The organism is Spirosoma daeguense (genome assembly GCF_054776875.1).
Map to the genome: position 1 here is coordinate 1 of NZ_BAAHBF010000008.1, position 57,671 is coordinate 57,671.

The following is a 57,671-nucleotide window of genomic DNA, read 5'->3' on the forward strand; positions in this document are numbered from 1 at the left end:
AGCTTTACACCGATAATCCCACCATTGTGCTGAAAGCGACTCAGGGCGGTAGTCTGGGTGAATCGTCATTTACCTACGACTGGTTGGCCAATTGTAGAACTTCGCAATCCAATACTCCGCCCAGGGTGAATATGCAGTTGGCCGATCAGACGGCGAATGTAGGGCAGGGGTTTGGCTACGCCATTCCGCAAACGACGTTTACTGATAATGAATCACCCCACAGCTTAGTGCTGAGTGTGAATGGCTTGCCTGCTGGCATGAGTTTCAGTCCGCCAACGCAGATAGGAGGTATACCTACGCAACCGGGAGTGAGTACAGTGACCGTAACCGCCACTGACCCCGGTGGATTGAATATAAGTACCACATTTGTGTTGACGGTGCTTCCGGCGGGACAAACGAGTGGTTTTGCCATCACGAGTGTGCAAACATTAAGTTGCGCGAGTGCCAGCGGAGGACGCCGTTCAGTGACCTTTACCCCGCAATACAGTGGTTTGGATGGTAGTCCGGTGAGTTTCTCAATTGTTAATGAGCTGCTACCTACTACGAATTCGGGCCCTTATACGCTGGAGTTGTATGCCGATAATCCGACTCTGCGGTTACGGGCACAACAGGGCGTTTCTCAATTCAGTTACGACTACAACTGGCTAGCTGCCTGTAATACACCTGCCCGACAGGGAGTGGCTGAAACGGGAACTGGTTTACAGGTGAAGGTGCTGGGCAATCCGCTGACGGGTTCGGCGGTAGAACTCGAAATCAGTGGAATTACTGGCCAGTCAGTGTCGGTAAAACTAGTGAATTTGCAAGGCCACCAGCTAGCCGGAGAACGTATTGAGCGAGCCAGTGACAAAGAGCGCCTTAGCCTGACAGTTGATCGTATGATGGGTGTGCTATTACTTGAAGTCCGCACGGCGGCTGAACAGCAGGTAATTCGCCTACTTCAGCGATAGGGGCGTCAATCATATACCTAAAGAAACAGCCAGATCAGGAACGGTCTGGCTGTTTTGCTTTTTATGAGATGGGCCTGTGATAAATAAACCCGCCCAAATCCAAAACCGTTATTTTCGTGTATGGCAAGAACCGATTTGTGGACTCGTAAAGAACTAATTGTTGTCTTGAATTTGTACCTGAAACTTCCTTTTGGGAAACTGGATAAACGTACCAGAGAAGTTAAAGATTTAGCACAAATTATTGGGAGGACTGACAACGCCGTTGCCATGCGACTGAATAACTTCGCCCATGTTGACCCATATCACCAACGACGTGGAATTGTGGGATTGGCGAACGGTCGGAAACAGGTTGAGCCGATCTGGAATGAATTTATCAATAATCAGGAAAATTTGGTTTTTGAGAGCGAGCAGATTCTGGCTGACTATCAGCAAAAAACAGTTGAAGATTTACACCCGGAAATTGTATTCGACCTTACGAACCTAAAAGGCGAAGTGAAAGAACGGCTGGTTAAAACTCGCGTTAACCAGAGCGTGTTTCGGCAAATGATTTTGAAAACGTACGAAAATTGTTGCGCTGTTTCGGGTATAGATGTTCCGGAATTACTCGTAGCAGGTCATATCGTGCCGTGGGCTAATGACGAGCATAATAGACTGAACCCCGAAAACGGAATTTGCCTATCGAACCTCTACGACCGGGCCTACGAAAATGGATTGATTTGTATTGATACCGATTACAAATTGCTCATCTCGAAACGCCTGAAAGCCGAAACAGGCAAAGAGTTTTACCGACGGTTCTTTGGTGAATTTGAATACAAACCTATTCGGATACCCAAGACATATCGACCAAAAAAAGAATTTCTTGACTATAGATTAAACCGATTTGAACGATGAGTTGAAATCGGTTTAATCTACGTGAACCAAACCGGAAGTGAGTTACTTTTCCCTGCTCGACAAAAAGTAGCGGATGTTCTGACTTATTTTTTTGCCAAGGCTTTACGATAGACATCAATGGCTCGTTGCCGGGCAAAGGTATGTTCAACAATCGGTTGGAGATAGTTTTTGCTGTCTACTTCGGGTACCCATTTTCGAATATAGTCTCCTTTCGGATCGAATTTTTTAGCTTGTAATGTCGGATTAAATACGCGAAAATACGGAGCCGCATCCGTTCCAGAACCGGCGGCCCACTGCCAGCCACCATTGTTTGCCGACAGGTCGTAATCGCGAAGCTTTTTTCCGAAATAAGCCTCACCCCATCGCCAGTCGATAAGCAGATGTTTGCATAGAAAACTGGCTGTTATCATCCGAACCCGGTTGTGCATCCAGCCAATGCTGTTAAGCTGTCGCATGCCAGCATCGACAATCGGATAACCCGTTTCGCCACGGCACCACGCATCAAATTCCTGTTCATTATTCCGCCATTCGATTCGGTCATAATCGCGCCGGAACGACTCCTTTTCAACATGCGGGAAATGATCAAGCACCTGAAAATAGAAATCCCGCCAGCATAGCTCGTTCAGGAACGTTTTGTCACTGGATTTCTGCGCCTGACGGGCCAGTTCCCGAATACTGATCGTGCCGAATCGTAGATGAATACTCAGTTCGCTGGTGCTGTGTTTCAGAGCAGGTAGATCGCGCGTTTTTTTGTAGTTGTCGAGTAGTTTGTCGGATACGTTTCGTGCCGGAAAAGACTCATCCACTGCTTTAAATCCCATTTCTTCCAGCGAAGGCACCGGCAACGTATCTGTTTTTAGGAAATTTTCGAAGTAACGCTCTGTCGGATAGGATTTAAGATAGAACGTATCCAGTTTCGCGTGCCAGGTTCGGCTGTAAGGCGTAAACACGGTGTAGGACTTTCCGCTTTTAGTCAGTACCTCGTCGCGTTCGAATAACGTCTGGTCTTTGCTGGTGTGGAAACCAATATTACGTTCGGCTAATAATTCCGCCACGGCCTTGTCGCGCTCTTTGGCATACACTTCGTAATCGTGATTGGTAAACACATCGCCAATGGAGTACTGCTTCGTCAAGTCTTTCCAGACGTCAACCGGTTTTCCATAACGAACGATCAGAGCCGACCCTAACTCACGTAGTTCACTACGTAATCGGTTCACTTCATCTACCAGAAAATCGATACGTCGGTCGCACCGGTCTTCCAGTTGATCAAGAATAAGCTGGTCAAAAATAAAAACGGGCAGAACAGGACGACCACTTTTAAGTGCATGATACAAAGCTGCATTGTCGTGCAGGCGCAAATCACGACGTAGCCAAACGAGCGATAATGTTTCGGGCATAAACTAGATATGAACTGGGAGGCTAACAGTGGGTTGAACCAAAATGTTCGCCACGTAAAGCGCCGGGTGGTCACTCGCATTGGTGAGCCAATTTATACCGCCAGCTTGTTCACTACGTATCCTAAATTCTTAGCTTACACTCACTCCTTTGTTGTCTCTTTCAACAACCAAACATCAGAAATCTTTGAGTTCTGACGCCAGTTGAGGTGCGATTCTTCGGGCTGATCGAACGTAACGCTGATACGCCCGTCCTGCGTGGCGGATAGAGGAACGATCCATTCTTTTACCGTATCAGCAGCTCGGTTATAGACGATAGGTTCCAGCCGTTGCCCGTCGACACGTAGCAGGGCTTCGCCAAAACCGACTACCCGGATAACGTAGCGTGCGCCGGGGTCAAGATTGGTGTAATCGAGAGCAGGGCAACGTTGATACGTTTGCGACGACAACCGGGCGTGACTGAAACCGTCTTCCCACCAAGCAATGTCGGTAGCATCGTCGGAAATTGTTTTCACACGCGGGCCTTTGCTGATACTCGATACGTCGTCGTAGAAACTGCCTTTGCCGGGGTTTTCCCACGTACCGATTTCGATCAGTCGAGCTAGTTGCTCCTCGTTTGTTTTAAGCGATTTAATGCGGATGAATTCACTAGCCAGCCACCAGCGATTATTGAGTGGGTAATTCACAAAATCGAGCAATGCGCCCCGTTCATAGCCTTTCGCTTTGTATTTGGGAACGCTGGTTTGCAAGCCAATCGACGCGAATAAATCAGCACATAGGGTTTCTATTTTCTGGTGAATTTCGGGTGAAACCGGTTTCGTATCTGCCTGATTCACTAGATCAAGCGCCTGTTTCATGGCCGTTTCAGCGCCAATGGTTTTTGCCTGAGATAACAGAGTGTTGGCCTTTTGTTCGAGCGATTGTTCGTAAAGCAATCGTCGGCGGGTATACGTATCGTAATAGGCACGTAGCAGGAAAATCTGCCAGCGCCAGTTGGTACGTAGTGCCGGATTGTCGGTTTCCAGTTTTTTCCAGAATGAAAACGTAGCTTCCACACCGCCATTTTCGGCCAGTGGCCCTATCCAGTTCCGTTCGAGCGCTTCAATGCCATCGGCCGTTGAAGAAGCCACCGCCGGGTTGAAGAAAAAACGACCGTATTCTTCCAGAATTTCATGAACGCTCTTGTCTGGTTCATAACCGCGCATGCTCCAGATTACCTTGTTCACATCGTCGTGGCAACCATCGGAATACGACACAAAACCGTCGGTAAACGGCGCCATCGCGTCCTGCACTTTGGCATACGAATACGGTCTTGGATTTGGCGCTTCCCGACCCAATGTCAGTGCATACGCCTGATCTAAATTGACGGCCGGAAATTCGCAACGAACATTGTGTGTAATGTCGGGATATTGCCGGATCTGGTACTGTTTCGGAAGCCGAAAACGGGTTTCGGCCAATGACGGGCTACTGGGGCCATGCACCACACCAGCCAGCCAATCAGGCTTTTGCTGGGTGAGGTAATTGTAAAAATAATCGACTTGCTCCACGCTAAATCCTTGCAGCGATAACCAGATTTTTCCTTTCGGATGGTATTTTATTAAGAGCGTATGCAAATCTTTCAGAAACGGCATCACTTCCCGTGGATGGTTGTCGCCGGGGTCACCACCGGGTACGAAAATATGGTCGAGACGAGGGCAGGCTTTGTAAAACGATTCGTGTAGTTCGAGTTCCGCTTTGCGTTTGGCTTCGTTTTTCAGATCGAACGTAGCGGGTGTCCAGACCCAGTAATCAAGGTCGTATTTCTGGCAGATCTCGCTCATTCTTACCCGCATTTCGGCCGGTGAAATCTTGAAATGCGGACTGGGTTTTTCCTCTTCGTGAAACGGAATCCCTTCAACAGCATTGGTGCCAAAAATGGCCAGTTCGCGAATATGCTGATCGAATTGGGCGACCGTCCAGGCATCGTAAGAATTAGCGGTGGTTCTGTAACCCAACTGGTGCCCGCGAATGGGGTAGGCCGGAGACGTAGCAACATTTACTGGCGTAGCTAATTCGAGTTGTTTCGTTGTCATATTCAAATGACGTAGCACCCACGACGTGCCGAACAGAATTCCGCGTGCATCGGCTCCGATAATCCAGAGTGTTGTGCCCTTCGGCGTTACGTCGCTAACGATTCGGAAGCCTTCGGATTTTGTTTCAGGGCCATTGGGAGCAGCACTGACTGGTACGTTTACACCCTGAAAATTTTTATCCGTCGAAAGTACAAAAGCAATGCAGACCGGATTCGTCTTGGGCCAGCCCGTTGCGGTTTTTAACGTAACGCCGGTTCGCTTGGCAATTTCTTCGCTGAACATTTGCGGAGCCGTTTCATGCATCGGTTTTGGTATCGATGGCGACACTAGCATGACCGCTTTTTGAAGCGAAATCGGCTGAGCCATTAACGGGCGGATGGCAACAGCTAGAAACAATAAAAACGACCAGAACCCGATTCGGCGACCGGCTAATTTCATAAGGAGAAGGGTAGGAATAATCTAAAAAATCTAAGACTGGAGCGCGCGTTGCACTTTACGAATGGCTTCGGCAAATGATTCCATATCGCTTCGGGTGCCTAACATGGCATGCTGAAAAATCCAAACAGCTTCGTCGGAACAGGCGCGTTCGGCAACAGGGCAGTGAGTTTGTGAATAATCGGCCGAATCAGGAATGGCGTAGCACATCCAGTTCTTCTGCTGAAAAACGGGTTGTTTATAAAGCGGATGCGGGTAACCGCCCGAACAAGGCAACCCTTCGGCAGCTAACATCGCTACGAAATCGGCTTTCGACGTATTATTAAACTCGGTTTTATCGTACCTGAAAATATACAGGTGGTGGCTGTGACATATCGCTACGTTACCCCGGCTTAACGGTGTAATGCCTTTTATCTCAGTGAGCAAGCTGTCGAGGTGAAGGCCGTTTTCGTTACGAACGATGGTTTGTGCATCTAGCCGTTTGAGTTGCTGACTGAGCAGAACGGCCTGTAACTGGGTAATGCGGTAATTGCAACCCGGATTAAAGTGATCGTACCATTGCCCGTGCGGCAACCGCCCAACGTTACGTAGCGAATTCATCGTTTCGTAAAGCGCATCGTCGTTAGTAATCACCATGCCACCTTCGCCCGAAGTCAGGTTTTTCGACGACTGGAAACTAAAACTTCCCACATCGCCAATCGACCCAAGCTTTCGGCCTTTGTATTCGGCTCCGTGTCCATGCGCGCTATCTTCAATAACACGCAGATTGTGCCGCCGGGCAATGTCCATAATGGCGTCCATATTACAGGGCAATCCCGCAAAATGAACCGGAATAATCGCTTTAGTACGTTCGGTAATGGCCGCTTCAATGGCGTTCGGGTCGAGATTATACGTATCGGGTTCAATATCGACGAACACCGGCACGCAGTTCACCTCCAGCACAATCGAAGCCGTAGCGATAAACGTGTAAGGCGGCACAATCACCTCATCGCCGGGACGTACACCGCAGGCAATCAAGGCCATACGTAACGATACCGAACCGTTGGCGCAACTCAGTGCGTATTTACTGCCGCAATAGTCGGCAAACTCCCGCTCGAGTTCGGCTACCAACCCCGCGCAATCCGGATTTCCCCATTGGCCGCTACGTACTACGTCGGCTACAGCATTTACATCCTGTTCGTCGAAAATAGGCCAGGGAAACGAAGTTTTAATGGTTTTTTCGCCACCGTCAATGGCCAGTTGCGTGTTTGGAGCTAGTGTGTTCATTACGTCTCAACAGAAAGCGTATCGTTGTTCATAATACGGTGGTTGGCTATTTTCGGGCTATTGATACGTTCATTTTTGCTGCGTATGAATCTGCTACGTAGTAAAAAAAGGCTTCTGACGAGTTGATTACGGTATATTTGGTGGATTCTGGTCTTAGAGAACCGACGGTTGTTATCGCCGTCATTACGTTATGCAACCCAATCAGGATTACATTCTTCAGGTAAGCGAACTAACTAAAACGTTTTCGGGGGTAAAGGCACTCGACAAGGTTCAACTGGCCGTTCGACCTGGGGAAGTGCATGCGCTGATGGGGGAGAACGGGGCCGGGAAATCGACACTCATGAAAATTCTGATCGGGCTCGAAACGCCAGATTCAGGTGAAATCCGTTTTGAGGGCGATGATTTGCATACGGGCCACGTGCGGGACGTAATGAAAAAAGGTATTTCTATGATTCATCAGGAAATACTGGTGGTGCCCGAGTTAACTGTTGCACAGAATATTTTTCTGGGTCGGGAACGTAACGGCAGGTTATTTAGCTGGCTGAACGACCGTTCGTTGAGTCAACAGGCTGCTACGTTGCTGGCGCAGATGGGCGTTTCTATTTCGCCCGATGCGCCTATGAAAACCCTGAGCGTAGCGCAGATGCAGATGGTTGAAATTGCCAAAGCCATCTCGAACGATGCCAAGGTTATTATCATGGACGAACCGACGTCGGCACTCTCTGATCGTGAGGTTACTACGTTGTTCAAGATTATCAGAGACCTAACGGCTAAAGGCGTAGCGATTATTTACATCTCGCACAAGATGGATGAGATATTTACCATTTCCGACACCATTACGGTGCTGCGCGATGGTACGTATATCGGTACTCGTCCTGCTGCCGAACTCGACATCGATACGTTGATAACCATGATGGTCGGTCGGAAAATCGACAGCCTTTTCCCTGCTTCTTCGACGCAACGGGGTAAAGAAGTTCTGTCGGTAAACCAATTGAGTCGGCAGGGCGAATTCAATGACATCAGTTTCTCAGCTTATGCGGGCGAAGTGCTGGGACTGGCTGGTTTGATGGGGGCTGGTCGAACCGAAATTGCCCGTACTATTTATGGCCTCGACAAACCCGATGCTGGCGAAATTTACCTGAATGGGGAACGTATCGTTATAAAATCACCGCAGGAAGCCATTCAGCGGGGAATTGGCTACGTGAGCGAAGACCGCAAAAAGCTGGGATTTATTCCGAAACTGTCGGTATGGCAGAATATTACATTGTCGAGTCTTCGTCAACATGCGAAGGGTGGGCTGGTGCAAGCCCGTAGCGAATCGGAAGTAGCCCGAAAAACCATTGCCGATCTGAAAATAAAAGCGGCCAGTCCCGAGCAGTCGGTTGTTTACCTGAGTGGTGGAAACCAGCAAAAAGTAGTGATTGGCAAAGTGCTGCTTTCTTCACCATCGCTCATCATTCTGGATGAACCCACACGTGGTATCGACATTGGCGCGAAAGCTGAAATTTATAAATTGATCAATCAACTGAAAGAGAAAGGAATTGCGGTTATCCTGATCTCGTCGGAACTCCCCGAACTGCTCGGCATGAGCGACCGGATTCTGGTGCTGGCGAAAGGAAAACTGACGGCAACATTATCCGCCGATGAAGCCACGCAGGAAACGATTATGCGGTACGCCATGCAACCCTGACTCTAATTCTAACCGGCCCCGACAGGCTCTGGCTGTCGGATACGTTGCATTTACTGGATTAGTCGCTGGCGCGATTTCGACAGCCAGAGCCTGTCGAGGCCTTAACAACACACATGGAAAATACATATACAGCACGACTACGAGGACTCGAGAAATACGGTCTTTTAATTGCTTTCTTCGCCATCTGCCTGACGCTCACTTTTTTGACGCCAACGTTCTTGACCGTTCAAAATCTGATGATTATCGTGACGCAGGTGTCGATTAACGCGCTACTTGCTTTTGGCGTTACGTTCGTGATCATCACTGGCGGCATTGATCTTTCGGTGGGGTCTATTGTAGCCGTTACGGGCATTGCAGCTGCGTCGTTCGCGCATCCTGATACGTATCCGGTGGTTATGCCTATCGGTATGGGTATGCTGGCTGGTCTTGTGTTTGGCGCGTTCAACGGATTTATCATTACCCGAAGCAAGGTGCCGCCGTTTATCGTTACGTTAGGAACCATGACCGTTGGGCGTGGACTGGCGCTGATTCTGAGTAAAGGTCGTCCCGTATCGAACCTGTCTGACTCATTTAATTTTATCGGTGGTGGTAAAATTCTGGGTGTCCCCACGCTGATTCTCATTCTGATTGTGGCGTTCGTTATCTGCTCTATCATCTTGCGAAAAACCGTTTTGGGCCGCTATATGTATGCCGTTGGGGGGAACGAACAGGCCGCTCGTGCATCAGGTATTCAGTTAGGCACGGTGAAAATGGTGGTATACACCTTATGCGGAGGACTGGCGGCATTGGCGGGTATTCTGCTAACATCACGTATCACCACCGGTCAGCCAAACGCCGGGGCAGGCTTTGAACTCGACGCCATTGCGGCCGCCATTATCGGGGGAACCAGTACGTCGGGTGGCACAGGTACCATGACTGGTACGTTGCTGGGTGCATTGCTCATCGGGGTTATCAGTAACGGACTCGATTTACTGAACGTAACGTCTTATTATCAGCAAGTTGTAATGGGTATTATTATCATTGGGGCTGTTGTGCTCGACAGTTTGAATCAATCGACAAAGTAACGTATCATGACACGACTATCAATAACATCGCTTAGTTTATCCCTTCTGTTTAGTGCTTTCCTGCTGAGTTGTAATCAATCAGGAAGTAGCGAAAAAAGTGGGGGAGGAGATAGCAAGAAAATCGTTGTGGGAGCTACTATGCTCAGTATGCAGAACGAGTTCATTGTGAACGTACACGACGAAATGGCTAAAAAAGCCGAAGCCGATGGCGTTGAACTGATTACAGTCGATGCGGAACGGTCGGCGTTGAAACAGGTGGAGCAGGTCGAAAGCTTTATTGCGCAGGGTGTCGACGCTATTATTATGAATCCCTGCGAAGTGGAAGCAAGCTCGCCCGCTGTTACAAAAGCGTTGGCGGCCAATATTCCGATCATCAACGTAAACTCCGAAACCAGTGCGAAACCATCGGCTTTTGTCGGTTCCGACGACGTAGAATCGGCACGTATCGCGATGAAATTTATTGCCGATAAACTGGGCGGAAAGGGCAACATAGTGATGATGCACGGCTACATGGGACAGGCAGCTCAAATCAAACGTGAGCAGGGTGCCCGCGAAGTTCTGAAACAATACCCGAATCTGAAATTGCTGGCTCACCAAACGGGCGAATGGGATCGTGCCAAAGCGATGTCGTTGATGGAAAACTGGATTCAGTCGTTTGGCCCACAAATTAACGCCGTATTTGCTCAGAACGACGAAATGGGGTTAGGTGCCGTAAAAGCCCTGACCGATGCGGGTCTGAAAGGTAAAGTGTTGGTTGTGAGTATCGATGCGATCCCAGATGCCTTGCAAGCGGTGAAGAAAGGAACGCTGGATGCTACCGTATTTCAGAACGCGGAACAGCAGGGTGCCAAAGCCATTGAAACAGCCATAAAAATGGCAAAAAAACAGCCTTTCGAAAAAGAAACACTGATTCCGTTTCAGTTGGTGACAAAGCAGAATCTGGGCGAGTTTTTGAAGCAATAAAAGAAAGTGTAGGTAAGAAGTTGGTTTAATTGGCAATAATAGATCAATAATACGCTTAGACCACCCCCAACCCCCTCTTAAAACAGGGTGTCTATTACCCTTAAGTTGGGGGTTTTCGTTCTGAGTACACGTTCTTTGACATGATGTATCCTTCCACTAGCAGGCTAAACTGTCGGTAGCCCCGCCAGATGGTTTGCCAACCCGGTAAACCCGCCTGACGAATCCCTTGATGACCACCTACCCGAGCCAGTAATAACACAAACCAGCGCATACTTTGAGATTGGCAAGCAGTGCCATCACTAGCCGTCAGATAACGCCTACTTAAATCCTGAGCGACTCGCAACTCAGCCTCAGCTAAGATCCCACTAACGGGCATATCCGGATCATGAAGGGCCAAATGACGTAAGCGCAAAAGGGCAATAGACACCAAACTCAAGAGGCCAATAGCACCAAATAAAGCCTGCGTCGAGTGTAAGTGACGATGCTCAATACCACAACCCGTTTTGAGGCATTTGTGGAAGTCTTCACAGGTGGGCCAGCGCCGACTATAGACGTCCAATATCCAACTCGCCGTCGAAACATCAGCTACGGGTAGGCTTGTCAGCACAATCCAATGGGCCATCTCTTGGCCAGCAATGGGTTCTTGTTGAGTGAGATAGACCACCCACAAAGGCTTATCAATACCCCGAAGCTGCACTTTACTGTACGCTAGGCGACAGCGACACCGATGAGCCTTACCCTGCCCATCTAACAACGGCCGCTCTACCTCATGGACTTGGGGGCACTTGGCTTGCCAATCAGCCAAGGTATAGTCGCTATTGGCGATGCGACGCCCACCACGGCTACGGATGATCAGGTGTTGACGGGCTTTGTAAGCTCGATTGATCAATTCAGTACAATCCGCTTCCCGATCCGCCACCTGGATGAGTTGGCGCCTGGTTTGGCGACTAAAGCGTTTACCCCACTCCAGGCCCAAAAGCCATTTGGCACTTTCCTTTTGCTCAACGGGTCTCTTTTTGCGTTCCTCCCCCTTGCCGTACTCTGGAGCTGCACGTTGGATAATGTGTTGCACAGGCAAGCCCAGGGGCACAAAGTTCTCGTCCGTCAGCAGGGCATGATGCAGTAAGATCCCATTATCGGTAGGCAATTGGAGATAGCCTAGCTGTAGCGAATGATGATGATATTTCCCGAAGGTGGTGTCTTGAAAGACAAACCAATAGGTATCTTTCGATTGGCTTTGCTGGCCTGCCCATTTGATGAGTCCCCGGCTATAGGCCCGCGAGATGGCTTGTGACGAGAGTTTGGGGTTGTGCAACAGGCGATAGAAGGCTTTGAGTTGGTAGGGTTGGTTGAAGAGTTGGGGAAAACTCTGGCTAGCATCTGCTTGTAGGAGTTGTTCCTGAACATGCTGGCATCGTTGATTGAGCCGTTGATCGCCCAATCGAAATGCCTGCATTTGAGCAGCAATAACAGGTTCAATGCGCATGGCTGACACAAAATGGATACATCATATCAAAGAACGTACACTCATAACAAAAAACCTCACTTTGTGGGTAATAGACACCTTAAAACAGGAGGGGACACACAGAGACTGACTTGTTCCCTTATTCTAGAATTGAGTCAACGCCCAGCGGTGGTCGTTGAGAAAGCCCTCTCCTGTTTTAGGAGGGGCCGGGCCGACGTTCGGTTGGGGGTGGTAAGCTACTGACAAAGCGTCAAACGGCTTTCAACACAAGCACTCATCATGCAGCATCTGGAATTTGAACCACCTTACGAACTACGGAATATCATAAAATGCTTTTGGTACAACAGGGAAGAATTTGGGGAGCAGCAAACGATTTTTGAGGTAGTACCGGATGGCTACGCTGAAATCATTTTTCATTTCGGCAGCGGCTGTAGCATTGCGACTACTAGTGGCTTGCAGCCCTTGCCGTCACCGTTTATGGTTGGACTACTCAATCAGCCAGCTCTGTTTTATACCAAAAAACGTTTGGAAATTATTGCGATCCGGTGCTTCCCCTGGACTGTATTCGATTTGCTTGGACTGCCCTCAGATAAAGATGGCGTACGTACCGTTGAGCATCCCATCGCTCAGCTTCAATCGAGTCTGGATGAGTGGATTCAGGCTGGTAAGATTGAGGAAGCAATCGATCAGGTAAAACAGTATTTCTTGCAGACTAGAACGGGAGTTGCTACAGACAGTACGTTATTCAAAGCCGGAACGGCCATGCTGGAAGCTGCCGGAACCATACCTGTGAGCCGGGTAGCGGAAGCAGCTCACGCAACGGTACGTACGTTGGAACGGAAGTTCAAGCAGTCGTCGGGCTATTCGGTTAAAGACGTATCGGGGCTGATGCGCTTTGAGCAGGTTCGGAATCACTTATGGCTTCATCCCAACGCGAATCTGGCCGGCTTAGCGCATGAGTTTGGTTATACGGATCAGGCTCACCTGAGCCGGGAATTTAAACGGTATAGCGGCACGACACCAGCGGCCTTCGCCCGAAAAACGAAGAAAAGGAAACTGATCGCCACCGACGATTTTGTCGTGTTTATACAAGCCTAACGTAGCCGAGTTTCGGAATTTTGCGTTGCAATTGACTAGTAAACAACGCAAAATCATGTTACTAAATAATAAAAAAGTAGCCATCCTTGGCGCGGGGCCTGTCGGTCTGACAATGGCTCGATTACTACAACAACAAGGCGTCGACGTAGCGGTATATGAAAGAGACAAAGATCCACTGGCAAGAATTTGGGGTGGTACGTTAGACCTGCATAAACATTCGGGTCAGGAAGCCCTGAAAAAAGTAGGCTTGCTGGAGAATTATTACGCTACGTCATTACCTATGGGCATCACCATTGCCGACGAACAGGGCAACGTATTGTTAACAAAAAAAACGACTCCCGAAAATCAGTTCGACAATCCCGAAATCAACAGAAACGATTTACGAAAACTATTGCTCGACAGTCTAGAAAACGATACCGTTGTCTGGGACAGAAAAGTGATTGGTCTGGAAGAAGATCGTGGAAAATGGCGATTACAATTCGAAAATCAGCCGGATGCAATCGCCGATTTGGTTATTGTAGCCAACGGAGGAATGTCCAGAGTAAGGAGTTACGTAACGGATGCTGAGGTGGAAGATACCGGAACATTTATCATACAGGGAGACGTAGCACAACCTGAACTCAACTGCCCGGAGTTTTATCAATTATGCGACGGAAATAGGCTCATGACGGCCCATGAAGGTAATTTGCTGGTTGCCAATCCGTACAATAACGGCATGTTGAGCTATGGCGTAATTTTTAGAAAACCAGACGAATGGGCTAAGGGAGACGTAGTAGATTTTCAGAATATGGCCAGCGTTCGTGCGTTTCTTTCAGATAGACTCTCCGGTTGGGATGGACGTTACCAGCAATTAATCAATGCTACGTCTTTTTTTGTTGGATTGTCGACGAGAAAATTGCCGTTGGATGCGCCCTGGAAAAGTGAACGGCCTTTGCCCATAACGCTCATTGGCGATGCCGCCCATTTGATGCCGCCTTTTGCCGGTCAGGGGGTGAATACCGGGCTGGTGGATGCATTAACCTTGTCGGAAAATCTGAACGGTGGAAACTTCGAAACGATACAGGCTGCCATCAGCGATTATGAACAAAAAATGATCGCCTATGCTTCAGAAGCCCAGCGTGAATCCAGCGAAAACGAAATAGAGATGCGCCACCCCGACTTTTCGTTCCAGAAATTTATCCATTGATCTGGCCCCGACAGGCTCCGGCTGTCGGAGTCGCGTCAGCGGCTAAACCAACACGCAAAATTTATCCAACAGCCAGAGCCTGTTGGGGCCTCTTACTGCCGGACTTTTGCTTTGCCCTGTTCAGAAATAGCTCCGCTTTCGTTACGTGTCATTTTTTTGACGTACTCAACCCGTCGGAAACGTAGCGCGCTCCAGTCGTTGTCGATTGCTACCATTCGGACAGGTTCAAAACCGAGTTTACCCAGTATTGCCCAGCCCGTATCGCGGTTGAAGCGATGCGTCGCCCGATCACATTTATATTTTTTCGAAGAACCCTTCGGATACGCCAGCCATAAAACGCCATCGCCCTGAATTTTTTCGACCAGAAGCGGACTAACCGTATCGACTTCCTGTTGCGTTTTGACAAAAGCAATCGCAAAACTACCCACCTGAATCTGCTCTGGCAACGTAACGATGGTTGTCACCGAACGCATCTCATCCATAACAGGAAGAAACTCGTCGGGCGGATTTAGAACAATAATCTCGGGCTGGGCTTTGTAATTGAGCTTTGCAAAAACGGGGTTCATAGAATAGGAATGAATATAGTCTTACTGAGTTGGTAAAAGTACGTAGAAACCGTCGGGTTGTTTAAAGGGTACCTCTACTGTGTATTGATGTTCGCGCGATTGTTCGGTTAGCAGATGGTTGCGAGGTAGTACTTTTACATCTGATGCCCAAAAATTTGTATCGATTGTAAATTCCGTTTTGAAATCCTTGTCAGTAGAAAGCGTGAGGTAGTTCCGGAATTTCAGCGGTGACTGGTTCGGTGTGTAGCTATAAACAGTAACGTCAACTGGTTTTTTACCGTACAAAAGTTTCGATGGTTCCTGCTCGGTTTTGGGTTGCCCAACGAGGTTCACTGTACCTGCCGGAACGACCACAAATTGCTGCTTTTCTAATTTTGTCTGCGGAGGAATAAACGCAATTGGATCGGCTTTGGTAACGGTTCCGTTTAATGAACTAGTACTCAGGTAGCGATTGTAGCGAAAAGCGTTTCCGGTCAGGTTAACTTCTGCTACGTCGTACCAATAATCAACTTTATCCTGTCCAATGATAAACGAGGAGCGTTTCCAGTCGACGTATAACGGCTTATTGAGCTTGTTGATGAGCGTAAGATGCATCAGGCCACGTTCGCTGGCAAAATTGTAACGTAGCGTCAGCGTATCATTATCTAATACCAAACCTTCGCTCGCAGGCTGAACATTAGAACCACGCAACGTAACAACCTGAATTTTTGGTGTACAGCCAACCAACAGTACCCAGATTATCGAAAGAAAAGTTACAGATTTCATAGTTACTGTTTTTTTGAGTAAATGTGTACTTATGAAGTGTCTTATGCAATAGTTTACGCAGTTACTAAATGGGTAAATCATCTACGGGTGAGGTTTGATTTTTAGGGCTGTAAACTACTTCGTAATCTTAACCGCTACGTAGTTATTTTTGCCTGTTCAGCAACGCTGCTACGTTATAAACAATGGAACAGGAGCTCTTTGCTTTTATTGGTCAATACCTGAAACTCACGGATGAGGAAAAGAACGTAATAACCCATCTTGCCTTGTTTCACAGTTTTAAAAAAGGAACCGTTCTGTTAAAAGAAGGCGAATCATCGAAGCAGTCTTATTTTGTGATGAAAGGTTGCTTGCGATGCTACCATATTATTGAGGGCGAAGAACGTACTACCGAGTTTTATACCGAAGCTGAATCCTGTACGCCAATCTGCGTTGTCAATAAAAAACCGTCTGATTACTACGTTGCCTGTGTCGAAGATTCTATTTTGCTCGTCACAGACCCTTCGATGGAACAAATTGTTTTTGAAAAATTTCCCCGTTTTGAAACACTGTGCCGCATTCTTTCTGAGCAATTATTGGCAAAGAATCAGAACGCTTTTGCCGACTTCAAAAATGCTTCGCCTGAGCAGCGTTACCTGAACCTGCTGGAAATAAGACCTGATTTAATTCAGCGTATTCCGCTACGTCAACTGGCAAGTTATCTGGGTATGAAACCTGAATCACTCAGCCGCATTCGCCGACGAATTTCTCAAGTGCGGAAGGGGTAGAAACTTCTGTTCTAGGTTGGCTAGTTTTTAGCTTTTATGTCATTGAAATCCAGTCTGATCTTGCGCGGTTGGCCGATATAGCTGGGAAGAACAACGAACTGACCTGTTCGGGTATCCAGAATGATCGATTCTCGTTCGCTGGTTACGGCCTGATATCGTCGATTTTCAGAGCTACCGGGTTCTGGCTGATTTTGATCAGACGGTTTGAAATTAGCCAGCAACAGAATACCCGTCAGCGTAAGTGCGCCTAGAAAAAAAGAACGTAAGTCAATCGAAAATTGAATTGTTTTCATAGCAGTAAAGTAGTTTGGTTCAGAAGCACAAAGTTGCCCTTTCTTTAAAGACAGACATGATAAGAAATTGTTATGTTAAATTTTGAACAAGAGATTATCTCCTTTCTCCGCTACGTAACAGATACGTATTTCTTAACTAAAGTTAAGGTCTCGACCGACGAGCCCCTGATAGCTTTGCAGGCATAAACAACTTGTAAAGTAATGAACACAAAATCTATTTTGGTTGGGCTGGCCCTATTCGTAGCCACTGTTGCCAATGGGCAGAAAAAAGAAGAAACCGCTACGTTCAGACGACATTTCATCAGTACGTCGGGCTTTGTTCTTGGCAACCTGTTTCCTGATCCACCCTCGTTTTTTCAACTCAACGCTGGTTACTGGCTAACTAAAAAAGATGTGCTTTCAGTAGAAGCAATAACCTGGAAATACAGTGCGCCATTGGGAATTCCTTATGGTGATTCGTTTGGTGATGTTAACGAAAACTATCCGGGACATATCCGGGGAATTGGCGTTGGCCTTGCTTATCAGCGTTATATCTGGAAAGGACTTTATGCGGCTGCTCACGCTACGCCGTTTTTGCAGCAGTATAAGAGTACTGAAAATGTTAAAATCCAGAACGGTTTTCAGTTATTTACAGCTTTTCGCGTAGGATATCACATTCCTCTGTTTCGCAATCGATTCTTTATTGAACCGTCTGTGGCGATGACTTATTGGCCCGTAAATACCAACATGCCCGAGTCATTTGCCCGAATGGAGCGGAAGTGGAAGAATCACTTTTTCCCCGAGCCGGGTCTGCATTTGGGTGTTAAGTTTTAATCATAAAAGAGGGTTATTCATTGCCCTATTCGGTGAATAACCCTCTTTATTGGGAGATTGATATAAAGCCAAAGTTAAATAGGGATGGTACCAGTCAGATAAATGGCCAAACACCCATCTTTTTCTTGTAACAGATCAGAGATGAAAAAATCAATATTGGCTTTATAACGAACCAATAATTCTACGATTTGGTCATTTGTCAAGTTGCCGGTTCTTAGCCAGATAATTTTGGGCGGAGGCCCATAAAGAGCTGTCAGATTATAAAGGTCTTCATCAAACGTAACAATTGTGAAAGCGTTTTGCCGACAAAAATCCCAGATGGATCGGTCATCCTGATTATACAATCCATTTTCACGAACGCCTTCAACAACTGGAAAATGTTCTTTTAATTTTTTGACAACCCGGAACGATTATTCTGGTCGAGAAGAAGTTTCATGCCGCAATACGTAACGAATTCTCTTTGTGAGCAGCAAAGGCTAGGCTGGCATAAATATCATCTTTTGTCAACTCAGGAAAATCACTAATGATTTCGTCCATACTCATGCCGGATGCAAGCCAGCCTAAAATATCACCAACGGTGATACGCATCCCTCTGATGCAGGGCTTTCCTCCACGTTTACCGGGCTCTATTGTGATAATCTGACGGTAGTCGACCATACCATTGCATGTTTACATAAAACTAACAACAAACAACTATTTTCCTGTCAACGCTGTGAGCCAACGTTGATATGCGTCGCGATAGGCTTCCTGGGCGCGCATGTCGGGTTCGATGGTTTTCGTTACGTGCAAACCCGTGAAAGCTTCCTGCGCGTTTTTATAGTAGCCTAATCCTAATCCGGCACCACGGGCTGCACCCTGAGCACCGTCGGTATTATACAGTTCGATGGTAGCACCGGTCAGATTGGCCAACGTATCGCGGAAGAGTGGACTCAGGAACATATTGGCCTCACCCGCCCGAATCGTTTGCAGACCAACGCCCACGCTTTCCATAATCTGAATGCCGTAATAAAGCGCAAAGACGATACCTTCCTGTGCGGACCGAATCATGTGCGGTAAGCCATGTCGTGTCAGTTGAAGACCATGAAACGAGGCTCCCAAATCAGCATTTTCAAGCATCCGTTCAGCTCCATTTCCGAAAGGCAGACAGACCAGACCATCGGCACCGATTGGCGCTTCGTGAGCCAGTACGTTCATTTCGTCATACCCCACCGACCGACGTAGCACCTGATTTCGCAGCCAGCTATTCAGAATTCCTGTACCGTTTACACAAAGCAGTACACCATAACGTGGTGCTTCAACCGTGTGGCTCACGTGTAGGAACGTATTGACACGTGATTGTGGGTCGTATTTGGCCTGATCGCTTACACCATACACTACACCCGACGTACCGGCAGTAGCGGCAATCTGACCCGGTTCCAGTACGTTCAACGACCACGCATTGTTGGGCTGATCGCCAGCACGATACGTAACGGGTGTTCCGGCGGCAAGACCCAGTTCGGCGGCTGCCGATGCCGATAGCTCGCCCTGTGGCGCAAACGTTGGTTTGATGGTTGGAATTAACGACGTAGCGAAGCCGAAATAATCGAGTAAGAACTGCGCTGGCTGACCTTCCTGAAAATCCCAGAAGGCACCTTCCGAAAGTCCCGAAGCCGTCGTTACAATTTCGCCCGTCATGCGAGCTGCCAGATAATCGCCGGGAAGCATAAAATGAGCCGCCTGAGCGTAAATCTCGGATTCGTTCGCTTTCACCCACGCCAGTTTTGCCGCCGTAAAGTTGCCGGGCGAATTCAGTAGATGATGCAAGGTGCGGTCGTGTCCCAGTGCGTCGAAAGCGGCATTTCCGTAGGGAACGGCCCGGCTGTCGCACCAGATAATGGAAGGACGTAGTACGTTAAACTCTTTATCGACAACCACCAGTCCGTGCATCTGATACGAAATACCGATGGCTTTTACGTCTTCAGGTTTGACATTCGACTGTTGCATAACCGCCTTGCTGGCCAGACACGCATTTTGCCACCATATTTCGGGCTGTTGTTCGGCGAAACCCGGCTGTGGGGCTTCAATAACCATTTCGGGTTGCGGGTAAAAGGCCGAAGCGATAACATTGCCGCTGTTGGCATCTATTAAACAAGCTTTGACAGATGAGCTGCCGAGGTCGAATCCAAGGAAATACATGCGGTTACTGATGTTAGGAAATCCGGTGCGAAAGTACAACCAGATTAGGAGAATCAGTAAGTGTAGGACAGATGTCGCTTATCTTGCATATTATTTTTGTACCTATGAAACCTCTGCTCCTCCTCCTTACACTCGTATACGGTTCATTTTCGGTGAGTTTTGGTCAGACACCTGCCGAACCTTCGAAATGGATGACGCAATACTGGCCTGCCCGCTGGATTGTTCATCCGACTGCTCCGGCTCGCCAATATGGTATTTACCATTTCCGCAAAGCCATCGATCTGATGCAGAAACCCGCTCATTTTGTGGTACACGTATCGGCCGATAATCGGTATCGCTTGTTTGTCAACGGCAAATCGGTTGCGCTTGGCCCGGCACGTAGCGATCTGCAAAACTGGAACTACGAAACCATCGATCTGGCTCCGTTTCTTCAGGCCGGACGTAACGTTTTGGCGGCTCAGGTGTGGTACATGGGCGAAGGTGCGCCTTTTGCGCAGATGAGTTATCAGGTTGGGTTTCTGTTGCAGGGCGATGGCGATGCTGAAAAAGTGGCGAATACCGATGCAGGCTGGAAAGTGCTTCAGAATCTGGCCTATACGCCCATTAAAAACGATATTCCCAAACTTCGTACCTACATTGTTATGGGCGATGGCGACCGGGTCGATGCGGCTAAATATCCCTGGGGTTGGGAGCTTCCGACGTTTGACGATAAAAATTGGGTAGCCGCTAAACCGTTTGGTTTTCCGACCAAACCGCGTGGATTGGGTACGGATGGAAACTGGGGGTTAGTGCCACGTAGCATTCCGATGATGGAAGAAAACGTAGTCCAGCTGAATGCGGTTCGACGTAGTGAAAACGCGAAAATGGATGCTACGTTCCTGCAAGGAAAATCGCCGGTTACGATTCCGGCCAATACGAAAGCCGTTTTCATGCTCGACCAGAGCTACCTGACCAATGCCTATCCCGAACTGACGGTGAGTAAAGGCAAAGGCGCTGTTGTTACGTTGTCGTATGCCGAAGCGCTGATTGATGCGCAGGGTAAAAAAGGCAATCGGAACGACGTAGAAGGACGTACCATGCGCGGTTTCGATGATCAGTTTGTGGCCGATGGAAGTGACAAACGGATGTTTCGACCGCTCTGGTTCCGGACGTATCGTTACCTACAACTGACCGTCGAAACGAAAGAAGAGCCATTGGTTCTGGACGATTTACATGGTCAGTACACAGGTTATCCGTTTCAGCAGAAGGCACAGTTTACGGCCAGTGATACTACGTTGAAAAATATCTGGAACGTTGGCTGGCGAACGGCCCGGCTTTGCGCCGGTGAAACGTATTACGACTGCCCGTATTACGAACAGTTGCAGTATACCGGCGATACGCGCATTCAGGCTATGATTTCGCTCTACGTAGCGGGCGATGACCGGTTGATGCGTAAGGCAATTCTGGATTATGACCACAGCCGTTTCAACGATGGATTGACGCAAAGTCGGTACCCTTCTGCTGATTTTCAGGTAATTCCAACGTTTTCGCTGTTCTGGGTTTGTATGGTGCACGATTATTGGATGCATCGTCAGGACGATGATTTTGTAAAATCGATGCTGCCGGGAATTCTAAGCGTATTGAATTGGCACGAACAACGTATCGCCAAAACTGGCTTGAACGGCCCGCTCGAATGGTGGAATTTTGTGGACTGGTCGAAGTGGCAGAATGCGAAAGATGAAATTGCAGGCGGTGTTCCGGCAGGAGCGAAGAAAGGCGGTTCGAGCATTCTGTCGCTCCAACAGGCTTACACGTATTTCCGGGCGGCCGATTTGCTGTCGCACTACGGTCAGAACGAACGGGCTGAATATTATCGAGAACTCGGTCGTCGGCTGAATAAAGCGGTTTATGCGCAATGTTGGGACGCCAGTAAAGGCTTATTTGCCGATACGCCCCTTATTCCGGCTGGTCAGTCTGGTAAGAATAGTTACAGTCAGCACGCTAATATTCTGGCGGTTCTGACCAACGCTGTAACGTATGACCAGCAGGCGGCCTTACTTCAAAAAACGATGACCGTCGGCCCGGATTCGCTTACCCAAGCCACGTTCTATTTCAAATTTTACCTGTTCGAAGCGCTCAAAAAAACGGGTTTGGGCGATCAGTTCATTGCTCAGTTAAAGCCCTGGCGCGACATGCTGGCAATGGGGCTGACTACGTTTGCCGAAAATCCAGAACCCACCCGTTCAGACTGTCATGCCTGGAGTGCATCGCCTTTGTACGAATTTCTGTCAATTACCTGTGGCATCCGAACGGGCGAACCCGGTTTTAAAGCCGTAAAAATTGAACCTTATCTGGGCGATTTGACCTCGGTAGAAGGAAAAATGCCGCATCCACTCGGCGAGATAGCCGTTCAGTTTCAGAAAACACCAACCGGTGGTTTAACGGGTAACGTAACACTACCAACGAATCTGGCGGGCACGCTACGTTGGAAAGGTAAATCCATACCATTGAAAGCAGGAAAACAGGATGTGAATTTATAATCAGACGTAGTTAAACGTACTTATCGCTACGTTTAACTGGTTAGTAGTAAAACATTTATCCCTCCAATCTGCCGCTTGTGTAGTTTGGAGGGATATTTTTAGATTCACTACTGTATATTGCATAGTTCCTTGTAAAACAACATTGCTATGAAATCATTATTCATTGGGTTATTACTAGCTAGTGCCATGCTGGCCTGTTCAGACGGACATAATCTGAAAATCGCTGTAACCGACTCCGACGATACGTACGAGTTTTACGCTAAGTATGACGAAAAGAAAAGTCAGCACGTGCAGGATTTTATTAACGAAAAAATGGCACCCAGTGGCAACGTAAAAGGCGACAACATCGATATAACCACTACGTTGGACGACGACACACGTTTCGAACTGGAAGAATATCCCGGAAAAGTTCGGATTAAACTCGATAAAGAAGATAATTCGGAGGCTTCGTACCAACGCGTCAAAGCCATGTGCGAGGGTGTAAAGCGGGTGATTGGCGATAAGTGAAGGTTTATGATTGAGTAACAGGAAGCGTTACGAATCTTTAACGTGCTGTCTACCAGACATGATCTCCTATGCTTCGCCACTGCATCGTTTTTCTGTTAACCTTATCGAGCTTCGCTACTGCACAAACCCGTAAAACGACGGTCAGCATCAAAGGCGACGATTTTTACATCAACAACGAAATCACGCTGAAAGGAAAAACGTATAACGGAATGCGGCTGGAGGGGCTGTTACCTAACTCGCGCATGGTGCAGGGTATTTTTGATGACCTGAATCCAGAAACCCGTTCGAACTGGAAATATCCGGATACGGGTGTGTGGGATGCCGACCGAAATACCAACGAGTTTATTGCAGCCATGCCCAGTTGGAGAGAGCATGGATTACTGGCGATTACACTCAACTTACAGGGTGGCAGTCCGTATGGCTATAGCGGGCAGGTACAGAACTGGTTGAATTCTGCCTTTCGGGCCGATGGTTCGTTGGACCCGGCTTTCATGAATCGGCTGGAACGTATTCTGAATCGTGCCGACGAACTAGGAATGGTTGTTATATTAGGCTATTTCTATTTCGGTCAGGATCAAAATCTTACTGATGAAAAGGCGATAAAAACCGCTACGCGCAACGCTACACAATGGTTGCTGGACAAAGGCTATCGGAACGTACTGGTTGAGGTCAATAACGAATGTGATATCAACAGTCCGACCAAAAAACGATACGACCACGCTATTCTCGACGTAGCGCGTGTCCATGAATTAATTACCCAAGTTCGGTCGATGCAGAAAAAGGGCAGACGCTTACTTGTGTCGACCAGTTTTCAGGGTGGAACATTGCCCACCGATAACGTATTAAAAGCGGTCGACTACGTATTGATTCACGGAAACTCGGTAAAAGATCCGGCCAAAATCACCAGCATGGTAAAATCGGTTCGGGCAAATGCCAGCTATAAAAGTAGCCCGATTGTTTTCAACGAAGATGACCATTTTAACTTCGATCAGCCCATAAACAATTTTATGGCGGCTACCGAGCAACATGCATCGTGGGGCTATTTCGACTATCGGATGAAGGACGAATCCTTTCAGGATGGATACCAGAGCATGCCCGCCGATTGGGGTATTACGTCGGAACGTAAGAAAAGTTTCTTTGGCCTTCTGAAGAAAATGACGCAGTAATCCTGTTGTTGTGTAGGCTATAATTTAAGTCGTATTTTTGCATCATCATTCATCTGAAACCATTCAGATAATGACTCTGGAGGACGACCTCCCCCGTATTGGGAATAACGTTGGGACGACCCGACTAAACCCAATATAGGACATTATGGCCTGGGTATTTTTGACACTTGCCGGAATCTTAGAGGTCGTTTGGGCTTATTCCATGAAACAGTCGGAAGGCTTCACCCGATTGATTCCTTCACTCATTACGTTTGTGGCGATGGCCGCCAGTTTCGGCCTCTTGTCTGTAGCTATGCGATCATTACCGCTTGGTTCAGCCTACACCATCTGGACGGGAATCGGAGCCGTTGGCGCTTTTATTGTCGGTATTATCTGGCTGGGCGAAGGCGTTAGTCTTATGCGTATCGCAGCAGCTTTACTGATTCTGGCCGGTATTGTGTTGATGAAATTGTCGGCGTCTGATCAGGTGTAATGGTTAATGGTGGATTTTACCACCCCCAACCCCCTCCTAAAACAGGCGGGGGCTTTCTCAATGACCACCGCTGGTCGTTGACTCAGGCTAAGAATAAGGGAATAAGTCAATCTCTGCATGTCCCCTCCTGTTTTAGGAGGGGGTTGGGGGTGGTAAAATCAATTAGATTAGAAGTCAAACAGAATGAGGCAATGAGTGATGGCCAACTGAACAATTTAAAGATTCTGAAACCCATTCGTCAGTCGTTACGTAACGATGCTACGGAAGCAGAAAAACAACTATGGCAATCTCTGAAAGGTAGCCAACTTGCGGGGCGTAAATTTCGTCGACAGCATAGTGTTGGTTATTTTATTCTGGATTTCTATTGTCCATCCGAACAACTGACTATTGAGTTAGATGGACATATACATGATACGTCTGAGGTCAAAATCTATGATTCAGAACGACAGAAAGCGATTGAAACTTTGGGTATTAAAATACTCCGATTTCGGAACGATGACGTATTTCAACGAATTGATTACGTACTGAAAGTCATTGAAGAAAATTTCAAAGGAAATCAACCACCCCCAACCCCCTCCTAAAACAGGAGAGGGCTTTTTCAAAGACCACCGCTGGTCGTTAATTCAAGTTCAAAGTAAGGTAACAAGTGATTCTCTGTGTGACCCCTCCTGTTTTAGGAGGGGGGGGGTGGTAAATCACAACCCAACGTAGTAATCGTAACCTCGTTCGGCCCAGAAATCGCGGGGTTTTTCGTCGGAGAAGAACATCCGGCCAATACGTTTCAGGTTTTTTACGCCATATTTTACCGGAATGATCAGGCGTAGCGGTGCACCGTGCGGAGCATTGATGGGCTCACCATTTAGCTCATAAGCCAGTATAGTTTGCGGGTGCATCGCGCTTTCGATGTCAATGCCAACGTAGTAACCTTTGTCGGGCGTTTCCAGACCAACGTAGCGAAATAAGTCGGTCGTGTTATCGGGATTGGGCGCGTTACCGCTACGTGCCCGTCCAGGCCGGGCCCCAATCTGGTATTTTTCCATGAAATCAGACAGCCGTGCACCACCCCAATGTTGCACTTGACTCCAGCCTTCAATGCATTTGAAATTGAAAACAATTTCGTGTTTGGGCAATGCTTTCACATCGTCGATCGTTAGCGAAAAAGGTTGCTTGCCGGGGCTTTCTATCTGTAATTTCCAATCTTCGGGAACAGGTGTTTTAATCCCATCGTAGCCATTTACACGCGCATTCTTGGCGGCTTCAGTAACCGGAAACGTTGGAACCAGATGCGTATCGCTGAAGTACGTACGGGCAATTTGTTCGTTGGCTTCCAGCACTTTCCGTAGCGGCCGCTTGACTCCCTGTGCACCGGGACTGTGCTTTATCCATTCGTAAACGCCAACCGGAACGGCCGATGCGAGTGCAAACCAGCCAAACGATTTTAACACGTTCCGGCGTACTGCTGATTCAGGAACATCCGATTCGGGTAATTCCGGCTCCTTCGTAGATGATTTTTCGGATTGGCTCATGACAAAGCAGGTTTATTGATCGGCTCAACGGGCGAATCGGTTGGAGAATCAGGTTGTTTATCAACAGGTTTATCCACAATTGGTCGGTTGGGGTCATGCTTTTTCACGATTTCGAAACCCGTAACCATCGACTGAAAGTTTTGCCAGCCGGCTCGAATTACCTGTCCAATATGAATAACGAAAAAAACAACGTAACCAAGCGTCAAGATAAAATGCTCGAGTCGGGCTGCTTTATAACCTCCCAGCAACGTAGTGATCCACGAAAATTGCGTGGGTTTGTAAATTGCGTATCCAGTCAGAATAGAGCCAATGCCCATCACCATAATAGCCGAATAGGCAATTTTCTGTGCACCATTGTACTTGATAAATGGTGGCTGGGTTTTCCGTAAACCCAGATCGTAGAGCGTTACCTGAATCGCTTCTCTGAACGAATGTCGGTTCGGAAGCAGATGCCGCCATTCGCCCGAAATAAACGTATAGCCAACATATAGCAACCCGTTCAGCAGAAAAATCCACATGAACACAAAATGCCACGCCATGCCTTCGGCCAGTCGACGCGGTACGCCCAGCGCTTTATAAAACCCGTCGGGAAAGAACGACACCAGTACGTAGTCGCCAATCTGGATTTTGTATGGATCGTAGGCCCAGTAAATCAACAGGCCGCTCCAGATCATGACAAACAACACCGGAAAGTTGATCCAGTGAAACCACCGAATGGCCAGCGGATGCTTATGAACGATACGTTTCATAGGGTAAACAGTTAACGTAATCAAATGTACGAATAGAACTGCCTATTGGTTTGTTTGATAAAGTGAGCTTAAGCAAACGAGTTTACTCAGGTCGTAAGCGGTAGTAGTCAGAAAATCCTAACTTGCCAGAAATCGTATTGACGTATTTATGTCTCTCCAAACTCTTGATACTGGTTTGTTTAAACTCGACGGCGGAGCCATGTTTGGTGTCGTACCGAAACCGCTGTGGCAACGACTGAATCCAGCCGATGAACAGAATCGCTGTACCTGGGCCATGCGTTGCCTGCTTTATGAATCCGAAAATCGATTGCTACTCGTCGATACAGGCATTGGCAATAAACAGGATGCCAAATTTTTCGGGCACTACGATCTTCACGGCGACGCCACGCTACTTTCCTCAATCCGAGCGGCTGGTTATGACGTAGCAGACGTAACTGACGTATTGCTAACGCACCTCCATTTCGACCACGTAGGCGGAGCTGTGAAACGCACTGACGACAAATTAAGTCCTGTTTTTTCGAATGCTACGTATTGGGTTCACCCGGCGCACTGGCAATGGGCGGTTCATCCGAATCCACGCGAAAAGGCGTCGTTTTTACGCGAAAATATTATGCCGCTGCAAGAGAGCGGCCAGCTACGTTTTCTGACCGAAAATTCGTTCCCGTTTACTGATATTGATTTACACTACGTAGACGGCCATACCGAAAAAATGACGTTACCCATTTTTCAGATAAATGGACGTAGTGTGGCCTACATGGCTGACCTGATTCCATCATCGGGACATATTCCGTTGCCTTACGTAATGAGTTACGATGTACGTCCGCTGTTGACGATGGACGAAAAAGCTGCCTTATTGCAACAGGCTGCCGCCGAAAACTGGATACTGGTTTTTGAACATGATCCCATAACTGAAGCCGCAACCGTTGACGTAACTGAACGAGGAATTCGAATCAAAGAGACAGGAAAATTAACGGAGTTCTTATAAAGCAACCACATCACAAACCAACCGCTGAAACGTAGCGTTATCAAATCGAATAGAGCAGTACGTTATGAAAGTTGGATTAGTATTATCAGGAGGAGGGGCACGAGGAATTGCTCATTTAGGTGTTATTAAGGCACTTCAGGAAATGGGCATCAAGTTTGACCAGATTTCGGGAACGAGCGCTGGAGCTATTACCGGAGCGTTTATTGCGCAGGGATATTCGCCCGAAGAGAGTTTGAAAATTATTGAAGCGTCGTCGTTTGTGCGCCACATCCGCCCGGCCTGGAACCGGATGGGGTTACTACGTCTCGATACGATTGTCGACATCTACAAAAAGCATATTCCGCACGATACGTTCGAAGGTTTGCAGATTCCGTTGCACGTAGTGGCCGTTGACCTGAACGAGGGCGAACAGGTTATTTTCAATTCGGGCGAACTGATACGTCCGGTGCTGGCATCGTGCTGTTTACCGGGTATTTTCGAACCATTCCTGATTAACAAACGGCAGTACGTCGATGGGGGAGTATTGAATAATTTGCCGGTTGAGGTTCTGGAAGGTAAAGTTGATTATCTGATTGGGTCACACTGCAATGTTTTGGGTCCTCGAAAACCAATCCGTTCAATGCGGGGCGTTATTGAACGAAGTCTGGTGCTGGCCGTGCAGAGCAAAACCAAAGAACGGTTTGCCAAATGCAACGTATTGATTGAGCCACCTCAACTAGCCGAGTATAGTACTACAGATATCAGCAAAACGCGGGAGTTGTTTCGGATTGGTTATCAGCATACACGTTCTCTGGCGTCAACTATTGAAAAAGAACTGGGCCGTTCGGTGATTTCGCTGACGTAGGGAGGGATAAAATAGATTACAAACAAAAATCGCCGGGCTTAGAGAGTCCGGCGATTTTTGTTTGTAAATGATCCTTCGCTTAAAAAAAAGTTATTCAGAATGGATATTTATTTTAGAGTATTTTTATCCATGTTTTCTAAATTAATTTATGATTAAAACTGAGTATTTATAACTATTTATAAAAATAATTATAATAAGAATAATATTCCATGAATAGTAGTTAATATAAAATAATAGACGGTTTTAGATAATCTTTACAGATTATTTGCTCTTTAATTTGCTTTTAATAGCTTTGCTTAAAGTGTAATCTTTCTTAACTTAATCTAGAGCTGGAATGAGGAAAATTTTACTAGTGAGTATACTTATGGTATGCTCGCTCTGGGTACCGTTGTGGGCCCAGGAACGAACAATTACAGGAATAGTAACCGCTGCCGAAGATGGCTCCCCATTGCCCGGCGTATCGGTTGTTCTGAAAGGGGGCTCGCGTGGAACCAATACGGATGCCGACGGAAAGTATTCCATTGTTGCACCTCCTTCGGCAGGTACATTGGTTTTTAGCTTTGTGGGGACGGCTCCGCAGGAAATCGTAATCGGAAACCGATCCATTGTAGATGTTAAGCTGACGGCCGATGCCAAAAGTCTTCAGGAAGTAGTAGTAACGGCACAAGGCATTGTTCGGGAGAAAAAAGCGCTGGGCTATGCCGTCACTACGTTAGAAAACAAGCTCATCGAAGACCGTCCGCAGGCCGATGTTGGCCGGGTGTTGCAGGGCAAAATTCCGGGCGTCAACATCACTGCTACGTCGGGTGTGTCGGGTACGGGTACAAGCATCAACATTCGCGGATTTTCGTCGATTACGGGTTCCACGCAGCCGCTATTTGTGGTCGATGGCGTGCCGTTTAACTCCAGCACAAATACACGTGGTGGATTGGCGGGTCAGGGTGGTTTCACGGGTGGTAGCCAATCAGCTTCAAGCCGTTTTCTGGACATTGACCCAAACAACATTGAGAACATCAGCGTCCTGAAAGGACTGGCGGCCACCGTTACGTATGGCGATCAGGGACGTAACGGAGTAATTCTGGTGACGACCAAAAACGGCAGCAAGAAAGCCCGCCCAACAGAGTTCTCCATAACCCAATCGGTATTCACAAATACAGCGCATCTGCCTACGTATCAGAATAATTATGTGGGTGGTTTTCAGCAGAATCTGGGTTATTTCTTCAGTAACTTTGGCCCAACTTTGGCTGAGGCTTTGGCCTATCCGTCGCAAAATACGAACACCGCGCTGACGCAGCATCCCTATGCGTTTCTGACCAATGCCGCGCTACGTTCGGCTATGGCGCCTTATGTGACGTCGCTCGGTGCGTATAAAATGCAGGTCTTCCCTGACAACGTAAAGGATTTTTTCCGGACGGGGGTTATCGCCAATACGTCGCTCAATTTGTCGGGTGGCAGTGAAAAAGTTGGCTATAACTTGTCGGTTGGTTACAATAAAGAGCAGGGTTACATTCCAGAAAATGGACTGACCCGGCTCAATCTTGGTGCGGGTATGCGGGCGCAGCTAAGCAAAAAAGTATCGATCAATACCTCGCTCAACTTCGCCAACACCGACCAGTATTCCCCTCCGCTGAGTGCCGGGCAAGGTAACAACTCGTTAGGCGGGTTTCCGTCTGTGCTGGCGAACGTAATGTTCACCCCGCGTCAGGTCGATTTGATGGGCTGGCCGTACGAAAGTCCGGTTGATGGAAGCACGGTTTATTTCCGGTCGGGCAATGATATTCCAAACCCGCGCTGGATTCTGGCCAATTACAAAACAACGGGAGTAGTTAACCGCTTCTTCACCACAACTAACCTGACGTATGATATAGCGAAAGACCTGGTTCTGCTTTATAAAGTTGGTCTGGATACGTATTCGGAAAATCAGGAGTACAAATTCAACAAAGGTGGGGTCGATTTTGTGAATGGTTTTTACAATACGTACGATGTCAGTAACACCATTTGGGACAACAGCGCCATCATCTCGTATAACAAACCAATTGGCGAACGTTTCACGCTGTCGGCCCGGTTGGGTGGTAACATGCGGAATGACAAGACTCGTTACCAATACGTAGTGAGTCAGAACCAACTGGCCCGCAATCTGTTTCGACACAATAATTTTATTGATAATCAAGCTATTGATGGCACCGTTGAACAGACCCGTATCGGGGTGTTCGGTGAAATTACGGCTGATATCAACGACTACCTGTTCCTGAACGTAGCAGCTCGTAATGACTGGACGTCGACTGTAGAAATGGCCAATCGTCAGATTTTCTACCCGTCGGGAAGCGTTTCGTTTGTACCAACGTCGGCGTTTGAAGGCTTGCAGAATAATAGTGTTCTGAGCTTCCTAAAACTCAGAGCCGGTATTGGTACGTCGGCCGGTTTCCCCAACCCCTATAGCACACGTAGCGTTCTGAATCAGAGCGCCCGTGGCTGGCTAAATGCGTCAGGTGCTACGGTACAAACCCATTCTGTGGACAACGTACTGGGTAACCCGAACCTGAAACCCGAATTGCATACGGAAGTAGAGTTTGGGGTGGAAGGTCGACTGTTTCGCAACCGTCTTAGCTTTGACGTAACGGCCTATCAACGTACCACCCGCGATCTGATTACCAATACGCCACTTGACGCATCGACTGGCTATACGGCTACTACGATCAACATCGGTAAAATTCAGAATGCCGGGCTTGAGATCAGCGTATCCGGAAACGCCATCAAATCGGGTGGTTTCTCTTGGGATGTTACCGGTGTGTTCTCGCGGAACGTACCGAAAGTACTGGATTTAGGCGGTACGTTGCAGGAAGTACAAATCTCCGGTTTTGGCGGTACGTTAGGTAACTATGCTATTGTTGGTCAGCCGTTTAACGTAATAAAAGGGACGGGCTACCGACGTAACGAACAAGGTCAGTATCTGATCGATGGGCAGGGCTATCTCCTCACCACTACGTCGCCGACTATTCTGGGTAATCCAAACCCGGCGTTTACATCGAGCCTGATCAACGAATTCAGCTATAAAGGATTTTCGCTGAGCGTTATGCTGGCCTATCGTCACGGCGGTGCTATGTATTCAACCTCGGCAGGCGCCTTGCTGGGTCGTGGACTTATCGATACTAAGAACGGACGCGATGCTGGTGTTGACCGGAATCAGACGATGATTATTCCCGGTGTTAAGAATTCGGACGGTACGCCCAACGACATTCAGATTACCAACTCCGATTTCTACTTCAATAACTACTATTTCTTTGGCGATGAAGGTCGTATGTACGATGGCTCAACCATTCGACTGCAAGAAGTTTCGCTCGGTTATCAGTTGCCCAAAGCTTTTCTGAGCAAATTGAAGATCAAAGGAGCGTCGCTGTCGGTAACCGGCAATAACCTCTGGTATCGCGCCCTGCATTTCCCCAAAGGGTTAAATTTCGATACCGACAACCTTGGGTTGGGCGTAGGAAATGGCCTTGGCTTTGAATTCCTGACGGGGCCGAGTGCTCGTCGTTTAGGTGGCACGCTGAAGATTACATTCTAACCAAAGACTAGCGCTACGGACTGTGTAAACGCACAATCGCGGGCTACTCTGATTACAAAATCTGAAGATGATAAAGAAATTAAGCACACTTGCCGTACTGCTGTGTGTGGTCGTTGTCAGTTCGTGCAAACTGGATTTGCTCGACAATCCGAATGCCGTAACGACCAGCAACACCGATATAAATTACCTGCTTAACTCAATTGAGGTAGGCTACAAAGATCACTTCAACCAAATGAGTGATCCGGGTATGCGTCTGACGCGTATGCTCAATCAGGGCTCCGCCATCTACGAAAATGCAGTGTCGCCTACCAACTTCGATGGGGCCTGGAATACGGCTTATGCGGGTTTGATGACCGACGTGAAAACGATGATTCCATTGGCCGAAGCGGGTGAATTGTTTGTTCATGCGGGTATTGCGCGCACGCTGAGGGCGTCGGTTCTGCTCAATCTGGTGGATGCCTTTGGCGATATTCCGTACACTCAGGCTATTGATGCTGCCAATTTTAACCCAAATGTTGATAAAGCAGACGCTATTTATACCGCAGCACTTGCCGAATTGGATAAGGCCATTGCCAACTTTGGTGCTACGTCGAAAACCGGCGCCAACAGCGACCTGATTTATGCGGGTAATACCGATAACTGGATACGTGCCGCGAATTCGCTCAAACTGAAAGCGTATCTGAACCGTCGGTTAATTGATAAAGCTGGATCTACCACGGCGATTAACGCACTGATTGCGGGTAACAAACTCGTTACGACGGCTACACAGAACTTTACGTTCAAATTTGGCTCGAACCTGACCAACCCCGATACGCGCCATCCGCGCTACGCTGGCCAATATTCACCAACGGGCGGTGGCGATTATCAGTCGAACTCGTACATGGGCGCTTTGTATTCATCAAAAGGATTTCAGGACCCACGTACTCGGTTTTATTTCTATCGGCAAACGGTTCGGAATCCAACTGATGTAAACGCGCTACGTTGCATTACAAACACCAAACCTGCACATTATACAGATGCTGATGTGTTCTGCCTGCCCACAAGCGTAGGGTATTGGGGCCGCGACCATTTGAGCAACGAAGGTATTCCACCAGATGGCTTGCTCAGAACAGCCTGGGGTTTATATCCGGCGGGTGGATTGTATGACAATGATGCAGGTGTACCGGTGTCATTGGGTGCAGGTGCCGGTGGAGTGGGGATACATCCGATCATTATGCGCTCCTTTGTCGATTTCATGCTGGCCGAATCGGCGCTGACGATGGGCACCACGGGCGTAGCGAAAGATTTACTGAAATCGGCAGTTGAAAAGTCGATGGCCGATGTACGGGCGCACGCGTTGGGTACTATCGAAAGTGGTAAAATCAGTACGTTCGAAACGGCCAAAAACTTCGTATGGGCTGATGAAGTGACCAAATACGTAACGAAAGTAATGGCCGATTACGATGCCGCTACTACCGACGATGCAAAACTGAACGTGATTGCGAAAGAATACTGGCTGGCCCTATACGGCAACGGTATCGAATCGTATAACCTGTATCGTCGTACGGGTAAACCATCGAATCAGCAGCCTGCCCTTGATGCAAACCCCGGTTCGTTCCCCCGGACGTATTACTATCCGGCCACTTACATTACACGGAATTCGAATGCGAAGCAAAAAGCGAACCTCACAACGCCAGTTTTCTGGGATAGTAATTCAAGTGGGTTATTGAAGTAAGCTCTTGCTGATGATATTGTTGAAACATGAACGAGTTCAAAATGCAATTCATGATGAAAAATTGTTTAGTTCTTGCCTTCACAAGTTTGCTTGCGATGGCCTGTAAAACCGATATGATTACGCGTATTAATGAAGCGGATATGGAAAACGGCGGCTATATCCGCACGGTTTCGCCATATCCGGTTGGTAATACTACTTTTAGCGTGAGCAAGGCGAATATGAGCGGCACAAAAATGGAGTTTGTGGCCGAAGCCGTTACGCCAAACATGGGCGCTGCGCTGGCATCGTATGACCTGACAATCCGGTTTGTAGATGCAACACCAGCCAATGGTACAACGGCTTCTACAACCGTTTCCCTGAAATCGATTCCAGCTTCGGCTTTTGCGAAGGATGCCACAACTGGCTATCCACGTACGACGATTACCGTTACGGGTACGGAAGCGTTAACAGCAACCAAACTGACAGACGCCAACATTGCCAACGGCGACAGATTCGAGATTAATGGCACTATGAAACTGACAAATGGTAGATCGTTTTCGGCTGCCAATACGGGTGCTAACATCACGGGCGGTGCTTTCTATAGTTCACCATTTTTCTACCGGGTGAACGTAGTGAATTAGACCTGAAACAAGTTGTATTACGCATAAAATCTGGCAAAAGGGCTGCTCTAAATTGGGCAGCCTTTTTATGTTCTGGAGCTAATGAAATGGCCTATCCTTGATATAAGGCCAGATTTAAGCATATAAAACAGAAGTCGTCAGCCGATCAGATAGCTGTTTTAACCGCCTATATAAAGTGACGATAAATAGTGCAACTTTTATGTAGAAATTTTGTCTTTATCTTCTTGCTTTTGAGTAATTGAATTATTTGAAGTGCGTAAAAAATATAGTATAATTACTTAGTAATATAATATTTTGTACTGTTTGAAAAGTTGGTGTATACTTCAATTGATTAATTTACAATTGGCCTAAAAAGAGAAATAATATTCTAAAAAATGCCTTTAAGGTAAAATATTAATTCGGTACATGAATTGTAAAAAATTTGTGTTGTCTTTTTTTACTTATAGTTTTGTCGTCACAAAATAACTTTTCAACATAAAATTTGACGTACTATGAGTAGAATTCTATCAGTATTTTTCTTGCTGGTATGCTCGTTCGGGTCGGCGGCATGGGCGCAGGATCGGCGAGTTACAGGTAAGGTTACGTCGGCCGAAGATAACCTACCCTTGCCAGGCGTTTCGGTTTTAGTGAAAGGCACTTCAAAGGGGACCAACACCGATGCCAGTGGAGCATATAGTATTGAGATTCCGGGTACCGGCAACGCTACGTTAGTATTCAGTTTTGTTGGTGTAGCTTCTCAGGAGGTTCCTGTAGGTAACCAATCAGTAGTTGACGTAAAGCTGACCTCCGATAATCGACAACTTTCCGAGGTAGTTGTAACAGGAGTTGGTGTTGCAACCGACAAACGAAAATTAGGTATCGCTGTTGATGCCGTTTCATCAAAAAACTTACCCCAAACCCCAACGGCCTCTATTGATCAGGCATTGGTTGGTAAAATTGCTGGTGCACAGATTTCGAGTGGAAATGGTACGCCCGGTGCACCCGTAAACATCGTGCTACGTGGTATTAACACCATCAACCGGGGCACAGCGCCTATTCTGCTGATTGACGGCGTACAGGTAGATGCTACAAACTACGACTCAAACGGTAACCTCAACAACAACCCTACAGCTCTACTAAGCAGTATCGATCCAAATACAATTGATCGGGTTGAGATTGTGCAAGGGGCGGCTGCCGCTACGTTGTATGGGGCACAAGGAGCCAACGGGGTTATTCAGGTATTTACCAAGAAAGGAAAATCGGGGCGGTTGAACATCGACGTATCGTCGAGTATTACACGTAGTGAATTCCTGAACGTAGGGGGCTTAGCAAAGGCAAAATCTCATGGGTTTCAGGTAGATGCACAGGGAAACGCTGTGTATCAGTCGGGTACGGATGCCAACAAAAATCCTATTTATTCACCGCTTCAATTCGACGCCAATACACTACGTTACAACGGCAACGTACTGTATGACCCGCTCGTTGTTACCAACACGGCCGATAAACCATATACGGCTAACCTGAAATATTACGATCACTACGCTTATTTCTTCAAGCCCTCCAATACGTATAACAATAGCATTGCCCTGTCGGGAGGTAGCGATAAAGTTGATTTTGCATTCTCTGTTTCGAACAATCAGCAGGAGAGTAACGTCATCAATAACGGCAATTACCAACGTAGCAACTTGCTGTCGAACATTGGTATTCAGTTGGCGAAAGGGTTGACGTTCCGCACAACCACGCAACTGGTTTACACCAAAAGTACTATCAAAACCAACGACCGGCTTATTCTGTATGCCGTAAACAATGCACGCCCATTTGCCGATTTCTCGGCGTTGGATCCCGACGGAAATCCGGGTGTTTACTATGGCGATGCCATTGGCGTGAACCACAACAACCCGAGTTACTGGCAGAAGTTTACGAACAATAAAGACAATAAAGTGGATATAATTCAAAACTTTAACCTGAATTATAACATCAACAAGTTTATTACGCTCGATGCCAAATACGGCGTTAACTACTCGAAGCAGGAAATTAACACGACCTATCCGAATCAGACGAAAGTCCGGAACGTAATCGCGTCGAGTAATAACCAGTATCGGGGTTATTTTGCGAATAGCCCGGCGGGCGAAATCGATAATAACAGCATGACCACGACGTATCAGAACTTCTTGGCCAGCGCGTTTATCAATACCGATTTTCAGAACGATTTCAAGCTTAACGTACCCATCCGGACAACAACGCAACTGGCGTTTGACTACCGCAATCGAAATTTCCATCAGTTCTATACATACACGCTGGGTTTACCAACCTACGATCCCTTTACGGCGGCACAATCGTCGATATTCCGGGTTCCGGGCGTAGTGGCTCCAAGTGCTGGCCGGGCAGGTTTGCCTGGCGGTGGTGATTATACTGAACCATTTATTACGTATGGATACGTAGTAAACCAACGTATTGATTATGGTGATCTGGCTGGCGTTTCGGGTGGTTTCCGTACCGATTATTCGTCGGCATTTGGTAGCGGTTCAAAGCCATTCACGTTCCCGCGTGGAGATGCGTATTTCCGTATATCGGCACTCAAATTCTGGGAAAATGGCGCATTATCAGGCTTTTTTCCAGAGTTGAAAATACGGGCAGCTTATGGTCAGGCGGGTATTCAGCCCCGGCCGTTCGATCGTTATCAGGTGCTAAATACTGTTACGTTGGGAACCACAAATGCTTTTTATATTCCAGCTAGTCAACCTAATCCTGATCTGGACGTAGAAGTATCGTCGGAGCTGGAAATCGGTGCCGATCTGGCGCTGACGCCCTCGAAAACATCGAACTGGCTAAGCAGTCTACGGTTATCGGCTACGTATTGGGACCGCTCAACCAAAAATGCAATTTTTGACGTAAGTGGCATTCCATCGGCGGGTATCAACTCTATCAAAGACAATGCCTTCTCGCTGGCTTCCAATGGTTTTCAGGCATCGTTGAACGCAACGATTGTTCGGACGAAAGATTTCTCCTGGAATCTGACAACCAATTTTGGACGGCAGACTTCGAAGATTTCGGCTGTTAAAAACAATGCTGAAGTGGTTGTTTTGTCGAGCGCGGGTAGTTCGAACTACGTACTGAAAGCGGGTGAAAAAATTGGACAGTTGTATGGTTACATTACTGTTCACGCACTCGATCAGCGCGACCCAAGCGGCAACCTGTACATCCCGGCCGATCAGCAGTCCCAATATACTGTAGCCAGTAATGGTATTGTGGTAAGCAAGGCGACAAAACAGCCTTACTTTTCGGCAAACAAATACAGCTTTGGTGATCCGAACCCGACATTCAATATGTCGTTCATCAACGATTTTACCTTTAAAAATTTCCTGACGTTCGGCTTCCAGTTCGATTGGGTGCAGGGTAGCCACATCTACAACCAGACGAAAGAATGGATGTATCGTGATGGTATTCATGCCGACTACGCCAACCCAATTACGATTGATGGGCAAACGGGTGCCTGGACGGCTTTCTATCGGGGAGTGTACGCACAGCGTCAGGCGAATGGTACCAAAGATTATTTCTACGAAGACGCTTCATTTGTTCGGTTGCGGAATGTGCAGATTGGTTTTGATCTGAGTAAAGTAGTGAACGTTCCGGTGCTACGTCGGGCGCAGCTCGTATTGTCGGGTCGTAACCTGCTGACCTTTACGAAGTATACAGGCTTCGATCCGGAAGTAAGCTCTGGAACAGGTAGTTCGGCTTGGGATCGGGGTACTGATCACAATACAATGCCAAACCTGCGCTCGTATCAGGCTACGCTGAACATTGGGTTATAAATGTACAATGAATAATGATTGATGAATTGTCGACTGATTATCAGGTCTATATTCATCAGTTACCATACATTATTCATCAAATCACCAGCAACTTATCAATGAAAAAGATACATATTTTAGTAGCTGCCCTAGTGCTGGGCTTTGCAACATCCTGCAAAGAGCAACTGGATGTAAAAAATCCAAACCAGCCCACCGTTAGCAGTGCCAATACCGAATCAGGAATTATCAATTTGGCGCAGGGGGCTGCGTATATCAACGGTGCCAAGGAAATTCAGACGAGTTTATACGATGGAGTTCCTGGCTATTTCTGGTCGGGAGCAATGGGCTTTCATGAACTCATGGGTGATATTGTTGGCGAAGAAGCTGCCAACCAGTTCGGTAATCAGATTGGTGCGCCTGACTATGTGATTATGGATGATGGGACAAAAGTGCTGAATCCGAATGCTCCCAATACGCAATACGCACTCATCCGTCAGGCGAATGTAAACTCGAATCAGGGGTCAAATCCGCTATTTCACGAATGGTGGTATATGTACTCGCTCAATAGTCAGATGAATAAAGTGCTGGCTCTGTCAGAAACAGTGGCGTTTACGGGCGATGCCGCTGCCAAAAAAGCGACGATTCAAGCCTGGGCGTATTGGTGGAAAGGATTTGCTTATTCACGTATCGGTTCAATTTATTATGCCGGTATTATCAACAGTGCCGCCAATGGTACGAACAATAACTACGTTACCAAAGAGAAGCTGATTGAAGAAGCAAACGCAAATCTGGATAAAGCAGCGTCGTTGTTGCCAGCCAGTTCTACTGATTATACGGCTTTAATGACGCAATTGATTCCTACCTTCAATCAGGTTGGCCTGGGGCGTGTACCAACGCCTGATATGTGGAAACGTAGCATCAGTACGTTGAAAGCCAGAAATATACTGGTTAATACGCCTGTAAAAACGATGACGGCTGCACAATGGGGACAGGTTCTGACTCTTGCTAATGCTGGTTCTGGGGCAACTGATAACGTATTTACAGGTCGTTCAAACGAAAATGGGGACTTCCTGAGCCCACAGACTGGCACGGTAGCAGCCAAGGCAACGGGCGATCCATCGGCAGGTGCTACGTATAAAATCAGTGAACGCCTGATTCAGGACTACAAAACCGGCGATCAGCGTTTGGCTAACAACTTCACTCAGCGGGCTTCTCCCTGGATTGGCGAAAGCAGCCGGGGTAATGCATTCAATACACGTTGGATGCTGGTTGATGGCGGTAAGAAAATGGCGGGTGTGAGCACAATCAGCGACCGGGCTTCTGGTGCTACCGAGCTTTATCTGGCCGGGAGCTATGAAGAAAATGAATTGATGAAAGCCGAAGCCTTAATCTACACGGGCAAAATCGAAGATGGTTTAAAATCGATTGACGCCGTTCGGAAAGCGCAGGGTGCTGGAATTGCGGCTGTAGCAGGTACGAATCTGACACTCGATCAGGCTAAAGAGGAATTACGTCGCGAACGTCGGGTAGGTTTAGCCTTCCGTGGTTTGTCGTTCTATGATGCGCGTCGGTGGGGAGTTATCGACCCAATTGCCAGTGGTGGTGGCCGAAAAGGGGCTGTCATTGTCGATAAAGTGGGTAAGGTTAGCACCAACGGTACAATTGAATATAGATTTCTGGATTACTGGGATGTGCCTGATAATGAGTTGAAATATAACGTAGCTGCAGCGGGAAGTGCGCCAACAACCAATCCCAAACAGTAAGAAGTGAAGATGGTATAGTCAGGCCCTCCGTTTCGCGGAGGGCCTTTTATTTTGCAACTATAATCTGAAAGAAAACAAATGGCCAAACATCATGCATCAAAGAGAAACTTCTGAGCGTATTGTCAGGAGTCCAGAATCCTGATTGAATCAATAAATATACACGATTCGTAAAAGGGTATTCAGTAACAAATGTTTTATGATGCCGACTTGATCCTGCCAAAATTTATACAATTGGTAGTGGTTTTTTCGTTTGAAAAAAATAGTAGCTTGCTACGTATATTAGTATATTGTTTGGCCTGAACGGCAAAACTCAACCTGAACGTTTTTATTTGAACTGAGAACCTATACATGAGAAAAGTTTACAGCCTCATTTGCTGGTCAGTTTTATTAGTTATGCTGCCGGGTTTTCTGTTGGCACAGGGGCAGCGCGTAACGGGCAGGGTTACGTCTACGCAGGATGGTCAGCCTATTCCGGGAGTGAACATTGTAGTGAAAGGCACTACTAATGGTGTAAGCACCGATGCTAACGGAAATTACACCATCAATGTACCGAACAACGCAGCCATACTGCTCCTTACGTCTATTGGACTTGTTACGCAGGAAGTCACGGTTGGTAACCGAACCGTGATCAATGTTCAGATGCAAGAGTCGATTAACGAGCTGACTCAGGTTGTTGTAACGGGTTATAACACCACTCAGAAGAAAGATATTACAGGTTCAATTGCATCGGTTTCTCCCGAAAAATTTAAGGATATTCCCGTTGCCAGCTTCGATCAGGCTTTGCAGGGGCAAGCGGCTGGGGTACAGGTTTCCCAATCATCGGGAACGCCGGGCGGTGGGCTGATGGTACGTATTCGCGGTAATACGTCGATTTCGGCCAGTAACCGGCCTTTGTTTATTGTCGATGGCGTACCAGTAGAAGATGGTGCTTTGACGGGTCGTGATTTTGGCGGGCAGACCGACAATGCGTTCTCGATGTTCAATGCCAACGATATTGAGTCGATGGACGTATTGAAAGATGCATCGGCTAAAGCAATTTATGGTTCACGGGCGGCTAATGGGGTGGTTGTGATAACCACCAAGCGGGGTAAGGCGCAAAAGACATCCTTTAAACTGGATGTTCAACGGGGAGTATCGGAAATTATTAAACGTCCTAGCTTACTCAACGCATCTGAATTGCTTGAACTTCAGCGCGAAGCTGTTATTAATGCAGGCCGAGATCCTGACCAGTTTGGACTTATCAAAGGAGTTACCGATGGGCAGAATACCGACTGGATTGATGCCATTCTTCGCCGGGGCGTTTTTCAGCAATATCAGTTATCGACCCAAGGCGGTAACGACCGTACACAGTTTTATATCAGCGGTAGCTTTCGCGACGAAGAGGGAGTTCAGCTCAATAGCCAGTTTACACGGTATACGGGTCAGATCAAACTTGATCATAAAGCTAACTCAAAGCTTTCGTTTGGTACCAACATGACCCTGTCTTATGTAAAAAACAAGCGGGTGAAAGGCGACAACTTTCTCGATGGTGTTTACTCGGGTGCTATCAAAAGTCTACCGTATTATTCGCCTTATAATGAACAAGGGCGGTTGTACGGGCCAAATGACGCCGAATATGCAGGATTCCCGAATTTTAACCCGGTTGCTCAGGCTTTGCTGCCCCGTTTTAATACGTATACAGCCAAATTGCTGGGTGGAATTTATGCGGAATATGAATTCATTCAGAACCTGCGTTTCCGGTCGAAGCTTAGCATTGATTACAATAACGTAACAGAAGATCAGTTTGAATCGTCGCAGACGGCTATTGGAGGCTATCTCGAAAGTGTAGGTGGGCAGGGATATGGCGTTTTCAATAATGCTACGTTTGCTACATTGATCAATACGAATACGTTAACATATAATTTTCAAACAGCAGAGAAACACCGCTTCAATACGTTGCTCGGTTTCGAGGTTTTGCAACGTAGTGAACGTAGTGGAAGTGTATCGGGACGGTTATTCCCTAGCGATGACTTTACGTATATTAACTCGGCAGGTATTGTCGATCAGGGCGGTTCTGATCTGATTAATAGCGGGTTGATGTCGACGTTTGCCGAACTTCGTTATGATTATAACGACCGCTATCTGGCTACTCTAACCGCTCGTTATGATGGATCTTCCCGTTTCGGGCAGAATCGCCGGTTTGGTATATTTCCATCGGCATCGCTGGCCTGGCGGCTTTCGGGTGAGCCGTTTATGGAACAGTTTCGCTTCCTGAACGATCTTAAATTAAGGGCGAGTTATGGCTTCACCGGAAACGAACGTATCGGCGATTTTCAGTTTTTGGGAACCTGGGCATCCGGTACGTATAGTGGCGCTACGGGTGTAATTCCAAATAGATTGGCTAACCCTACCCTTCAGTGGGAGCGCACTCGTGAAGCGAACATTGGCTTCGATGCATCGTTCTTTAACGGCCGGCTCAGTGTTACGGTAGATGCATACGATAACATGACCGACAAGCTGCTGTTTGCCCAGCCTATTCCGCAAACTACCGGGTTTAGTACCGTTCAGGGAAACATCGGTAAAGTATCGAACCGGGGCGTTGAGCTGACCATCTCTACTGTCAATACAAATAGTGCGGTTCGTTGGACAACCGATTTGAACTTGTCGCACAATCAGAATAAGGTTGTCGAACTGGCGAGTACGGAGCCTGTTTTCCGGGGCTATCAAGGCAGTGGTGTTTCGAATACGAACGTAATTCTACCCGGCCAACCACTCGGTACGTTCTGGGGCCTAAAATTCCTCGGCGTCGATCCAGCGACGGGGAATGCCATTTACGATGATAAAAACGGCGATGGACGTATCTCGCCCGACGATGGGCAGGTGATTGGTAATGCACAACCGAAGCTCTATGGTGGCTTGACCAACAAAGTATCCTGGAAAGGCATCGACCTGAGTGTGTTTTTTCAGGGCTCATATGGCAACAGCGTACTTAATTTCACGAATCAAACATTGGTAAATACAGGTCTCGATTTACAGAATAACCAGTCGCGTCAGGCGCTGAAACGCTGGCGGAAAGAGGGAGATATTACCAGTGTACCAAAGTACGTTTATCAGGATACATACAATAACTATTTGAGCAGCCGCTTTCTGGAAGATGGCTCATTTGTTCGTCTGAAAAATGTAACGCTGGGATATAATCTGCCGAAAAAGTGGATAGAGCGCTTTAAACTAGCCAATACCCGCGTCTTCGCTTCGGCAACGAACATTTGGACGTTGACCCGCTATTCGGGTCCTGATCCAGAAGTGAGTACACTCGATGGGTCAACGGCAGCACAAGGTATCGACTTCTTTACGTTGCCGCAGGTGAAGACCGTTATTGTTGGCTTATCGTTAAATTTTTAAATCACGTTGTGAGCGGAATTTTGAACATGACTCAATTCATTCGATATAGCCTTGTCCTACTGCTGATTAGTTTTGCCTCGTGCCAGCAGGTTTTGGAGCCGCAACCTACTACGTTACTTGTCGATGATCTGGTTCTCAACGAACCCAACGATGTGCAGCCTGTTCGTATTGGGATGTATAATGGTCTGCGGGGAATGTCGGCTCCCAATATTATGGCGGGCGATTTCATGTCTGATTACATTCAGGCCAATGGTACGTTTACCGACAATATTGAATTTGGGACTAAACGTGTTACGTCGACAAACGGAATTGTCGATGCGTTGTGGCTGAATATCTATCAGGCTATTTACGTTGCCAATTTCATGCTGGAAAAGCTTCCGACTGTTAGCAACGTACCCGAAGCAACCCGCAAACTGGTTACGGCCGAAGCCCGGTTTATACGAGGATGGGCTAATTTTATTGGTGCGTATACATTTGGCGATATTCCACAGGTGAAAACTACTGATCCTGTAACGAACCGGACGGTACCTCGCGTTTCTAAAGCTACTATTCTGGCATCAGTGCTTGAAGATTATCAGGCTGCTTTGGCCGACCTGCCTAACGTAACATCAGCCTCTACGAATGCAACCAATAACGCTACGTATCTGAACAAAGTAAACTGTCGGGCGGCCATGGCTCGGTATTATTTATATCTCAAAAACTGGGCACAGGCCGAAGGTTTATCGACGCAAGTGATTAGCTCCGGCGTTTACAAACTCGATTCGGCCTATAGCAACATAGTAATAAAAGACTTTAACGCTGAATCTATTCTGGAGGTAGGGTATAATCTTTCTGATGATCCCGGAACAACAGCTACCAGTCTGAATAACCTGTTGGTTGGTCGTCGGGAAATTATTCCGTCGAACCAGTATGTGAGCCAGATGATTACGGCCGATGCCGGTACACGTAGGGAAACCATTACGTTCAATGCGCAGCAGCAACGGGGTAACGATAACGGCTGGACTGTGCGGAAATACGGTACGGCATCGGAAGATAACAATAACATTGTGCTGATGCGGCTCGCCGAAATGTATCTGATTCGGGCTGAAGCTAGAGCCCAGCAGAACAAATTGAGTGGTGCCAGTGGCGCTATTGCCGATCTGAACGTATTACGAGCTCGTGCCAAAGCCCCTGCTATTTCAGTAACGGCACAGGCCGACGTAGTATCGGCAGTTGAGCGGGAACGTATTTATGAATTATCATTCGAAGGGCATCGCTGGTATGATCTGGTACGTACTGGGCGAGCGCAGGCGGTTATGTCAGCTTTTACGCCAAACTGGAATAACCGATTCGAACTCTGGCCCATACCACAACGGGAAATTCAGCAGAATACGGCGTTAACGCAAAATCCGGGTTATTGAGAAAATGAAAAATGTAGAATGAATAAAGGAAAATGGCCGAGCTTATTTTTCTGAATTCATGGATTAACTTATAAATAATCGTACAGCTTTTAGTCGAGTATGAAAAATAAACGAAAACAGCTTTTTTCGTCTCCTGTTGGTCGCTGGCTGCTGGTGTTGCTGGTTGTTGGTTCGGCGGGTTGGGGAATGAGTGGCTGTGAAAAACAGGATCTGGATCGGACGTTTGAAGGGCCGTATTTTGTTCGTTTCAACGACACAACCCTCACCTATAAAGAGAGTTACAGTAAGCCCATCGCTATTCAGGTTCATAACGCCGGGCCGCAGCTTAGCGAAGCCATTACCATTAACTATACGGTGAGTGGTACGGCTCGCGAAGGCAAAGACTATACCATTGTAGGCACCAAAGGCCGGGTGGTGATTCCGGCCAATAAAAGCACGGCGTCTATTAACGTACAGCTTATCAATAACGCCAACAACATTCTCGAATCGCAGTCGCTGACCTTTACCCTCACTAGCGTAACACCGGCTTCGTTGCAGGTAGGATTTGGTAAAGGTGAAGTGCCGATTGGTAAGGTGTTCAGGCTAATTATTCAGGACGATTGTTTGCTGGGCGGGTCTTACAGCGGAAGTGGAAAAGTGGGTACACAAACGTACACAATCTCCGATGCTGAAATTACCAGCACTGACTGTAAAACTTATACACTGAAAAACTGGAACATTGGTCTGTTGGATTTCAATGCCATTAAACCAACACTCACCTTTGTCGACAATGGCGATAATTCGCTGACAATACCTTCTCAGGCAAGTACGGAACTTAGCTCGACTGATCGAATTTCCGGAACGGGCGCGTGGAATCCGGTAGATCGAAAGATCACGCTGAATCTTCAGTTTACGCTCCGTATGACCAACGGGAGAGATACAACCATTACGTATCCACAAACCTATACACCTCAGTGAGAAATCGATTGAAAAACCGATTGGTTAAAAGAATCTGAACCATGCGAAAACTGCTACGTCTACTTTTTATTCCGAGTATTATATGGGTACTGGGTGGTTGCTCCCAAAAGCTAGACCCAAAACCTATTACGTATTCGCAAATTCTAACTGGCACTGATAAAAAAACGTGGCGGATAGTCTCGTTTCAGATCATTGACGACGGGCAAGGGTCAGGGGTTATACCGATTACGCAAAGTGGTATTGATAATTGCATAACTGATGACCTGCTGACATTTTATGCCAACGCAGAGCATAAATTAGAAGCTAGCGAAGGAGCCACTAAATGCAGTGCGAATGACCCTGATATTTATGTTACAGATACTTGGTCGCTCGTGAATGCTAATGCTACGTTGGAATTTTATCTGCCTGTACTGAATGGGAAATTCCCCTGGACAATTAAAAACTTGACTGCTACGACGTTGACTATCGAATATTATTTCCCCGATATTAACGCCAGCTATCGATTTACGCTTAACTCAACTGCAACAAAATAAGGAGGTTATGGCCTCACTGGTTCATTGTTATGACGGGCCAGCCTTCAACTACCCAGCGTATGTTACGAATAGTACTTAGTTTGTTAGTGTGCGCGCTTTTGTCTACGAGCGTATATGCGCAAGCGCCTGCCAGCCAGCAGTGCGTAACGATGGAAATGGATAGTTTGCTACGTGCCCGAAATCCTGGCTTGGGCACGCTGAATGATTTCGAGCGGGAGTTACAGCAGAAAATGCTCGAAATCAAAAAGAAAATGCAGGCTGGACGGCTGGCCGCTACGGTCATTACGATTCCGATTGTGGTTCACGTTGTTCATAATGGCGAAGCCGTTGGAGTTGGACGTAACATGAGTCAGGCGCAGGTGCAGGCACAGTTAGCAACGCTCAATGAAGATTTTCGTCGGAAAGTGAACACGCGTGGCTACAATACGAATGCGGTTGGGGCCGATATCGAAATCGAATTCTGCCTGGCAGCTATAAATCAGCAGGGTCAAACCATGGCCGAACCGGGTATCGACCGGATCAACGGAAGCCGCGCCAACTGGAACCGGAACGATATTGAAGGCGTCCTGAAACCCAGTACGTATTGGAATCCTGACAAGTATTACAACGTATGGGTGCTGGATCTGAACGAACCCGTTGCAGGCGGTGGCTCAGTTTTAGGGTACGCGCAGTTCCCAAGTCAGTCAAATCTGCCGGGTATTCCAACATCGTCGCCGGGCAGTACCGATGGGGTAGTGGTTGATTATCGTTCGTTTGGAAATGCCGAAAAAGGCAACTTCCCGACCATGCGAGCAACCTATAATCTAGGACGCACCTTCACGCATGAAACAGGCCACTGGCTTGGACTACGTCATATCTGGGGCGATACGAACTGTGGCGACGATTTCTGTGCCGATACACCGCCACAGGCATCAGCCAGTAGCGGTTGTCAGACTGGCCGGGTCAGTTGCGGGGGCGCCAACATGGTGCAGAATTACATGGATTATTCCGACGATGCATGTATGAATGTGTTTACACTCGACCAGAAAGCCCGGATTCGTGCCGTTATGGATGTTAGCCCACGTCGGAGCAGCTTACTCTCCTCAAACGTTTGCGGAACACAGGTTGCCACGCGCCCCATCTCGAATTTCCGCGCTGAAACACAGCGTGTATTGTTAGGTGGCCAGGTGAAATTTAATGATTTGTCGGGTGGTTTCCCCACAAGCTGGAGCTGGACGTTTGAGGGCGGCACACCATCGACTTCCAATCAGCAAAACCCGACTGTTACGTATAATCAGCCTGGTAAGTTTAAAGTTACGCTGGTCACGTCGAACGCCATTGGTCAGTCGGACCCAATTGAACGCACATCCTATATTGAAGTATTGAATCAGGGACTTTGTGCTGAGATTACCAATTTCAACGGCACGCCAACCGTATTGCCAGAACCGAACGGACGCGGCTACGTAGCAGGTCAGAATAGCAAGCAATCGCAGGCGGTTTCCGAATTCTTCGATAACTCGCTTGGCTATAGTAATCTGGCTGGCACTGCGATACGTTTCGGCGTTGCCAAAGCCGCTAAAGGTGCTACGTCGGAATCTGTAGTGACTGTAACCGTCTGGAACGGACGCGGTTTCCAGAATGGGCCGGGTGCTATTCTCGAACAGAAAGACGTACCGCTTAAAGATATTCTTGCCGACGTAGCAGCCAATCGTCCCACCATCGTTACGTTCGACCGGAACGTACCGTTGAGCGGTCTTCCGTTCCACATTGGCGTTACGTTCCCGTATGCTGCAGGCGATACGATAGCGTTGCAAACGACCAAAAATGGCGAATCACTCTTTGCGACGGCATGGCGGCAAAACCGACAAGGAAGCTGGCTTCGCTACGCCGATAGTCTTGGCCTGAACGTAGCACACAATGTAACGGCGCGTATCGGTATGAAAACATCGGTACAGGTAGCGTCATCAGCTATATTTATCAACCCCGGCGAAACCGTTACGTTAAATGCACGTGGTGCCGGTGTTTACAACTGGTCGGGCGCAGGACTGAATACCACATTAGGGCCGCAGGTAGTAGCTAGTCCTACGCAAACGACATCCTACACCGTAGCAGGTTCAGGTTCTGACTTATGTAGTACGTCGGCTGTAGTGACAATCAACGTCAGGGCAGGTACCGTTACGTCTAACACGCCTTTGTCGGAACAGGCTTTGCAGGTTACGCCAAACCCAAGCGACGGGCAGATGGTGGTATCGTTCACCAGTCCACTACGTGGCGCATTGACATTGGGCGTCAGAAACGTAAATGGAGCCGAACTACTCCGTCAAACTCACCAGAAATCTGCTGAACTGTTCCAGCAACCGCTCGATTTACGTAACGTATCGGCCGGTTTCTATTTCATCGAAATACGTATTGGTGAGCAGGTATTCAGACGAAGAGTAATTAAGCAATAAATGAGTAGGGGCTGGATTAGCTAATCCAGCCCCTACTCATTTACTACATCAGATAGATAAGGAAATTGTGATCAATCCTTACGTTCCCATATTCTACCATCTCCTAATGCAAAGCGTTCTTCTTCTATAGGGGTAAGCCCAAAACTGATCGCCAGACGTAACCTGTTTTCTGGATTGTCGGAAGCCGGGGGGAGGCCGCTTCTCCATTGGCCGCAAGGATAAGGATAATCACCTTTTCTACAGGAAGCCTGCCTTAATGAAATGTAGATGCCGGGACTAGGAGTTGCTATAAAAACAGGATAGTCAGAGCTGTACAGAAATTCCTTATGTAGGTTTAAATGCTTTACCTGTAGGGATGCCATATCAACCTTAAATTGATCTTCAATGACCTGCCGTACTGAATCAATAGAATGGGATTTGTTTTTGAGATAAAAACTCACGCCATAAATAGGTGCCTGTGGCGGAATATTTCTGGCACCTAAACTATCCCAATTTACCTTATGCCAATCAAAATACCAGATAGTACGAGTAGTTGCTGTACTATCTTTATACTGGCCGTCGGTAACGTATCGGACATTTTTTGTTCGAAGAAGCTCCCCTAAGTTAAGTGGAAAGCTTACCTGCTGACCTATTAAGGTTGCTCTGAAGGGAATCGTCTTAGCTGATTGCTTTTCTTGGCTACAGCTTACCAAAATCAATGTTATAAATACAATCTTCTTCATTGATTGGTTGGGATTAGCTGGCCAGTGCTTGGATTCCGAATCCACAGAAGCTCTCCATTCTTCGTTGCCGTAAATATTAAATAATCGAGTCTACTCATATCACGTTCCCCTGTATCCCACATTCTAAATCCCTGTGCATTATTCCATCGGTCCATTTGGCTGTCCGGAAAAGTGCTGCCACCTTCATGTGCTTCGCTGATTTGTTCTGCTAGTTGTCGCCCAAATGATTGCGCATGATAACATGCAAACATAGCGTGTTTGAAAGCATTGGCAACGGAAGTTCCGGTTTCAGTGGCCTGTGGATAATTATAGTGGACGATAGTCCGAATAGTTGCCCAACGGGCATCATGAAGCCATTTTTCGCAGTTAGCCCTATATTGATTTGTTCCTTCTCCTAATAAAGTTCTTTCTTGTTGAGGTAAAAAAGGAAGATTGCTAGGGACCGGTATTAGGGTTTTACAGGCTTCTAATATCGTTTCAACAGAGGCTGTGCTCACATTGAATGTTAAGGCTGATAAGTCTGGCTTGTTGCTGGTCTCATTAACATGTTCCCAGATTTTGGCCCTAAACTCTGAATTTTCATTTAGTAATACTTTCTCTTCATATGTAAATGTAATGCCCTTCAATTGCATTGCTGCGTAAAACTTGTTTCTTGATGCTTCTTCTGGGGCTTGGGTGATTTGTAGAGCAAATCTTGGCCTTCCTGGGTTTGCTGGCCCACCTGGAGCACCGGTGCCGCCCGGAGTAGGCGTAGTATCTGGAGTAGGCGTAGTACCTGGAGTAGGCGTAGTATCTGGACTACCAGTACCACCACTCCCTCCTTCAGTACAATTTCGTAAATCTATCTCTTGAATTTTACCATTATCGTTACAGGCATAAATGATTGCGCAACCAATACCTATAGTTGCGAAATCATTACAATCAGGGTAGTCTTTAGGGTCTGGTTTGGCACTGCTGAAAGCTCGGTTTTGCAAGATACTAGATTGGCTATACAATCGGCAACCTGGTACAATTTGCAAGTTCTGTCCCGGATACTCCCAGTAGAGTTGCATTTGTGCACCGCCCCAATAGTCAACATAGTCAATGGTAATATCATATTTCTGTCCAGCGGTCAGATAAATGGTGGCTTGTTGCCAAATTGGGCCATGTCCCTTCCAATCATTAATTAGTAATTGATCGTTAATCCAAAGTCGAGTACCATCGTCATTATTGGTTTTGAATGTATAATTTCCGCTTACAGGTGCTTCAATTTGACCAAACCAACGTACTGAAAAATTATCATCGTTTACGATTCCCGGTATTGGTGACCCGCCCCAGGTAAAATTGAGTTGAGCATCAGTCCGAACAGCTACTAGATTTTGAGATAGATCATTACTATTTGTATAGAAGCCAAGTAAACCATTACCCTTTCCACAGCCACTAGAGGGTGGATTCACTGTACCTGAACGTGGATCGTTCTCTGCAAAACAGCTTGTGCGGCTAGGGTCAAAGCCAGCCGCTACGAGCCAGTGCTGAGGTTTGAAGCCCTGTGAGGCATCCTGATAAGCAGCAAACAAAACACCGTTGTGGTAGTGAGCGTAAATTTGCTCATTGTAGAAAGAAAACAGAAACTGTCCTTCGGTAAATCCACAGTTGCCGGAAGCTGGCGGATTAGGGTTAGTGGTGGGCGGATTGGTAGTACCACCGGAAATCAGATTACAACTGGTCGTGAAATTAATGGAAACCTGATTGCCCGACTGAGTAGCGTAACCACTAATACTACGTCCCTGCCGTGCATCGCTCGGAAACGTGTGGGTTGCTACGTTGTTGGCGTTTACGGATCCGGCAAATATGCCCGGCAGCACTAGATTGATTGTCGAGCCATCGCCACCCGTCATCTGGTATTGTAATGCGCCAGAGTTACAGTCATAGCTAACAATTTGAAAGGCCAGACTTCCTCCTGATGTTGGTGGATTCGGATTAGTGGGCGGTGGGTTGGTCGTACCGCCGGAAGTCAGATTACAACTCGTGGTGAAGTTAATAGCAATCTGATTGCCCGACTGATTAGCGTATCCACTAATACTACGTCCCTGCCGCGCATCGCTGGGGAAGGTATGGGTTGCTACGTTGTCAGAATAAACCGTACCGGCGAAGATACCCGGAAGTACTACGTTAATAGGTGAACCGTCACCCCCAGTAAACTGATACTGTAAATTGCCAGAATTGCAATCGTAACCCACAATCTGAAAGGCTAGTGGTCCTGCCGAACGGGCTCCTCGTTGCGATTGAGCAATACTACCGTCAATGGGGTGAACGGTAATAGACAGTTTTGTTTTGTCAACAAACAGGCTTTGTGCATTGGCCAATCCATGTCCACGTAGCAGTCTAAATTCTGCTTTCGCAACGGCTTTGGTAAAATAACCTTTCAGGATATACGTAGCGGTAGGTTTGCTAGCCGAAAGCTCGGCTCCTACATAATCAGCATAATCACCACCCGTCTGCACAAACCCTTCGGGCAATAGCACCTTAAGCCTGAAACTGGTGGAACCAGCCGTTGTAAATAACAGTGCAGGACTGATGTTGAGATAATGCGCACTAATAGTGAGCGTAATTGGGTCACCAATTTTTAACTGCTGCTTATCTGCCTGTAATGCAAAACGAATGGGGTCATTAGTGGTTATAAAGACAGGTGGTTTAGGCACTACTAGCTTAGATGCTATGGAGACACGCTCAGGCTTTTTAGGGTAATTACTATCTCTGCTAAAAGAGAAAAACAAAAGAGCCAATAGTGCAAAAAATGGGGATGACTTATAAAAGGGATCATGGAACAATTTAAGTAAATGATTTTTCATGAAATGATCTGTCTTTTTGTGTCTATAAATTATTAAATGGATATATAAGACGTATGGTTCGTGATTAAGTAACTATAAAGATTTTTTATTATATTATAAAATTATCTATTTTGATATAATATTTATATATTATTGCTCTGAAAAAATTTGACGTGTAGGTAGATTGTAATAAAAAACATGAGTCCCCCGCTTTTTGGAAGCCAAAAAGCGGGGGACTCATGTTTGTAAAAAATATATACGGATTAAGCCGCCTTTTCGAGTGTTTTTACCCGATCATATGCGTTTTTCAATTCGGTAAGCTGCTTACGTAGATCTTCTTTGATATAAGCTGGCAGATGATCTTTTTCAACAGCATCCTGATACGCTTCTACAGCCGCATTTTCGCCAAACTCCACAGAACCCAAAATAGCCTCCCGGTCTTTACCCGTTATAGCCGATTTTATGTCGATCCAGGCGCGATGCAACTGGCTCGTTAGATCTGTCGATTCAAAATCAGCTACCGCCTTTCCGTCGATGCGAACGATATGGTCGGCCAGTTGGCTGCGAAACTGTTCACTTTGAATAATCATATGCCGAAACAGGTCGTTCAACTGCGCGTCTTTGCTTTCTTTGATGGCCTCTTCGTAGCCATGAATCCGATCGTTGTTAATTTTTACCAGATCATTCAAATCGTCGACAATTTCTTCGTTGTTAATCATAACAGTTGATAATAAATGGTTATAAACAGTAAATACAACCCTCTGATTGAGAAAGTTGTTTGTGAAAAGCAAGTGTTTTTCTAGACAACTTATACCCATGGCAGTACTTTGTAAGCTTTAATACCGAAAAAACGCTTACCTACCGTATAATCAACAACGGTAGCTGATTTATAAAACCCAACTTTGCTTCGTTCATATTTCTGCGAAACAGAATATTTCATCTTTCATAAAGTCAATTTCTGGTCAATCCTTTCGTAAACGGTATTTTTTGTACCATTCCCTCAATTATAGCCTCACATCGCTGAAAAAAGAAGAAAAACTGAAAACCAAGGAGGCCTACAGAGCGTATTTATTGCAAATCTTCCGACACACGGCAGAAAATCTACTAATATTTTTTTGGTCAATGGAAAAACTACCGAAAGACACTACTGACATCAGTCAGTTGCTGACGGGCAAAACATCTGCGGCTCTGGGTCGCCGGGTGTTTATGCGCTACTTGGGCTTTACCGCAGCAGCAGGCGTAGCATTGAGCGCTTGCCATAATGAAATTGACGATACCGTTGCGCGTGGCGCTGGCCGGGCTGGTGACGTAATTGACCTTGGCGATATTGGTTATAGTGATGTTGGCGTCCTGAACTACGCTTATGCGCTAGAACAGTTAGAAGCAGCCTTCTATACGCAAGTAATGATGACGCCTTATGCGGGTATGAATGGCTACGAAATGGCGCAACTTCGCGACATCCGCGACCACGAAATCAGTCACCGCGAATTATTTAAAGCCGCTTTGGGCAGTGCTGGTATTCCAGGTCTCACACCTAACTTCAGCAGCATCAATTTCAATAGCCGGGCTTCTGTACTTGGTACAGCTCGTGTTTTCGAAGCGATTGGTGTATCGGCGTATAATGGTGCGGGTAACCTCATCAAAAGCGTTGATTATCTGCTGTTGGCTGGTAAAATCGTATCGGTTGAAGCTCGCCATACGGCTATTATCAGTGAAATGCTGAACCCAATGACCGCTTCGTTTGCTGGGAACGATATTGTTGCTGCGTCGACAGGACTAGGTGAAGCACGTATGCCAGAAGAAGTATTGACTCTGGTGAAACCATTTGTACAGGAAACAATCAACGGCAAAAACTACCGCCGAGTTTAAACGCCCCAGCAGCCATGAATCTACAAAACATACTGAATGAAATTGAGAAAGTGGACGCCGACGTTTTTGAACGGATCGACCACGTATCACGTCGCCACGTGTTTCATAACTTCCTTAAAAAAGCTGCAGCGGGTATCGCCCCAGTGGCTTTCGGAGCTGTTCTGAACAAAGCTTATGGACAAGGCATGGGCGTAGTGGTAGAAGTTTTGAACTTTGCACTAACACTTGAATATCTCGAAGCAGAATTTTACAATCGCGGTCTGGCATCATCTAACCTAATTGTAGGAAACGAAGGCTGGACAACTTTTCAACAGATTGCACTGCACGAAAATGCACACGTTGCGCTGCTAAAATCGGCACTGGGTGGTGCTGCCATTGCAAAACCTAATTTCGACTTTACGGCGAAAGGTGCTTTCCCGGACGTGTTCTCGAACTACAGAACATTTCTGGCCCTTTCGGTAGCGTTCGAAGACACAGGGGTTCGGGCTTATAAAGGTCAGGCCGGTCGTCTGATTCCGTTCCCTGACGTACTGAAAACAGCCCTGCAAATTCACTCGGTTGAAGCTATGCACGCAGCGAAAGTTCGGTATCTGAACGGCGCTAAAGGCTGGATCACAGGCAATACAGGTTTCCCATCAGCAGTTTATGCTGGTGAAGACAATACGTCGCAGGGCGGTGCCAGCGTAAATGGTCTGGGTGGTATCGGATTCGGTCCTGCTTCAGAAGCTTACGACGAGCCACTCTCGAAAGAAGCTGTACTGGCGATTGCTACGCCATTCCTGGCGTAATTTAGAGAATACGTAACGCGGACAGAATGTGCGCATAGCTAGGGTCATCCAAACTATGCGCACATTCTGTCCGCGTTACGTTTTACGGTTTCGCCGTAATACTCTTGATCTTAACTCGTGAGCCTTTCTCAAACGCAAACTGATCGGGTGGACTATTTAGCGAAATCTGACTGATTACACCATCCCAGCCGTTCTGACCGTTCAGGTTAATCTCATACGTTCGGAATTGTCCGTCGCCAATAATAGGAAATTCAACGTAGCGGCTGGGCATATCCACAAAGTTGTCTTCTTCAGGCTTTTTCCAGGTGAAACGGGCCCGATTGCCTTTCGTAGTAAAAGCCGCCTGTAGGTAAATCTTTGGTACGTCGGCGGCACGCCAGAAAACCAAAGGACTCATCAACCGAAAATTCAACTGTTTATCGTCGTCCCGCGCCCACTGTATATTTAGTTCATTCTGGATAGGCCAGCCTCTATCCTGCGTATTGAAATAATACCAACCTTGCCGGTCACGAGCGAATTGATAATTGGGAGCCGATGCCGGACGAGGCTGGCCGTAGGCAAACTTCCGAATATCATCGAGCGATCCAACGACCAGCGTATAGTCGAATTCATACTGGCCATTGTGGTCGATCTGGAGATAATCGCAGTTGTTTATATACGAGCTGGAGCCATCATATTCTCCCCCTTCGCGCGATTGCCCGAAACTGGCCGTATTGGCCCGGTAGGCGTTTGATTTATATAAGCCAACGCCCCGCCCTTTCGCATTTAGCAGCGCAATCCAGTTCTCGCTCGCGTAGCGGGTAAGCATATCGTGGTCGGTAAATTCCGAAACGGCATCGTTTGTAAACGGTTTCTGTCCGGTATACAAAACCTGACGATAATAGGGGGCATTCAGATACACACAAGGCAGTTCCTGTGTACGGCCTTCGTAATGGGTGGTATCAGCCCGATGTACTTCAATGCGCCCACGAACATGCACCGTGTTATCTTTCAGTTCAAACCAATGCTCCATAATACAATCGGCAGGTTCATCGAAAAGCGGCCAGATTTTAGGAATCGTCTTTACGTAGAGCGTATTCTGCCCTTGCTGATAGCTAATTACCTGAGCCGGGTGATTGTAATAATCGCCGGTTTGAACCGGGTTCCAGCCAAGATTACGCCATTCGTAGACGGGGTTCTTGCCATTCACACTATACGGATAAGGACCGCCGTAAATAGAGGTCTGCAACTGCCGCCCAAGGTCATTGTTGTTGACCATATTTTCATTACTGCCAGCTTCTGCCAAATAATTAATAGCTCCCCCCATGTTCAGGTCAATAGCTACCCGAACTTTATCATTTGCCAGAAAAAGCCGTTTGGTCGATGAAGGCTGTTCTTTTCCGGGAAGGCCGCCACCGGGGGGATTTGGCACTACAGGTGGCGTATAAGGTGCTGTAGCAGGGAAGTCGCGCACGCAGGTTACCGCCAGGCAACCCATCATTACACAGATAACAAGCGGATAAATACGAAACATAAACGTAGAGTAGCAATAAGATTAAAAACAGATTAAATCAAAAGTAGTACGTACTGGCTCCTTTTGCAATATTACTTTCTGATTTGGCGAGTACGGATACGGTCAAGAATAAAAAAATTAACGGATTCCGTAATTTTTCGAAGATACGGCTTACTCCTTTGCGATGTATGCACTAGTTTTGCAGGATTTTTTGGCTCGCTGTCTACTAGTTGCCAGAAATGATACGTTACGTTTTTCATTAATCCGATTGCCATTATTCATTCGGGGCCGCCCATGCGGTTCATTGCTCCACTGAAAAATGCCCAAAAACACAAATATTCGCTCAGTCCTTATCATTGGTTCTGGTCCGATTGTTATCGGCCAGGCTTGCGAATTTGATTACGCTGGTTCGCAGGCCGCCCGTTCCATTCGGGAAGAAGGTATTGAAGTAGCCCTGATTAATTCAAATCCGGCTACAATCATGACCGACCCCATCAATGCGGATCATGTTTATCTGCTGCCATTGGAAAAGAAGTCGATTATCGACATTCTGGAAAAACACAAAGAACTGGGAAGGCCCATCGACGCTGTGTTGCCAACAATGGGTGGCCAAACCGCGTTGAACCTGGCCATCGACTGCGACAAAGCAGGCATCTGGGAAAAATATAACGTACAGATCATTGGTGTCGATATACGCGCTATCGAAACCACCGAAGACCGGGAGAAATTTCGGTTACTGATGCTCGAACTGGGCGTTGGTGTCTGTAAAGGACGTACTGCCCGTTCGTTTCTGGAAGGAAAAGAAATTGCGCAGGAAATTGGTTTCCCACTCGTTATTCGCCCATCGTTTACGCTGGGTGGAACAGGCGGTGGCTTTGTCAACAGTCCTGAAGATTTCGATAAAGCGCTCACGAACGGCCTACACGCATCGCCCGTACACGAAGTACTGGTTGAGCAAAGTGTAATGGGCTGGAAAGAATATGAGCTGGAGTTGCTACGTGACGGTCAGGGAAACTTCATCATCATCTGTTCCATCGAGAACTTCGACCCAATGGGTATCCATACGGGTGACAGCATTACCGTAGCACCAGCCATGACCCTGCCCGATACGTTGTATCAGAAGATGCGCGATCTGGCGATCATGATGATGGATGGTATCGGTAAGTTTGCGGGTGGCTGTAACGTACAGTTCTCGGTAAATCCGGTCAACGACGACATTATTGCTATCGAAATCAACCCACGCGTG

The 57,671-nt window shown here is 47.2% G+C and carries 44 protein-coding genes and 1 pseudogene (1 of these 45 running past the window's edge); 29 read left to right on the forward strand and 16 right to left on the reverse strand.

Annotated features, from left to right (window positions below; all coding sequences use genetic code 11):
• Together ACYVD4_RS24065 and ACYVD4_RS24070 are read left to right on the forward strand one after the other, a co-directional pair.
• On the forward strand, positions 1 to 947 hold a 947-nt coding region (locus tag ACYVD4_RS24065), incomplete at its 5' end, for an Ig domain-containing protein (protein ID WP_460950089.1).
• Between the two features lie 120 nt (positions 948 to 1,067).
• Entirely contained in the window at positions 1,068 to 1,838 is a 771-nt protein-coding gene (locus ACYVD4_RS24070) for an HNH endonuclease (RefSeq protein ID WP_460950091.1), read from the forward strand.
• 83 nt (positions 1,839 to 1,921) lie between these two features.
• Here the strand turns inward: ACYVD4_RS24070 and ACYVD4_RS24075 are convergent, their stop codons facing one another.
• From ACYVD4_RS24075 to ACYVD4_RS24085, 3 genes are all read right to left on the reverse strand, one after another.
• A complete protein-coding gene (locus tag ACYVD4_RS24075; RefSeq protein ID WP_460950092.1) occupies positions 1,922 to 3,235 on the reverse strand; it encodes a cryptochrome/photolyase family protein in 1,314 nt (437 codons plus the stop codon).
• 140 nt (positions 3,236 to 3,375) lie between these two features.
• On the reverse strand, positions 3,376 to 5,742 hold the full coding sequence (locus ACYVD4_RS24080) for a hypothetical protein (protein ID WP_460950094.1): 2,367 nt from the start codon (positions 5,740 to 5,742) through the stop codon (positions 3,376 to 3,378).
• A gap of 30 nt (positions 5,743 to 5,772) precedes the next feature.
• The gene (locus tag ACYVD4_RS24085) at positions 5,773 to 7,005 is read right to left on the reverse strand and encodes a DegT/DnrJ/EryC1/StrS family aminotransferase (RefSeq protein WP_460950096.1); all 1,233 of its coding nucleotides are present in this window, start codon (positions 7,003 to 7,005) and stop codon (positions 5,773 to 5,775) included.
• Between the two features lie 190 nt (positions 7,006 to 7,195).
• On the opposite strand from ACYVD4_RS24085, the gene ACYVD4_RS24090 reads away from it, so the two are divergent.
• The 3 genes from ACYVD4_RS24090 to ACYVD4_RS24100 all read left to right on the forward strand — a co-directional run bounded on the left by ACYVD4_RS24090 (position 7,196) and on the right by ACYVD4_RS24100 (position 10,722).
• Positions 7,196 to 8,695 carry a sugar ABC transporter ATP-binding protein gene (locus tag ACYVD4_RS24090; RefSeq protein WP_460950098.1) on the forward strand — a complete coding sequence of 500 codons (1,500 nt, stop codon included), beginning with the start codon at positions 7,196 to 7,198 and terminating at the stop codon, positions 8,693 to 8,695.
• A 113-nt stretch (positions 8,696 to 8,808) separates the two neighbouring features.
• Positions 8,809 to 9,759 (forward strand): ABC transporter permease, encoded by a 951-nt coding sequence (locus ACYVD4_RS24095; RefSeq protein WP_460950100.1) that lies wholly within the window; start codon positions 8,809 to 8,811, stop codon positions 9,757 to 9,759.
• 6 nt (positions 9,760 to 9,765) lie between these two features.
• Positions 9,766 to 10,722 carry a sugar ABC transporter substrate-binding protein gene (locus ACYVD4_RS24100; protein ID WP_460950102.1) on the forward strand — a complete coding sequence of 319 codons (957 nt, stop codon included), beginning with the start codon at positions 9,766 to 9,768 and terminating at the stop codon, positions 10,720 to 10,722.
• Between the two features lie 100 nt (positions 10,723 to 10,822).
• Here the strand turns inward: ACYVD4_RS24100 and ACYVD4_RS24105 are convergent, their stop codons facing one another.
• Entirely contained in the window at positions 10,823 to 12,208 is a 1,386-nt protein-coding gene (locus tag ACYVD4_RS24105; RefSeq protein ID WP_460950104.1) for an IS4 family transposase, read from the reverse strand.
• Positions 12,209 to 12,466: 258 nt separating this feature from the next.
• Between ACYVD4_RS24105 and ACYVD4_RS24110 the strand changes: the two genes are divergently transcribed.
• A complete protein-coding gene (locus ACYVD4_RS24110) occupies positions 12,467 to 13,285 on the forward strand; it encodes a helix-turn-helix domain-containing protein (protein WP_460950105.1) in 819 nt (272 codons plus the stop codon).
• A 55-nt stretch (positions 13,286 to 13,340) separates the two neighbouring features.
• Entirely contained in the window at positions 13,341 to 14,471 is a 1,131-nt protein-coding gene (locus ACYVD4_RS24115; RefSeq protein WP_460950107.1) for an FAD-dependent oxidoreductase, read from the forward strand.
• A gap of 92 nt (positions 14,472 to 14,563) precedes the next feature.
• On the opposite strand, the gene ACYVD4_RS24120 is transcribed toward ACYVD4_RS24115, so the two are convergent.
• Both ACYVD4_RS24120 and ACYVD4_RS24125 read right to left on the reverse strand, forming a co-directional pair.
• On the reverse strand, positions 14,564 to 15,037 hold the full coding sequence (locus tag ACYVD4_RS24120; RefSeq protein ID WP_460950109.1) for a hypothetical protein: 474 nt from the start codon (positions 15,035 to 15,037) through the stop codon (positions 14,564 to 14,566).
• A 21-nt stretch (positions 15,038 to 15,058) separates the two neighbouring features.
• The gene (locus ACYVD4_RS24125; RefSeq protein ID WP_460950110.1) at positions 15,059 to 15,802 is read right to left on the reverse strand and encodes a hypothetical protein; all 744 of its coding nucleotides are present in this window, start codon (positions 15,800 to 15,802) and stop codon (positions 15,059 to 15,061) included.
• Between the two features lie 182 nt (positions 15,803 to 15,984).
• Here ACYVD4_RS24125 and ACYVD4_RS24130 point away from each other — a divergent pair, with 182 nt between their 5' ends.
• On the forward strand, positions 15,985 to 16,566 hold the full coding sequence (locus ACYVD4_RS24130; protein ID WP_460950112.1) for a Crp/Fnr family transcriptional regulator: 582 nt from the start codon (positions 15,985 to 15,987) through the stop codon (positions 16,564 to 16,566).
• Between the two features lie 20 nt (positions 16,567 to 16,586).
• Here the strand turns inward: ACYVD4_RS24130 and ACYVD4_RS24135 are convergent, their stop codons facing one another.
• A complete protein-coding gene (locus tag ACYVD4_RS24135) occupies positions 16,587 to 16,859 on the reverse strand; it encodes a hypothetical protein (RefSeq protein ID WP_460950113.1) in 273 nt (90 codons plus the stop codon).
• A gap of 201 nt (positions 16,860 to 17,060) precedes the next feature.
• On the opposite strand from ACYVD4_RS24135, the gene ACYVD4_RS24140 reads away from it, so the two are divergent.
• Positions 17,061 to 17,672 carry a hypothetical protein gene (locus ACYVD4_RS24140; RefSeq protein ID WP_460950114.1) on the forward strand — a complete coding sequence of 204 codons (612 nt, stop codon included), beginning with the start codon at positions 17,061 to 17,063 and terminating at the stop codon, positions 17,670 to 17,672.
• 74 nt (positions 17,673 to 17,746) lie between these two features.
• Here the strand turns inward: ACYVD4_RS24140 and ACYVD4_RS24145 are convergent.
• The 3 genes and pseudogenes from ACYVD4_RS24145 to ACYVD4_RS24155 form a co-directional block, all read right to left on the reverse strand.
• Positions 17,747 to 18,022, reverse strand: a pseudogene (locus ACYVD4_RS24145) (DUF5615 family PIN-like protein); the annotation flags it as partial.
• An 82-nt stretch (positions 18,023 to 18,104) separates the two neighbouring features.
• Positions 18,105 to 18,329 (reverse strand): DUF433 domain-containing protein, encoded by a 225-nt coding sequence (locus tag ACYVD4_RS24150; protein ID WP_460950115.1) that lies wholly within the window; start codon positions 18,327 to 18,329, stop codon positions 18,105 to 18,107.
• A 36-nt stretch (positions 18,330 to 18,365) separates the two neighbouring features.
• Positions 18,366 to 19,847 (reverse strand): xylulokinase, encoded by a 1,482-nt coding sequence (locus ACYVD4_RS24155; protein WP_460950117.1) that lies wholly within the window; start codon positions 19,845 to 19,847, stop codon positions 18,366 to 18,368.
• Between the two features lie 104 nt (positions 19,848 to 19,951).
• Here ACYVD4_RS24155 and ACYVD4_RS24160 point away from each other — a divergent pair, with 104 nt between their 5' ends.
• The 5 genes from ACYVD4_RS24160 to ACYVD4_RS24180 all read left to right on the forward strand — a co-directional run bounded on the left by ACYVD4_RS24160 (position 19,952) and on the right by ACYVD4_RS24180 (position 25,092).
• Positions 19,952 to 22,366 carry a family 78 glycoside hydrolase catalytic domain gene (locus ACYVD4_RS24160; RefSeq protein WP_460950118.1) on the forward strand — a complete coding sequence of 805 codons (2,415 nt, stop codon included), beginning with the start codon at positions 19,952 to 19,954 and terminating at the stop codon, positions 22,364 to 22,366.
• A 147-nt stretch (positions 22,367 to 22,513) separates the two neighbouring features.
• A complete protein-coding gene (locus ACYVD4_RS24165) occupies positions 22,514 to 22,873 on the forward strand; it encodes a hypothetical protein (protein WP_460950120.1) in 360 nt (119 codons plus the stop codon).
• Between the two features lie 68 nt (positions 22,874 to 22,941).
• Positions 22,942 to 24,039, forward strand: a complete 1,098-nt coding sequence (locus ACYVD4_RS24170) for a hypothetical protein (RefSeq protein ID WP_460950122.1) — start codon at positions 22,942 to 22,944, stop codon at positions 24,037 to 24,039.
• 145 nt (positions 24,040 to 24,184) lie between these two features.
• A complete protein-coding gene (locus tag ACYVD4_RS24175) occupies positions 24,185 to 24,511 on the forward strand; it encodes a DMT family transporter (protein WP_460950123.1) in 327 nt (108 codons plus the stop codon).
• Between the two features lie 191 nt (positions 24,512 to 24,702).
• Complete coding sequence (locus tag ACYVD4_RS24180) at positions 24,703 to 25,092, forward strand: endonuclease domain-containing protein (protein WP_460950124.1); 390 nt, start codon at positions 24,703 to 24,705, stop codon at positions 25,090 to 25,092.
• Positions 25,093 to 25,206: 114 nt separating this feature from the next.
• Here ACYVD4_RS24180 and ACYVD4_RS24185 read toward each other — a convergent pair whose 3' ends face one another.
• Both ACYVD4_RS24185 and ACYVD4_RS24190 read right to left on the reverse strand, forming a co-directional pair.
• Positions 25,207 to 26,037, reverse strand: coding sequence for a molybdopterin-dependent oxidoreductase (locus ACYVD4_RS24185; protein ID WP_460950126.1), 831 nt, complete (start codon positions 26,035 to 26,037; stop codon positions 25,207 to 25,209).
• Positions 26,034 to 26,786, reverse strand: coding sequence for a cytochrome b/b6 domain-containing protein (locus ACYVD4_RS24190; RefSeq protein WP_460950128.1), 753 nt, complete (start codon positions 26,784 to 26,786; stop codon positions 26,034 to 26,036). Before ACYVD4_RS24190 ends, ACYVD4_RS24185 begins: the two co-directional genes overlap by 4 nt.
• 148 nt (positions 26,787 to 26,934) lie before the next feature.
• Between ACYVD4_RS24190 and ACYVD4_RS24195 the strand changes: the two genes are divergently transcribed.
• The 12 genes from ACYVD4_RS24195 to ACYVD4_RS24250 all read left to right on the forward strand — a co-directional run bounded on the left by ACYVD4_RS24195 (position 26,935) and on the right by ACYVD4_RS24250 (position 48,744).
• Positions 26,935 to 27,771 (forward strand): MBL fold metallo-hydrolase, encoded by an 837-nt coding sequence (locus ACYVD4_RS24195; RefSeq protein WP_460950130.1) that lies wholly within the window; start codon positions 26,935 to 26,937, stop codon positions 27,769 to 27,771.
• Positions 27,772 to 27,835: 64 nt separating this feature from the next.
• Entirely contained in the window at positions 27,836 to 28,615 is a 780-nt protein-coding gene (locus ACYVD4_RS24200; RefSeq protein WP_460950132.1) for a patatin-like phospholipase family protein, read from the forward strand.
• 334 nt (positions 28,616 to 28,949) lie between these two features.
• The gene (locus ACYVD4_RS24205; RefSeq protein WP_460950133.1) at positions 28,950 to 32,177 is read left to right on the forward strand and encodes a SusC/RagA family TonB-linked outer membrane protein; all 3,228 of its coding nucleotides are present in this window, start codon (positions 28,950 to 28,952) and stop codon (positions 32,175 to 32,177) included.
• 67 nt (positions 32,178 to 32,244) lie between these two features.
• Complete coding sequence (locus ACYVD4_RS24210; protein ID WP_460950134.1) at positions 32,245 to 33,891, forward strand: SusD/RagB family nutrient-binding outer membrane lipoprotein; 1,647 nt, start codon at positions 32,245 to 32,247, stop codon at positions 33,889 to 33,891.
• 113 nt (positions 33,892 to 34,004) lie between these two features.
• A complete protein-coding gene (locus ACYVD4_RS24215) occupies positions 34,005 to 34,511 on the forward strand; it encodes a hypothetical protein (protein ID WP_460950136.1) in 507 nt (168 codons plus the stop codon).
• A gap of 491 nt (positions 34,512 to 35,002) precedes the next feature.
• Positions 35,003 to 38,302 carry a SusC/RagA family TonB-linked outer membrane protein gene (locus tag ACYVD4_RS24220; protein WP_460950137.1) on the forward strand — a complete coding sequence of 1,100 codons (3,300 nt, stop codon included), beginning with the start codon at positions 35,003 to 35,005 and terminating at the stop codon, positions 38,300 to 38,302.
• Positions 38,303 to 38,400: 98 nt separating this feature from the next.
• Positions 38,401 to 40,044 carry a RagB/SusD family nutrient uptake outer membrane protein gene (locus ACYVD4_RS24225; RefSeq protein ID WP_460950138.1) on the forward strand — a complete coding sequence of 548 codons (1,644 nt, stop codon included), beginning with the start codon at positions 38,401 to 38,403 and terminating at the stop codon, positions 40,042 to 40,044.
• 348 nt (positions 40,045 to 40,392) lie between these two features.
• Positions 40,393 to 43,425 carry a SusC/RagA family TonB-linked outer membrane protein gene (locus ACYVD4_RS24230; protein WP_460950139.1) on the forward strand — a complete coding sequence of 1,011 codons (3,033 nt, stop codon included), beginning with the start codon at positions 40,393 to 40,395 and terminating at the stop codon, positions 43,423 to 43,425.
• A 26-nt stretch (positions 43,426 to 43,451) separates the two neighbouring features.
• The gene (locus ACYVD4_RS24235) at positions 43,452 to 44,825 is read left to right on the forward strand and encodes a RagB/SusD family nutrient uptake outer membrane protein (RefSeq protein WP_460950140.1); all 1,374 of its coding nucleotides are present in this window, start codon (positions 43,452 to 43,454) and stop codon (positions 44,823 to 44,825) included.
• Between the two features lie 99 nt (positions 44,826 to 44,924).
• Positions 44,925 to 45,782: a hypothetical protein gene (locus ACYVD4_RS24240; RefSeq protein WP_460950142.1), complete on the forward strand. Its 858-nt coding sequence runs from the start codon at positions 44,925 to 44,927 to the stop codon at positions 45,780 to 45,782.
• Positions 45,783 to 45,823: 41 nt separating this feature from the next.
• The gene (locus ACYVD4_RS24245) at positions 45,824 to 46,315 is read left to right on the forward strand and encodes a hypothetical protein (RefSeq protein WP_460950144.1); all 492 of its coding nucleotides are present in this window, start codon (positions 45,824 to 45,826) and stop codon (positions 46,313 to 46,315) included.
• Between the two features lie 59 nt (positions 46,316 to 46,374).
• On the forward strand, positions 46,375 to 48,744 hold the full coding sequence (locus ACYVD4_RS24250; RefSeq protein ID WP_460950146.1) for a M43 family zinc metalloprotease: 2,370 nt from the start codon (positions 46,375 to 46,377) through the stop codon (positions 48,742 to 48,744).
• A gap of 71 nt (positions 48,745 to 48,815) precedes the next feature.
• Here the strand turns inward: ACYVD4_RS24250 and ACYVD4_RS24255 are convergent, their stop codons facing one another.
• The 3 genes from ACYVD4_RS24255 to ACYVD4_RS24265 form a co-directional block, all read right to left on the reverse strand.
• Positions 48,816 to 49,466 carry a hypothetical protein gene (locus ACYVD4_RS24255; RefSeq protein WP_460950148.1) on the reverse strand — a complete coding sequence of 217 codons (651 nt, stop codon included), beginning with the start codon at positions 49,464 to 49,466 and terminating at the stop codon, positions 48,816 to 48,818.
• Positions 49,463 to 52,147, reverse strand: coding sequence for a PA14 domain-containing protein (locus ACYVD4_RS24260; RefSeq protein WP_460950150.1), 2,685 nt, complete (start codon positions 52,145 to 52,147; stop codon positions 49,463 to 49,465). Before ACYVD4_RS24260 ends, ACYVD4_RS24255 begins: the two co-directional genes overlap by 4 nt.
• Before the next feature lie 392 nt (positions 52,148 to 52,539).
• Positions 52,540 to 52,995 carry a ferritin-like domain-containing protein gene (locus ACYVD4_RS24265; protein WP_460950152.1) on the reverse strand — a complete coding sequence of 152 codons (456 nt, stop codon included), beginning with the start codon at positions 52,993 to 52,995 and terminating at the stop codon, positions 52,540 to 52,542.
• 403 nt (positions 52,996 to 53,398) lie between these two features.
• Here ACYVD4_RS24265 and ACYVD4_RS24270 point away from each other — a divergent pair, with 403 nt between their 5' ends.
• Together ACYVD4_RS24270 and ACYVD4_RS24275 are read left to right on the forward strand one after the other, a co-directional pair.
• Entirely contained in the window at positions 53,399 to 54,145 is a 747-nt protein-coding gene (locus ACYVD4_RS24270; protein WP_460950154.1) for a ferritin-like domain-containing protein, read from the forward strand.
• A 14-nt stretch (positions 54,146 to 54,159) separates the two neighbouring features.
• The gene (locus ACYVD4_RS24275) at positions 54,160 to 54,933 is read left to right on the forward strand and encodes a ferritin-like domain-containing protein (protein ID WP_460950156.1); all 774 of its coding nucleotides are present in this window, start codon (positions 54,160 to 54,162) and stop codon (positions 54,931 to 54,933) included.
• Positions 54,934 to 55,015: 82 nt separating this feature from the next.
• Here the strand turns inward: ACYVD4_RS24275 and ACYVD4_RS24280 are convergent, their stop codons facing one another.
• Positions 55,016 to 56,446 carry a hypothetical protein gene (locus ACYVD4_RS24280; RefSeq protein WP_460950158.1) on the reverse strand — a complete coding sequence of 477 codons (1,431 nt, stop codon included), beginning with the start codon at positions 56,444 to 56,446 and terminating at the stop codon, positions 55,016 to 55,018.
• 298 nt (positions 56,447 to 56,744) lie between these two features.
• Between ACYVD4_RS24280 and carB the strand changes: the two genes are divergently transcribed.
• A protein-coding gene (carB, locus tag ACYVD4_RS24285; protein WP_460950160.1) for a carbamoyl-phosphate synthase large subunit crosses the window boundary here: on the forward strand, positions 56,745 to 57,671 show its 5' portion. The gene runs 1,950 nt beyond the window's last position; 927 of the gene's 2,877 nt are visible here — the first part of the coding sequence; its start codon is at positions 56,745 to 56,747; the stop codon falls past the right edge of the window.

Coding starts and splice junctions, on each gene's coding strand:
- ACYVD4_RS24095 (WP_460950100.1), top strand. CDS start 8,809: ATGGAAAATACATATACAGCACGACTACGAGGACTCGAGAAATACGGT.
- ACYVD4_RS24205 (WP_460950133.1), top strand. CDS start 28,950: ATGAGGAAAATTTTACTAGTGAGTATACTTATGGTATGCTCGCTCTGG.
- ACYVD4_RS24075 (WP_460950092.1), bottom strand. CDS start 3,235: ATGCCCGAAACATTATCGCTCGTTTGGCTACGTCGTGATTTGCGCCTG.
- ACYVD4_RS24170 (WP_460950122.1), top strand. CDS start 22,942: ATGCTTCGCCACTGCATCGTTTTTCTGTTAACCTTATCGAGCTTCGCT.
- ACYVD4_RS24085 (WP_460950096.1), bottom strand. CDS start 7,005: ATGAACACACTAGCTCCAAACACGCAACTGGCCATTGACGGTGGCGAA.
- ACYVD4_RS24280 (WP_460950158.1), bottom strand. CDS start 56,446: ATGTTTCGTATTTATCCGCTTGTTATCTGTGTAATGATGGGTTGCCTG.
- ACYVD4_RS24230 (WP_460950139.1), top strand. CDS start 40,393: ATGAGAAAAGTTTACAGCCTCATTTGCTGGTCAGTTTTATTAGTTATG.
- ACYVD4_RS24100 (WP_460950102.1), top strand. CDS start 9,766: ATGACACGACTATCAATAACATCGCTTAGTTTATCCCTTCTGTTTAGT.
- ACYVD4_RS24245 (WP_460950144.1), top strand. CDS start 45,824: ATGCGAAAACTGCTACGTCTACTTTTTATTCCGAGTATTATATGGGTA.
- ACYVD4_RS24155 (WP_460950117.1), bottom strand. CDS start 19,847: ATGTATTTCCTTGGATTCGACCTCGGCAGCTCATCTGTCAAAGCTTGT.
- ACYVD4_RS24110 (WP_460950105.1), top strand. CDS start 12,467: ATGCAGCATCTGGAATTTGAACCACCTTACGAACTACGGAATATCATA.
- ACYVD4_RS24200 (WP_460950132.1), top strand. CDS start 27,836: ATGAAAGTTGGATTAGTATTATCAGGAGGAGGGGCACGAGGAATTGCT.
- ACYVD4_RS24150 (WP_460950115.1), bottom strand. CDS start 18,329: ATGGTCGACTACCGTCAGATTATCACAATAGAGCCCGGTAAACGTGGA.
- ACYVD4_RS24120 (WP_460950109.1), bottom strand. CDS start 15,037: ATGAACCCCGTTTTTGCAAAGCTCAATTACAAAGCCCAGCCCGAGATT.
- ACYVD4_RS24165 (WP_460950120.1), top strand. CDS start 22,514: ATGAAATCATTATTCATTGGGTTATTACTAGCTAGTGCCATGCTGGCC.
- ACYVD4_RS24080 (WP_460950094.1), bottom strand. CDS start 5,742: ATGAAATTAGCCGGTCGCCGAATCGGGTTCTGGTCGTTTTTATTGTTT.
- ACYVD4_RS24185 (WP_460950126.1), bottom strand. CDS start 26,037: ATGAGCCAATCCGAAAAATCATCTACGAAGGAGCCGGAATTACCCGAA.
- ACYVD4_RS24115 (WP_460950107.1), top strand. CDS start 13,341: ATGTTACTAAATAATAAAAAAGTAGCCATCCTTGGCGCGGGGCCTGTC.
- ACYVD4_RS24175 (WP_460950123.1), top strand. CDS start 24,185: ATGGCCTGGGTATTTTTGACACTTGCCGGAATCTTAGAGGTCGTTTGG.
- ACYVD4_RS24250 (WP_460950146.1), top strand. CDS start 46,375: ATGTTACGAATAGTACTTAGTTTGTTAGTGTGCGCGCTTTTGTCTACG.
- ACYVD4_RS24265 (WP_460950152.1), bottom strand. CDS start 52,995: ATGATTAACAACGAAGAAATTGTCGACGATTTGAATGATCTGGTAAAA.
- ACYVD4_RS24195 (WP_460950130.1), top strand. CDS start 26,935: ATGTCTCTCCAAACTCTTGATACTGGTTTGTTTAAACTCGACGGCGGA.
- ACYVD4_RS24090 (WP_460950098.1), top strand. CDS start 7,196: ATGCAACCCAATCAGGATTACATTCTTCAGGTAAGCGAACTAACTAAA.
- ACYVD4_RS24125 (WP_460950110.1), bottom strand. CDS start 15,802: ATGAAATCTGTAACTTTTCTTTCGATAATCTGGGTACTGTTGGTTGGC.
- ACYVD4_RS24140 (WP_460950114.1), top strand. CDS start 17,061: ATGAACACAAAATCTATTTTGGTTGGGCTGGCCCTATTCGTAGCCACT.
- ACYVD4_RS24130 (WP_460950112.1), top strand. CDS start 15,985: ATGGAACAGGAGCTCTTTGCTTTTATTGGTCAATACCTGAAACTCACG.
- ACYVD4_RS24235 (WP_460950140.1), top strand. CDS start 43,452: ATGACTCAATTCATTCGATATAGCCTTGTCCTACTGCTGATTAGTTTT.
- ACYVD4_RS24070 (WP_460950091.1), top strand. CDS start 1,068: ATGGCAAGAACCGATTTGTGGACTCGTAAAGAACTAATTGTTGTCTTG.
- ACYVD4_RS24180 (WP_460950124.1), top strand. CDS start 24,703: ATGAGTGATGGCCAACTGAACAATTTAAAGATTCTGAAACCCATTCGT.
- ACYVD4_RS24220 (WP_460950137.1), top strand. CDS start 35,003: ATGAGTAGAATTCTATCAGTATTTTTCTTGCTGGTATGCTCGTTCGGG.
- ACYVD4_RS24255 (WP_460950148.1), bottom strand. CDS start 49,466: ATGAAGAAGATTGTATTTATAACATTGATTTTGGTAAGCTGTAGCCAA.
- ACYVD4_RS24225 (WP_460950138.1), top strand. CDS start 38,401: ATGAAAAAGATACATATTTTAGTAGCTGCCCTAGTGCTGGGCTTTGCA.
- ACYVD4_RS24190 (WP_460950128.1), bottom strand. CDS start 26,786: ATGAAACGTATCGTTCATAAGCATCCGCTGGCCATTCGGTGGTTTCAC.
- ACYVD4_RS24160 (WP_460950118.1), top strand. CDS start 19,952: ATGAAACCTCTGCTCCTCCTCCTTACACTCGTATACGGTTCATTTTCG.
- ACYVD4_RS24105 (WP_460950104.1), bottom strand. CDS start 12,208: ATGCGCATTGAACCTGTTATTGCTGCTCAAATGCAGGCATTTCGATTG.
- ACYVD4_RS24210 (WP_460950134.1), top strand. CDS start 32,245: ATGATAAAGAAATTAAGCACACTTGCCGTACTGCTGTGTGTGGTCGTT.
- ACYVD4_RS24275 (WP_460950156.1), top strand. CDS start 54,160: ATGAATCTACAAAACATACTGAATGAAATTGAGAAAGTGGACGCCGAC.
- ACYVD4_RS24215 (WP_460950136.1), top strand. CDS start 34,005: ATGATTACGCGTATTAATGAAGCGGATATGGAAAACGGCGGCTATATC.
- ACYVD4_RS24240 (WP_460950142.1), top strand. CDS start 44,925: ATGAAAAATAAACGAAAACAGCTTTTTTCGTCTCCTGTTGGTCGCTGG.
- ACYVD4_RS24135 (WP_460950113.1), bottom strand. CDS start 16,859: ATGAAAACAATTCAATTTTCGATTGACTTACGTTCTTTTTTTCTAGGC.
- ACYVD4_RS24270 (WP_460950154.1), top strand. CDS start 53,399: ATGGAAAAACTACCGAAAGACACTACTGACATCAGTCAGTTGCTGACG.